This is a genomic window from Nonomuraea sp. NPDC003727, from assembly GCF_053586935.1.
Map to the genome: position 1 here is coordinate 1 of NZ_JBSFNE010000031.1, position 57,671 is coordinate 57,671.

A 57,671-nucleotide genomic window follows, 5' to 3' on the forward strand; every position below is an offset into this window, starting at 1 on the left:
GCCCGAGCCCGAGCAGCATGGTGATCCACGAGTACAGCTCGAAGCCGTGGTAGTACGGGTAGACGGCGCTCTCGTCCGGCAGCCGGCCGGCAGCCAGCTCCAGCAGGTCCGACAGGCTCTCGGGGATCTTGCGGCGCTTGGTCTCCTGCCAGTACGGCGTGTCGGCGCGGGCGCCGGCCCGGTAGTGCAGGATCAGGAACTCCTTGACCCCGTCGATCACCCGGGCCACCTTGTCGTTGTAGCCCTTGCTCAGCAGCGGGTCCCAGCGCTCGTCGGGGAAGTGCTTGACCAGCTGCTCGATGCCGTGCTGGATGAAGAAGATCCCGGTGGACTCCAGGGGCTCGACGAAGCCGCTGGACAGGCCGATGGCCACGCAGTTGGCCACCCAGGAGCGGTGGTTGCGGCCGATCCGCATGCGGATGTGGTTGGCCTCCAGGTCGTCGCGGCCGGGCGCGGCGAAGGCGCGCAGCGTGCGCTCGGCCTCCTCGGGGGTGCAGAACTCCTCGGAGTAGACGTAGCCGGTGCCGTTGCGGCCGTAGAGCGGGATGGTCCAGATCCAGCCGGCGTCCATCGCGGTCGCCGTGGTGTAGGGGTTGATCAGCTCCTGCTCCTCGCGAGGCACCCTCAGGGCGACCGCGCGGTTGTTCGGCAGCACGTCCAGGAAGGGGCGGAACGGCTCGCCCAGCGTCTCGTTGATGAGCAGGCCGCGGAAGCCGGTGCAGTCGATGTAGAGGTCCCCGGTCAGCCGGCCGTGCTGCCTGGTGGCGACGTGGCTGATCCAGCCCCGCTCGTCCTGCCCGACACCGGTGACGTCGTCGAGCACGTGGCGGACGCCCTGCCGTACTCCCAGGCCGGTCAGGAACCCGGCCAGCTGGGCGGCGTCGAAGTGGTAGGCGTAGGGGAACTGCGCGCGCTGCTCGTCGAGGGTGGAGCGGCCGAGCGTGCCGTCCAGCCCGGAGGCGAACAGGCTGCCGTCGCGCATGCGGGGCGAGCGCCTGGCCTCGCAGAGCCACGGGGTGATGTAGCAGTGCCGGTCGAACGGCTCGGCGCCGTTGAGCCGCAGGTGCCAGTCGGCCAGGGTGAACCCGTCGCTCACGCGCAGCCGCTCGAACGGGTGGTAGAAGTGGGTGCCGTCACCGCGCCAGTTCTGGAACCTGATGGCCAGCTTGTAGGAGGCGGCGCACTGCGGCATCCAGTCCCGCTCGTCCAGCCCGAGGTAGTCGAAGAAGTGCCGGACGGTGCTGAAGGTGGCCTCGCCCACGCCGATCGTCGGGGTCCGCGGCGACTCGACCAGGGTGACCGAGACCCGGTCCCCGAAGGCGGCCTTGAGGTAGGTGGCGGTCATCCATCCGGCCGTGCCGCCGCCCACGATCACCACGCTGTTGATCATCGCTACTGTCCTCTCAGGCTGAGCGGCCGCATGTCGGTCCAGATAGTGGCGACGTGGGCGAGGCACTGCTCCCGATCGCCCGCGAAACCCTCGTCCGTCCAGCCGGCGGGGTTGTCCCGGCCGGCGGGCCAGATCGAGTACTGCTCCTCGTGGTTGACGACGACTTTGAACATGGGCTCATGCCTCCCTGCAGTGTGCGGCGACGATCGGTCCGATATGGGCCATGGCGTCGGCCCTGGTCATCGCCTCGTGGTCGCAGTCGATCTCGTGGACGTCCAGGCGGCCGGCCACGTGCGGCCGCCAGATCCCGGCGGCGGACACCCCCGGAGCCCAGCTCCGCGTGGCGACGAACAGCATCGCGTCGCCGCCGACGCGTCCGGGGCGGTGCGCGTCCAGCAGCCTGGAGTTGTGCAGGACGGTCTCGGTCATCGTGGCCACGAGTTCCTCGTCCAACTCGGCCGCGTAGCCGACGGAGTCCATCAGCAGCTCGTGGGCCTCGGCCGGGTCCTCGATGCCCGGCCGTTCCGCGCCGGAGAAGGCCGGGTAGCTGTCGAGCAGCGCGAGCAGGGCCACCTGACCCTCCCGCTCGCTCTCCAGCCGCTCGGCCATGGCGTGGGCCACCAGGCCGCCGAAGGACCACCCGAGCAGGTGGTAGGGGCCCTCCGGCTGCACCTTGCGGACCAGCTCCAGGTACTGCTCGGCCATCTCGGCCACCGATCCGGCCCGGCCCGGCCCGGTGGACTGCAGCCCGTAGACCGGCCGGTCGGGCTCCAGGTGCGGCAGCAGGCTGCTGTAGCACCAGCTCACCCCGCCGACCGGGTGGACGCAGAACAGCGGCGGCAGGTCGCCGGCGGGCCGCAGCGGCAGCAGCATGTCGAAGGCGTCCGCGCCGCCGCTGCCGTCGAGCCGCTCGATGAGCTCGGCGACCGTGGGCGCGGCGAACAGGTCGCGGATGGTCAGCCTGACCCCGAGCGTGCCGCGGATGCGGCTGATCAGCCGGGTGGCCAGGATGGAGTGGCCGCCGTTGGCGAAGAAGTTGTCGTCGATGCCGAGCCCTGGGGCCTCGAGCACGTCGGAGAAGAGCTCCAGCAGCGTGTTCTCCCTCGGCGTGCGCGGCGAGCGGTGCCGCGCGCGAGGAGGTTCCGGCAGCGCCCGGCGGTCCAGCTTGCCGTTGGGGTTCAGCGGCAGCGCGCGCAGCGGCAGGTAGGCCGCGGGAAGCATGTGCGTCGGCAGGTGGGCCAGGGCGTGCTGGTGGACGGCCGCCGGGTCGGCGCTCTCCGGCGTGAGATAGGCGACGAGCTGGTCGTCGCGGACGATGACCGCGGCCTGCGCGATCCCCGGGGCGCCGCCCAGGACGGTCTCGATCTCGGCGAGCTCGATGCGGTGGCCGCGGAGTTTGATCTGGTTGTCGGCGCGGCCGAGGAATTCGAGGGTGCCGTCGGGGTGGCGGCGGGCCAGGTCGCCGGTGCGGTAGAGGCGGCGGCCGCCGGTCCAGGCGATGAAGCGCTGGGCGGTGAGTGCGGGGCGGTCGAGGTAGCCGCGGCCGACGCCGGGTCCGCCGATGTACAGTTCGCCGCGCACGCCCGGTGGTACCGGCCGCAGGTTGCCGTCCAGCAGGTGGACCTCGGTGTTGACCAGCGGGCGGCCGATCAGCGGCACCTCGCCGTCACGCACCCGGTAGCCGGTGCTGTCGTTGGTGCACTCGGTCTGGCCGTAGTAGTTGTAGCTGTCGGTGTCGGTCGCCTGCCGCATCGCCCGCCACAACCCGGCCGAGACCGCCTCCCCGCCCACCATCAGCGCCTTCGGATGGTGCCGCCCCGGCGCGAACAGCCCGGCGGCGACCAGCTGCTCCATGAAGACCGGGGTGAGGTCCACGAAGCCGATCCGGTGCCGGTCGATGTAGTCGACCAGGTCCTCGGGCGTGCGCCGCGTCACGTCGTCGATGACGTGCAGCTCGTGCCCGTCGACCAGCCACAGGATCGAGTCCCACGAGGTGTCGAAGGTCAGCGGCACCACGAAGGCGATGCGCAGCCGCTCGCCCTTCGCCGCGGTGAACAGCCCGTGCCGGTGCGCGTGGAACAGGTGGGCCAGACCGCCGTGTTCGAGCACCACGCCCTTGGGCCGGCCGGTGGAGCCGGAGGTGTAGATGACGTAGGCGGCGTGCCGGGGCAGCGGCGGGGTGCCGGGGTCGTGGTCGGGCCCGTCCGGCACGTCCTCCATCGCCAGGGTCCGCTCGTACGGCAGCGCCGTGCCGCGGGTGGTGAGCAGGAGGAGCGGCCGGGCGTCCTGGAGGGTGTAGGCGAGCCGCTCCTCGGGGTGTTCCAGGTCGAGCGGCAGGTAGGCGGCGCCCGCCTTGTGCACGCCCAGGATGGCCGTGATCATGTGGACGGAGCGGGGGAGGGCCAGCGCGATGAGCGTCTCCGGTCCGGCTCCTTGTGCCCTGAGGTGGTGGGCCAGCCGGTTGGCCGCGCGGTTCACCTCGTCGAAGGTCCAGCTGCGCCCCTCGGCCACCACGGCCACGGCGTCCGGGGTGCGGGCGGCCTGCTGTTCGAAGAAGGTCGGCAGGGTCTGCGGTGGCGCTTCGACGCGGGGGCCGTGGGAGTGGGCCACCGCCTGGCGGGCCTCCTCGGCGCTGAGCACGGGCAGCTCGCCGATCGGGGCGTCCGGGTCGGCCACGGCGGCCTCCAGCAGCCGCAGCAGCCGCTCGGCCAGCGCCTCGGCAGTGGCCCGGTCGAACAGGTCCACCGCGTACTCGAGGTAGGCGGCCATGCCCTCCGGCTGTCCGCAGGGGCCGTAGTTCTCGATCACGTCGAGGGTCAGGTCGTAGTCCGCGGTGCCGTGCCGTACCGGCTCGTGGGCGATGTCCAGGCCGGCGAAGGCGAGCTCGGCCGGGGCGTTGTTCTGGAAGACCAGGAGCACCTGGAAGAGCGGGAAGCGGGCCAGCGACCGGGTGGGGTTGACCGCCTCCACGACCCGCTCGAAGGGCACGTCCTGGTGCTCGTAGGCGGCCAGGTTGCCCTCCCTGACGCGCTCGAGCAGCTCGTGGAAGCTCGGGTCGCCCGAGGTGTCGGTCCGCAGCACGAGGGTGTTGATGAAGCAGCCGACCAGGTCGTCCAGCGCCTCGTCGCCCCGGCCGGCCACCGCGGTGCCGATCGGGACGTCCTCGCCCGCGCCCAGCCGGGTCAGCAGGGCGGCCAGGGCCGCCTGCACCACCATGAACAGGCTGAGGTTGCCCGACTGGGCCACCTCCAGCATGCGCTCGTGCAGCTCGGGCGGGATCGTGAAGGGCACCGTGTCGCCGCGGTAGCTGGCGATCGCCGGGCGCGGCCGGTCGGTGGGCAGGTCGAGCTGGTCGGGCAGGCCGGCCAGGCCGGCGCGCCAGAACTCCAGCTGCTCGTCGCCCGGCTCCTGCCACAGGGCGTAGTCGGCGTACTGGACGGGCAGCGGGCTCCACCCGGGCGACCCGCCGTCGAGCCGGGCGCGGTAGGCCTCGGCAAGGTCGCGCGAGAGCGGCGCCATGGACCAGCCGTCGCAGGCGATGTGGTGGACCACCAGCAGCAGGACGTGCTCGCGGGCGCCGAGCCTGAACAGCCGCATCCGCACCGGCGCCTCCCGCGTCAGGTCGAAGCCTTGCGCGGTGGTCGCGGTGAGCAGCTCCGGCAGCTCCCGCTCGGTGGTGTCCACCGGCGTCAGGCGCACCGGAGCGGGCGGCAGCACGTGCTGGTAGGGGCCAGCCTCGTCCTCGGGGAAGACCGTGCGCAGCGGCTCGTGCCTGGCCACCACGTCGGACAGGGCGGCGGCCAGCGCGGGCACCGCCAGCGGGCCGCGCAGCCTGAGGCAGACCAGCGTGTTCTGGGCGTGGTCGCCGGCGTCCTCCAGCCGGTTGAGGAACCACAGGCGGCGCTGGGTGAACGACAGCGGCAGCCGTTCCGGCCTGGGCATCGGCCGCAGCGCCGGCCGGGCGTCGCCGCGCAGGACCTCCGCCAGGCCCGCCACGGTCGGGTGGTCGAACAGGTCGCGGATGGTGAGGGTGGCGTCCAGGGCGGTGCGGATGCGGCTGATCAGCCGGGTGGCCAGGATGGAGTGGCCGCCGTTGGCGAAGAAGTTGTCGTCGATGCCCAGGTGGGTGGCGTTGAGCGTGTCGTTGAACAGCCGCAGCAGCGTCTGCTCGCGCGGGGTGCGGGGCGGCCGGTGCCGGGTGGCCGGGGGCTCGGGCAGCGCGCGGCGGTCCAGCTTGCCGTTCGGGGTCAGCGGCAGCGCGGGCAGCGGCAGGTAGGCGGCCGGCAGCATGTGGGTGGGCAGGTGGGTGCGGGCGTGGCGCTGCACGGCCGCGGGGCTGGCGCCGGCCGGGGTGAAGTAGGCGATGAGCTGCTCGTCGCGCAGGATCACCGCCACCTGGCCGACGCCCGGCGCCTGGCTCAGCGTGTGCTCGATCTCGGCCGGCTCGATGCGGTGGCCGCGGAGTTTGATCTGGTTGTCGGCGCGGCCGAGGAATTCGAGGGTGCCGTCGGGGTGGCGGCGGGCCAGGTCGCCGGTGCGGTAGAGGCGGCGGCCGCCGGTCCAGGCGATGAAGCGCTGGGCGGTGAGTGCGGGGCGGTCGAGGTAGCCGCGGCCGACGCCGGGTCCGCCGATGTACAGCTCGCCGCGCACGCCCGGCGGTACCGGCCGCAGGTCGCCGTCCAGCAGGTGGACCTGGATGTCCGGCAAGGGCCTGCCGATCATGACCGGTCCCGGCTCGTGGGTCCACGCCGTCGCGTCCACCGTCACCTCGGACGGACCGTAGGCGTTGATCATCGTGCGCCCGGCCGCCCACCACGCCATGAGCTCGGGCGGGCAGCCCTCCCCGCCGACCACGAGCACCCGCAGGTCGGGCAGCGGCTGGCGGGGCACGGTGGCCAGCAGCGCGGGGGGCACGTGCGCCAGGCTCACCCGCTGCTCGCGCAGGAAGTCCCCCAGCGCCTCCCCGGTGAGCGTGGCCGGTGCGATCACCAGGCAGCCGCCACGGGCGAACGCCGTGGCGACCTCCGACACCATGACGTCGAAACCGGGCGAGACCAGCTGGAGCACCCGGTGCGCGGGCCCGCCCGCCCCGTCCAGCCGCTCACCCAGATTGGCCGTCAGGTTGGCCAGCCCCCGGTGCTCCAGGACGACACCCTTGGGCGTGCCGGTGGAACCGGAGGTGTAGATGACGTAGGCCGCCCGGTCCGGCGCGAGCGGCAGGCCCGGGTCGTGCTCGGGCCCGGCGGGCACCTCCTCCATCATCACCGCCGTCTCGTACGGCAGCGCCGCCTCGCGCGTGGTGAGGAGCAGCACCGGCCGGGCGTCACGGAGCGTGGCGGCGAGCCTCTCGGCCGGATGCTCCAGGTCGAGCGGCAGGTAGGCGGCGCCCGCCTTGAGCACGCCCAGGATGCCGGTGATCAGGTCGGCCGAGCGGGGCAGGGCCAGCGCGACGAGGGTCTCCGGTCCGGCGCCGCGCTCCAGCAGGTGGTGGGCCAGCCGGTTGGCCATGCGGTTGACCTGGTCATAGCTCCAGGTACGGCCGTCGGCGACCACCGCGGGAGCGTCCGGGGTCCGGGCGGCGTACGACTCGAAGACCCGGGGCAGCGGCTCCGGCCGCTCCTCGCGGCGCGGCCCCTCGGCCTGCCCCTCCTCCTCGGCGCTGAGCACCGGCAGGCGGCCGATCCGGATGGCCGGGTCGGCCACGGCCGCCTCGACCAGCCTGGCCAGCCGCGCGGCCATCGACTCGGCGGTCGAGCGGTCGAACAGGTCAGCCGCGTAGTGCAGCGCGCCGCTCAGCCCCTCCTCCGACTCGTGCACGGCGAAGGTCAGATCGAACTGGGCGGCGGGAACGTCCGCGTCCTGCCGGGTGACCTCCAGCCCGCCGAGGCTCCACGCGTCGCGCGGCTCCTCCTTCGAGTACGTCACCAGCACGTCGAACAGGGGGTTGTGGCCGGGGCTGCGCACCGGGTTGAGCCGCTCGACGACGCGCTCGAAGGGGGTGTCCTGGTGGGCGAAGGCCTCCAGGACGGCGGCGCGGGTGCGCCGCAGCAGTTCGGCGAAGGCGGGGTCGCCGCCGGTGTCGGCGCGCAGCACGAGGGTGTTGGCGAAGAAACCGATCAGGGGCGCGGTGTCCGGGTGGTCGCGGCCGGTCGTGGGGGTGCCGACGGCGATGTCGTGCCGGCCGGTCAGGCGGGCGAGCAGGGTCTGGACGGCGGTCAGCAGCACCATGTAGACGGTCGCGCCGTGCTCGCGGGCCAGCCGCCGGACGCCGTCGGCCGGCAGGCGCAGCGGCACGTGGTCGCCCCGCAGGGTGGGCGAGTGGGGCCGGGGCCGGTCGGTGGGCAGCTCGAGCGTCTCCAGGCCGGCCAGCCGGTCGGTCCAGTAGGCCAGGCCGTCCGCGGAGTCGTGGCGGCGCTGGTGGAAGGCGTGGTCGGCGTACTGGATCTCCAGGGCGGGAAGCGTCCGGCCCTGGTAGAGGGCGGCCAGCTCCGACCACAGGACGGGCAGGGACCAGCCGTCGCAGGCGATGTGGTGGAAGACCAGGAGCAGGACGTGGTCGTCGGCGGCCACGCGGTGCAGCCGCGCCCGCAGGACCGGCCCGCTCTCCAGGTCGAAGGGCTCCTCCCAGGCGCCCTCCAGCCCCTCCCCGAGCTCCACCGGGGCGGGCGGATCGACCACCTGCGCGGGGACGCCGTCGACCTCCACGTAACGGGTGCGCAGCACCTCGTGCCGGGCCACCACCCCGCTGAGCGCCCCGGCCAGCGCCTCGACGTCGAGCGGGCCGCGCAGCCGTACGGACACCGGCATGTTGTACGCGGGGCTGGCGGGAGCCAGCTTCCACAGGAACCACAGCCGCTCCTGGGCGAAGGACAGGGGCAGGGTCCCCTCTCGCGGCGCGCGCAGGACCGGCGGCGCGGCGGGCCGGGCGGTCTCGACGCGGGCGGCCAGCGCCGCCACGGTCGGCGCCTCGAAGATCGCGGTGACCGGCAGGTCGACGCCGAGCTCCTCCTTGAGCGCGAAGAGCAGGCGGGTGGCCAGCATCGAGTGCCCGCCGAGGTCGAAGAAGTCGTCGTGCGCGCCCACCTCGTCCGGCACCTGGAGCACCCGCCGCCAGACGGCGGCGACCGTGCGCTCCAGCTCGGTGCGCGGCGGCTCGTGGCGGGCACGGGAGACGGCGGGACCGGGCTGCGGCAGCCGGGCCCGGTCGACCTTCCCGCTCAGGGTGCGGGGCAGCGCGTCCACCTCGACGATCCCCGACAGCCACATCGCGCGGGGCAGGCGCTGGTTGCAGAACTCCCGCAGCTCGCCGTGGCCGGTCTCCCCCGTCAGCACCACGTAGCCGACCAGCCGGTGGTTGCCAGGCCCGTCGGGCCAGGCCAGCACGTGGCAGTCGGCGACCGCCGGATGCTCGCGCAGGACGGCCTGCACCTCGCCCGGCTCGACGCGGTGGCCGCGGATCTTCACCTGGTCGTCGTCGCGGCCGAGGAACTCGATGGTGCCGTCGGGCAACCAGCGGCCCAGGTCGCCGGTGCGGTAGAGGCGGGCGCCCGGCGCGGTGGCGAACGGGTCGGGCACGAAGCGGGCCGCGGTCTGCGCGGGCCGGCCGATGTAGCCGCGGGCCAGGCCCTCGCCACCGACGTGGAGCTCGCCCACGACGCCGATCGGCACCTGCCGGCCCTGCTCGTCCAGGACGTGGATACCGGTGTTGGCGGCCGGGGCGCCGACGGGCGTGATGCCGGAGACCGTCCGCGCGCCCCTGCGCACCTCGTGGATGGTGCTGTCGATGGTCGTCTCGGTGGCGCCCCAGGCGTTGAGCACGCGCACCTCGGAGCCGAGGGCCGCCATGATCGCCTCGCAGTCGGCCACGGACAGGGCGTCGCCGCCCGAGACGAGCAGGCGCAGGTCAGGCAGCCGCCGTCCGCTGCCGGCCACGTGCTGGGCCAGCGCGTGCAGCACGGCCGGGATGCTGTCGAAGGCGTCGATCCGCTCGGCCACGAGCGCGTCGGCCAGCTCGCCGGGAGCCAGAGCCAGGGTGCGCGGCGCGATCACCAGGCTCCCGCCGAACGTCAGGCTGCGCACCACGTCGCCGAGGAAGACGTCGAAGGAGGGGCTGGCCACGGTCAGCCACCTGCGGGCGCGGTACCTGCGCGCGGCCCAGTCGGCGCGCAGGTTGGCCAGGCCGCCCCTGGTGACCATGACGCCCTTGGGCGTGCCGGTGGAGCCGGAGGTGTGGATGACGTAGGCCAGAGCGGAGCCTGGCACGTCGCGTGCGGGCCGGTGGTCGGGCAGCGCGCCGAGGTCGCCGCCGATGTCGGCCACCCGCCAGGGGCCGTCGGGGATCTGCCCGGCGAAGCCTGAGTCCGCCAGCACGACCGCCGGTGCCGTACCGGCCAGCATCGCGGCCAGCCGCGCCGGCGGCTGGTCGGCGTCGACGGGGAAGAACGCCGCCCCCGCCTTCAGGGCGGCCAGCGGGGCGATCACCGAGTCCGGGCCGCGCCCCACGCAGATCGCCACCACGTCCTCGGTTCCCGCGCCGAGCTCGCGGATCAGGTGGGCCAGCCGGTTGGCCCGCCGCTCCACCTGGCCGTAGGTGAGCCGCTCGGCCCCGCACACCAGCGCCAGGTCGCCGGGGGCCGTGTCGGCGCAGGCCTCGAACTGCTCCTCGACGCTGGACCTGGCGTTGCGGGCGAGCCGGGTCGCGTTCCAGCGCGCCAGCTGCCGCCGCTCGGCGTCGGTGACCAGGTCGTAGTCGGCGATCGGCCGGTCCGGGTCGGCCGCCGCCTGGCGCAGCAGCACGTTCAGCTGGTCGGCCATGCGCTCGACGGTGCCCAGGTCGAACAGCTCGGCGTCGTACTCCAGGGCGCCGGCGAAGCCGTCGTGCAGGCTGAAGGTCAGGTCGAACAGCGCCCCGCCGGCGTCGCAGGGGTACGGCTGCGCGGCCAGCCCGCCCAGCTCCAGCCTCGAGGTGGCCGCGTCGCTGTCGCCGGTGAACATGACGTTGAACAACGGGTTCCTGCCGGGACCGCGCACCGGGTTGAGCCGCTCGACGACGCGCTCGAAGGGGGTGTGCTGGTGGGCGAAGGCGTCCAGCACGGTGGTCCGGTTCCGGCGCAGCAGGTCGCGGAAGGTGGGGTTGTCGCCGGTGCCCGCGCGTAGCACGAGGGTGTTGACGAAGAAGCCGATGAGCGGGGCGGTGTCGGGGCGGTCGCGGCCGGCCGTGGGGGTGCCGACGGCGATGTCGTGCTGGCCGGTCAGGCGGGACAGCAGCGCCTGGACGGCGGTCAGCAGCACCATGAAGACCGTCGCGCCGCTGTCGCGGGCCAGCGCGCGCAGCGTGCGCGCCGTCTCCTCCGGCACGCGCAGCGGCACGTGGTGGCCCTGGTGCCCGGGCTCCTGCGGCCGGGGCCGGTCGGCGGGCAGTTCGAGCGTCTCCAGGCCGGCCAGCTGGGCGGTCCAGTAGCCCAGTCCGTCGTCAGTGTCACGGTCAGGGCCGGTGCCGGTGTCAGTGCCGCCGTCATCCTGGGCGGTGCCTGCATGGGCGGTGTCTGCGTGGGCGGCGGCGTGCCGCTGGCGGTGGGCGTGGTCGGCGTACTGGATCTCCAGGTCGGGAAGGGACTCGCCCTGGTAGAGGGCGGCCAGCTCCCGCCACAGGATGGGCAGGGACCAGCCGTCGCAGGCGATGTGATGGATGACCAGCAGCAGGACATGGTCGTCGGCGGCTAGGCGGAACAGCCGGGCGCGCAGGACCGGCCCGCCCTCCAGGTCGAAGGGCAGCGCGCACTCACGGTCGACCAGTCCGCGCAGCTCGCCCTCCGCGGCGTGGATCACCGGCAGCTCGACGGGCGCGGGCGGGTCCACGACCTGGGCGGGCGCCCCGCCCTCCGCGGCGTAGCGGGTGCGCAGCACCTCGTGCCTGGCCACCACCCCGCTCAGCGCCCCGGCGAGCGCATCCACCTCCAGCGGGCCGCGGAGCCGTACCGCCGCCGGGGCGTTGTAGGCGGGACTGTCCGGGGCCATCCGCCACAGGAACCACAGCCGCTCCTGGGCGAACGACAGCGGCAGCGGCGTGCCGTCACGCGGCGCGCGCAGCGGCTCGGACCCGCGCGCCAGCCGTTCGAGGAGGAGCCTGCGGCGCTCGGGGGACAGCTGCGCGATCCGCGTGGCGAAGGTCTCGGACATGCGTGCGGGTCCTCTCATGACTCGGACGGCAGCAGCCGCTCGAGCTCGTCGTCGGTGAGCGCCTCGACCATCCGCTCCAGCTCCTCGGCGACCCGCTTGGCCAGGGCGGAGATGCGGGGCTCCGCGAGGATCTGCTTGATGCCCAGGTCGACGCCGAAGGCGGTGCGGATGCGGAAGGCGATCTGCACGGCGTGCAGGGAGTGCCCGCCCAGGGCGAAGAAGTCGTCCTCGGCCCCGGCCCGTTCGACCTCCAGCACCTCGCGCCAGATCGCGGAGAGCGCCTCCTCCACCGGGTCGCGGGGCGCGACGTACTCCGCCTCGGGGACGGCCTGGCCGGAGCCGGGCAGGGGGAGCGCGGCCCGGTCGATCTTGCCGTTGGGGTTGAGCGGCAGCTCATCCATGATCATCAAGCTGGCCGGCACCATGTGCTCGGGCAGCTGCCCCGCCAGGTGCTCCAGCAGCTCGCCGGCGCTGACCGCGGCGGCGGGCTGCACGTAGGCGGCCAGCCTGCCGCCGGGCGCGGTCACCACGCAGGCGGCCACCGACGGGTGCCCGGCCAGCGTCTCCTCGATCTCGCCCAGCTCCACCCGGAAGCCCCGGATCTTGACCTGGTGATCGCGGCGGCCGAGGAAGTCCAGGGTGCCGTCGGGCCGCCAGCAGGCCAGGTCGCCGGTGCGGTACAGGCGCGAGCCCGGCACCCCGGAGAAGGGATCGGCGACGAAGCGGTCGGCGGTCAGTCCGGGCCGCCGCCAGTAGCCGACGGCCACGCCGGGGCCGCCCAGCCACAGCTCGCCGGGAACCCCGACCGGAGCGGGACGCAGTGCCTGGTCCACGACCCAGGCCCGCGTGTTGGCGATGGGCGGCCCGATCTGCCCGTTGGTGAGCGGCAGCTCCGCCAGCGGTCTGCAGGTGGAGATGCTGGTCACCTCGGTCGGGCCGTAGATGTTGTGCAGGCCGGAGTGGCGGGCCTCGCGGACGCTGCTCAGGTTGATGCGCTCGCCGCCGATGTAGACCTGGTCCACGGTGGCGAAGGCGTCGGGCACCTCGCCGACCGTCGAGTTGAACAGGGCGGTCACCAGGGCGAGCGTGGTCACGCCCTCGGCCCGCAGCAGCGCCGTCAGCCTGGCGGGTGACAGCACCGTCTCGTTGTCGGCGATCACCAGTCGCCCGCCGTTCAGCAGCGCGCCCCAGACCTCGAAGATGAGCGGGTCGAAGGAGGAGTTCGACAGCTGGGCCACCACGCTGTCGGGGCCGAGCCGGACGTAGTCGGTGCCGCGCACCAGGCGCACGACGCCGCGGTGCGGCACCGCCACCCCCTTGGGCCGCCCGGTGGAGCCGGAGGTGTAGACGACGGTCGCGACACGGTCCCCGCCGCCGTGGTCGCCGTCGCGGAAGTCGCGGGTGCCGAGATCCTCCACGGCCATCGCCTGGCCTTCGGCGAGCGGCAACCCGGCCAGCAGGTGGCGGTGCCCGAGCACGATGCCGGCGCCGGTGTCCTCCAGCATGAACGCCAGCCGCTCGGCCGGATACCCGGGATCGAGCGGCACGTAGGCCGCCCCCGCCCGCAGGATGCCGACGATCGCGCAGACCAGGTCGGCCGAGCGGGCGCAGCACAGTCCGACCAGGTCGCCCGCGCGCACGCCCGCCTCCCGCAGGGCCGCGGCGACCGAACCGGCCCGCCGCCACAGCTCGGCGTAGCTGAGTCGCACGTCGCCGTCGACCACGGCCACGCGCTCGGGCCGCAGCAGGACGTGCTCGGCCACCAGCGACTCCATCGAGCCGGCCAGCGGCGCCGGCCGGTCGGTCCGGTTCCACCGGCCGACGAGCGCGCGCTCGGCCGGCGAGGACAGCGGCGCGGCGGCCACGGGCGCGTCCGGATCGGCGGCCACCTGGTGCAGCGCGGTCAGGTACTGGTCGCGGACGCGCCGGACCTGCTCGGGCGAGAACTCGCCCCGGTGGAAGTCCAGCCCCATGAGCAGCCCGTTGCCGGAGCGCGGGTTGCGCAGGAAGCCGCAGACGAACGGGTAGTTGGTCGGCTCGACCCGCACCGTGGTGAAGGCGTCCAGCTTGGGGTCGACGAAGGCGACCTCGCCCGCGTCGAGCACGTCCTTCAGCACGTGGAAGTGGTTGTAGACGAAGTGCGTCTCGTACAGCGGGCCGCCGCCGGCCATGCGCTGGATCTCCGACATGGGGAAGCGGCGGTGCGGCAGCAGGCCGTTCTCCTCCTCGAAGACGCGCCGGATCAGCTCCGCCCACGTCCCGCCGACCCGCGCCCTGATCGGCAGCGAGTTGAGGAACAGGCCGCGGGACTCGGTGCCGTCGGCCTCCTCCAGCCTGCCGTTGAAGGCCATCCCGGTGACCACCTCGTCGGTCCCGGCCAGATAGGCCAGCACCCGCACGTGTACGGCCAGCAGCACGCTCTTCAACGGCACGCCCAGCCGTTCGGCCACCTTCTCCAGGCCCCTGCAGAGGTCGCCGGGGATCTTGGTCTCCCGCCAGCCGTAGAAGTCGCTGCTCTCCTGGGGCAGGGTCCAGTCCTGGACGTCGTAGGCGGGGCCCGCGTCGTCGACCGCGCAGTCGCGCGGCCAGCGGGGCAGCACCAGCCGGTCGAGGCCGGCCAGCCGCTCGCTCCACCAGGCGCGCTCGTCGGCCGACCGCAGGGCCTGGCGCTCGGCCTCGATGAAGTCGCGGTAGGTGGAGGCCGGTCGCGCCGCGGCCGCGGCGGCCGGGTCCTGGAGCAGGGCCACGTAGCGTTCCAGGATCTCGGCGATCGTGGAGTGCAGGCTCCAGCCGTCGAGGATCGCGTGGTGCTCCACCAGCGTCCACTGGAAGGTCTCGTCGGTGCGCCGGTGGACGAAGAAGCGCCACAGCGGCGGCCTCGACAGGTCGAAGGGCCGCTCGCGCTCGCGGTCGACCAGCTCGCCGATGACGCGCGCCTGCTCCTCGGCCGGCAGCTCGCGCAGGTCGGCGACGACGATCGGCAGCTCGGCCTCACGGTGGACGAGCTGCAGCATCTCGCTGTACTCGCTCAGGTGGAAGGAGGTGCGCAGGATGTCGTGGCGCCGCACCACCTGGGCGGTCGCGGCGCGGAACAGCTCCTCGTCCCACGGCGCCCGCAGGTGGAAGCTGTCGACGTTCTGGTAGAGCATGCGCTCGTCGGACTCCATGTGGAAGACCATGCCGACCTGGAGCGCGGCCATCGGGTAGGCGTCGACCACGTCCTCGGGCAGCCGGGCCCGGTCGGCGGCGGAGACCAGCTCGTACGGCTCCCGCTCCCGCTCCACCGGCGCCGCCGGCACGATGTCGGCGGCCAGCTGGGCCACCGTCGGCAGCTGGAAGAGCCGCTGCAGCTCGAAGTCGAGCCCGCGCTCGCGGGCCAGCGCCAGCACCTGCACGCTGCGGATGGAGTCCCCGCCCAGGTGGAAGAAGTTGTCGGTGACGCCGACCCGCTCCAGCTCCAGCACCTCGGCCCAGACGGCCGCCAGCTCCCGTTCCGTCTCGGTCCTGGGGGCGACGTAGTCCCGGCCCAGCGCCGGCCGGTCCTCGCCGGGCGGCGGCAGCGCGGCCCGGTCGACCTTGCCGTTGCCGCTGAGCGGCAGCTCGTCCAGGATGATCACCACGGAGGGGATCAGGTGCGCGGGCAGCCGCGGCTCCAGGAACTCGTGGACCGCCTCGACGGTCAGCTCGCCCCTGGGCACGACGTAGGCGACCAGCCGCCGCTCCGGCGCGCCGTGCGCGACGATGACGCACTTGGCCACGTGGGGATGCTCGACGACGGCCGCCTCGACCTCGCCCGGCTCGATGCGGAAGCCGCGGATCTTCAGCTGGTGGTCGATACGGCCGTGGAACTCCAGCGTGCCGTCGGGCTTCCAGCTGGCCAGGTCGCCGCTGCGGTAGAGCCGGGCGCCCGGCCGTCCCGAGAAGGGGTCGGGCACGAAACGCTGGGCGGTCAGGTCCGGCCGGTTCCAGTAGCCGCGGGTCACGCCGTCGCCGCTGACGTACAGCTCGCCGATCACGCCGGCCGCCACCGGCTGCCCGTCCGGGTCCAGGATGTGGATGCCGAGGTCGGGCAGCGGGACGCCGATCGGGCTCGGCCGCTCGGCCAGCAGCTCGCGGGTCAGCGGGGCGTAGGTGCTGTGCACGGTGGTCTCGGTGATCCCGTACATGTTGACCAGCTGCGGAGAGTCCTCGCCGTGCCGCTCCCACCAGCGCAGCACCGAGTCGCGGTCGAGCGCGTCCCCGGCGAAGATCACCAGGCGCAGGGCCAGGTCGGCGCCCCGCCGCTCGTCCACGGCGACGAACTGGCGGAAGACGGCCGGGGTGGCGTTCAGCACGGTCACCCGCTCGCGGGCGACCAGGTCGTAGTAGGCCTCCGGCTCGCGGCTCTCCCAGTGGCTGACCACGACCAGGCGGCCGCCGGTGGTCAGGGCGTTCCAGACCTCCCAGACGGAGACGTCGAAGGAGCTGGAGTGCAGCAGAGTCCACACGTCGTCGGGGCGGAAGCCGTACCAGCGCCGGGTGCCCGACAGCAGCCGGATCACGTTGTGGTGGGTGGCCATCACGGCCTTGGGCGTGCCGGTGGAACCCGAGGTGTAGATCAGGTAGGCGAGGTCGTCCGGGCCGGTCTCAGCGTCGGTGAAGGGTCCAGCGGCAGGCAGGGTGGTGGGGGAGTCCACCAGGACCTTCCGGTAGCCGCCTGACGGCAGCTCCACCCCGCGCTGGGTGACGACCACCCGCAGCCCGGCGTCCTCCAGCATGAAGGCCAGGCGGGAGGCGGGATAGGCCGGGTCGAGCGGCACGTAGGCGGCCCCGGTGCGGAGGATGGCGAGCATGCCGACGACCAGGTCGGCGCTGCGGCGGCAGGCCAGCCCGACCAGGTCGCCCGGCCCGGCGCCGAGGCGGCCGGCCAGCGCGCCGGAGCGCTCCCACAGCTCGGCGTAGGTGAGGCTGGTGGCGCCGTCGGTGAGGGCGACGGCGTCCGGACGGGCGCGCACCTGCTCGGCCACCAGGCGGGGCAACGAAGTGGTGGGGGCGATGCGCTCGCCCGGCCCCGACCAGCTCGCCAGCAGCCGCCGCTCGTGCTCGGGGAGCGAGCCGACCTGGGAGACGGGCCGGTCGGGCGCGGCCAGCAGGCCGTCCAGCAGGGTCTGCCACTGCTCGGCCAGCCGGTCGGCGGTGGCGGCGTCGAACAGGCTGGTGGCGTACTCCAGTTCCACGCGCAGCTCGCCCTCGCAGTCCACCACGGTGACGGTGAGGTCGAACTTGGCCGTCCCGGTGTCGGCGGGCAGCAGCTCCGCCTCCGCCTCGCCCAGCCGCCAGCGCCGCCGCTCCTGCCGGTGGAGGCCGAACAGCACCTGCACCAGCGGCGGGTGCGACAGGTCACGCTCGGGCTGGAGCGCGTCGACCAGCGCGGCGAACGGGGTCTCCTGGTGTGACTGGGCCGGCGCCGACGACTCCCGCACCCGGGCCAGCAGCTCGGTGAAGGTCGGGTCTCCCGCCAGGTCGGCCCGGACGATGAGGGTGTTGGCGAAGAAGCCGACGAGCTCCTCCAGCTCCGGCGCCGGGCGACCGGCCACGGGCGTGCCGAGCACCAGGTCCGTACGGCCGCTCCACCGGCCCAGGAGCAGGGCGAAGGCGGCGAAGAGCACCTCGAAGACGGTGGCGCCCCTGGCGTGGGCCAGCTCGCGCACCTGCTCGGCCATCGGCAGGGTGAAGTACTTGGTGGCGCCGTCGAACTCCTGGACGGCCGGCCGCCGCCGGTCGACGGGCAGCTCGAGCAGCGGCGGCAGGTCCGCGAGGTACTCGCGCCACCAGGCCAGCCCCTCGTCCAGGGGCAGGCCGCGCTGCCAGGCCGCGTAGTCGGCGTAGTCGATGACCGGCGGCGCGGGCTCGTTGCCTGCCAGCTCCTCCAGCAGCAGCCCGAGCGACCAGCCGTCCACGGCGATGTGGTGGAAGGAGATCCACAGCAGGTGGTGCTCGGCGGTGTGGGTGATCAGCCCGGCGCGCACGAGGGGAGCGGCCGACAGGTCGAAGGGCTCCCTGAGCCGGCGGTCGGCCAGCCGCCGCGCCTCCTCCCAGGCGGCGGCGCGCTCCTGGCTCCAGGGCACGGCGGCCTCGCGCAGGTGGGTGCGCGGCCTGCCGTCGGTGGCGGTGAAGGCGGTGCGCAGGGCCGGGTGCCGGTCGGCCAGGCCCTGTACGGCCCGCCGCAGCCCGGCGGCGTCGGCCGGACCGGTGAGTTCCAGCAGCACGGGGACGTTGTAGAGCGGGATGCCCGGCCGCCACTGGTCCAGGAACCACAGCCGCTCCTGGCCGTGCGACAGCGGGTCGGATCCGGGCTCGCGGCGCGGGATCGCGACCGGCCTGGGCAGGTCGTCGAGGCCCGCCTCGGCCAGCAGCCTGCTGATGAGCAGCTCTTCGGCGCGGTCAATGTGCATCTGCGTTCTCTTTCTCCGCAACCACGCGGGCTTGCCGGACCTGGAGGACGATGGCCGCCACGCGGTCCAGCCGGTCGCCGTCCGCGCTGCGCAGCGCGGCGGCCAGGCGCCGGACCGTCTTGTGCCGGAACAGGTCGCGGACCGAGAGCGTCGTGCGCAGGGCGCGCTCGATCCGTGTGGTGACCTTGACGGCGTGCAGGGAGTGGCCGCCCAGATCGAAGAAGTCGTCGGTGGCGCCGAGCCGTTCCACGCCGAGCACCTCGGCCCAGATCTCGGCCAGCAGCTCCTCCACCGGCCCGTCCGGTGCCACCGCGGCCGCCTCGGCCCGCTGCCGCTCGGGCGCGGGCAGGGCGGACAGGTCGACCTTCCCGTTGGGGGTGAGGGGCAGCCGGTCCACGAGGATCAGGTGGGCGGGGATCAGGTGCTCGGGCAGCTCCCGTGCCAGTCCCTCGCGCAGCCCGGCCAGGGTGACCCCAGGCCCGGGCTGGACGTAGCCGGCCAGCTCCACCGGCCCGGACTCCGGCTCCAGCGCGACGACGGCGCAGCCGCGCACGCCGGGCAGCGCCGACATGGCCAGCTCGACCTCGCCGGGCTCTACCCGGAAACCGCGGATCTTCAGCTGCCGGTCGACGCGGCCGAGGAACTCCAGGGTGCCGTCCCCGTTCCAGCGGGCCAGGTCCCCGGTGCGGTAGAGGCGCGCGCCCGCCGTACCGGAGAAGGGGTCGGCCACGAACGAGGACGCGGTCCGCTCTGGCCGGTCCCAGTAGCCCCAGGCCACGCCGGGGCCGCCGAGCCACAGCTCGCCCGGCACGCCGGCGGCGGCCAGGTCGCCCGTGTCGAGGTCGACGACCCAGGCGGTGGTGTTGGCGATGGGCCTGCCGATGGGCCCGCGGACGGCGGGCGGCTCGGTGAGCCGCCGGCAGGTGGAGAAGGTGGTCACCTCGGTCGGCCCGTAGGCGTTGTGCAGGCTCTTCGGCCCGAGCCCGCCGCGCAGCACCTCCCCGATCCTGGCCACGTCCAGCGCCTCGCCGCCGACGTAGAGCTGCTCGACCGTGGCGAAGGCGTCGGGGACCTCGCTGGTGGTGGCGTTGAACAGGGACGTGGTGAGGAAGGCGGTGGTGACCCGCTCGGCGCGCAGCAGCGCGGCGAGCGCGACCGGGGACAGCACGGTCTCCGGTGGCGTCACCGCCACGCGGCCGCCGTTGGTCAGCGCGCCCCAGACCTCGAAGGTGATGGCGTCGAAGGAGGCGTTGGAGACCTGGGCGATGACCGTCGTGCCGTCGAGGGCGACGTAGTCGGTCTCCCGGACCAGGCGGATGACGCCCCGGTGCGGGATCACCACGCCCTTCGGCCGTCCGGTCGAGCCCGAGGTGTAGATCACGTAGGCGGCGTCCTCGGGGCCGACCTCCACCTGAGGAGCGGCCCCGATCTCGGCGCCCGGCCCGTCCACGGCCAGGCCGGCGCGTCCGGCCAGCGGCAGCCCGGCGAGCAGGTCGCGATGCCCCACCACCAGTCGCGCGCCGCTGTCCTCCAGCATGAACGACAGCCGGGCGGCCGGGTAGGCGGGGTCGAGCGGCACGTAGGCGGCCCCGGCCCGCAGGATGGCCAGCATGGCGACGACCAGGTCGGCGCCGCGACGGCAGGCCAGCCCCACCGGCTCGCCCCTGCGCGGCCCGAGCCGCGCGGCCAGCGCGCCCGACCGCGCCCACAGCTCGGCGTAGGTGAGCCGGACGGCCCCGTCGCTCACCGCGACCGCGTCCGGGCGGCCGGCCACCTGCCGGGCGACCAGCTCAGGGACGGACACCGGCTCCGGGCCGGCCACGGAGCCGGACCCGCCGGACCCGGCTGACCAGCCGGCCAGCCGCCTCCGCTGGCGCTCGGGCAGCGCGCTGACGCGGGACACCGGCCGTCCCGGCGCCGCCAGCAGGCGCCGCAGCAGGGTCTGCCACTGCTCGGCCAGCCGGTCGGCGGTGTCCGCCTCGAACAGGTCGGTCGCGTACTCCACCTCCACGGCCATCTCGCCCGGCGCGTCGTGCACGGTGAAGGTGAGGTCGAACTTGGCGGTCCCGGTGTCCGCCAGCCGCATCGTGGCCGTCAGCCCGTCGGTCAGGGCCCAGGAGTGGCGCGAGGGCCGGTAGTGCGCGAAGGCGACCTGCACCAGCGGCGCGTGGGTGAGCGCCCGCTCCGGCTGGAGCGCCTCCACCAGCAGCGCGAAGGGCACGTCCTGGTGGCTGAGCGCGCCCGCGACGCCGCGCCGTACCCGGTCGACCAGCTCGCCGAAGCCCGGCTCGCCGGACACGTCGGCCCGCACCACCAGGGTGTTGACGAAGAAGCCGACGAGCGGTTCCAGCTCGGGCAGCGGCCGGGCGGCCACCGGTGTGGCGATCGGCAGGTCGCTCCGGCCGGTCCAGCGGCGCAGGACCAACGCGAAGACCGTCAGCGCCACGTCGAAGACGGTGGCCGAGCGCGCCCGGGCGAAATCGGTCAGGGCGCGGGCCAGCTCCGGCGGCACGACGTGGCGCCGGGTACCGCCGCCGAAGCTCTGCACGGCCGGACGGCGGTGGTCCGAGGGGAGCTCCAGCAGTGGCGGCAGGCCGTCCAGGTGCTCACGCCACCAGGCCAGCCCCTCGTCCACGGGCCTGCTGCGCTGCCAGGCGGCGTAGTCGGCGTAGCCGAGCTCGTCGGGCGGCGGCAGGGCGCGGCCACGGCAGGCGGTGGTGAGGTCGTCGAGCAGGTGGTCCAGCGACCAGCCGTCGACGGCCAGGTGGTGCACGCAGATCCACAGCAGGTGCCGGTCGTGGGCATGGCTCACCAGCCCGGCCCGGACCAGGGGCGGCACGCCCAGGTCGAAGGGCTCCCTGAGGTGGCCGCGGACGGCCTCCCACGCCGCCGCCCCGTTCGCGGCACGCTCGTGCCGCCAGGGGACGGCCGCCGCCCGGGTCACCGGCCGCGGCTGGCCGTCGACGGTGACGAAGGCGGTGCGCAGGGCCGGATGGCGGTCGACGACCCGCTGGAGCGCCTGCCGCAGCTCACCGGCGTCGGCCGGGCCGGTCAGCTCCAGCACCAGCGGCACGTTGTGGAGCGCCGTGCCCGGCCGCCACTGCTCCAGGAACCACAGCCGCTCCTGCTCCAGCGAGACCACGGCGTGCCCGTCGGGCGCCTTGACCAGCGGGCGCACCGGGCCGCGCACCGGGCCGCGCGCGGCGGCCGCGTCGACCACCTCGGCGCACCTGGCCAGGGTCGGGGCCGCGAACAGCTCGTCGAAGTGCACCTCGACGTCGAAGGCGGCGCGGATCCTGGTCAGCGCCCGGGCGGCGAGGATGGAGTGGCCGCCCATCGCGAAGAAGTCGTCCTCCGCGCCGACCCTGGGCACCTCCAGGACCTCGGCCCAGATGGCGGCCAGCGCCTCCTCGGTGGGGGTACGCGGGGCGACGTAGGCGTCCTCGTGCCAGTCGGCCGCGATCGGCAGGGCGTCCGGGGCGATCATTACCTCGGCAAGCGGGGTGCCGGGATCGTCGTCCAGCGACTCCAGGATCGACTCCAGCCGGTCCAGGTGCCAGACCATGGTGGCCGCGGTGTACCGGTCGGCGTCGTAGTCGCACTCCAGCCGCCGGTCGCCGGCATCGCCGGCCAGCAGGAAGAGGCAGTCGCAGTCGCGCAGGGCCAGCGCCAGCCGGTCCACCTCGGCCCGGTCGGCGTCGGCCGCCACCAGCACCCGGGCCTGCGGGTCGGCCGGGTCCCGCTCGGGCGCCAGCAGCTCGGCCAGCGTGGTGCGCTCCCCGACGGCCGCGCGCAGCGTCACCAGCCCGCTCCCGTCCACCGCCGCCACCGTCACCTGCTCGGTACCGGCCTCGGCGATCAACGCCAGGACGGCCGCGGCCAGCACGGCGCCGCCGTACGGACGGGTGAGCGGGCGGGTCAGCGACCCGCGCGCGTAGGTGGGCCGGACGGTCGCCGCCAGGTCGGCGGGCAGCGTGGTCGAGGGACTCACGACGCGCCTCCCGGCAGCACCACGTGGTCGCCGATGACCAGGCGGTCCAGGCCGCCGCGCAGGAAGGTGTCGACCGCCTCGCGCGGGGTGCGGACGATCGGCTGGCCGCGCAGGTTGAAGGAGGTGTTGAGCAGCACCGGCAGGCCGGTGCGCGCGGCGAAGACGTTCAGCAGCGACCACAGGCGCGGGTTGCCGTCCCTGCTGACCGCCTGGACCCGGGCGGTGCCGTCGATGTGCGTGACCGCGCCCAGGCGCTCGCGGTGCTCGGGGCGGGTGCGGGTGGTGAACAGCATGTGCGCGTACTGGCGCTCGCGGCCCCGCCTGATCTCGAACAGGTCGGCCGCCGCCTCCTCGGCGACGACGGGGGCGAAGGGCCGGAAGTCCTCACGCTTCTTGATCAGGTTGTTGATGTGGTCGCGCATCCGGGCTTCGCGAGGGTCGGCCAGGATGCTGCGGCAGCCCAGGGCGCGGGGGCCGAACTCCATGCCGTCCTGGAACCAGGCGATCACCTCGCCCCGGTCCAGCGCGGCGGCGGTCTCGGCGAGCAGCTCCTCCTCGTCGGTGACGCGGCGGTGGCGGCAGTCGGTCCTGGTGGCCAGGTGCTCGGCGATCCGGTCGGCGTCGAAGGAGCTGCCCCAGTACGGCATGAGCAGCGGCGTGATCGGGGTCTCCGGCTTGCGGTCGGCGTGCAGGTGGAGCGCGGCGCCCACGGCGGTGCCGTCGTCGCCGGCGCCGGGCGGCACGAAGACCCTGTCGAACAGCCGGCTGCGCAGGATGAGGCCGTTGGCGGTGCAGTTGAGCGCGACCCCGCCCGCGTAGCACAGGTCGCGCAGTCCCGTCTGGTGACGGTAGTGCCGCAACACGTGCAGCAGGCACCGCTCCAGCGCCGCCTGGACGGCCGCGGCGATGTCCATGTGCCGCTGCTCGATCGGGCCGCCCGGCTGCCGCGCCGGTCCGAAGATCTCCTCCAGCACGGCCAGGACGCCCCGGTGCGTCTCCCGCTGGAGCAGGTCGCCGTCGCGGGCCAGCAGCGGGACGCTGAACTCCGGCGCGGGCCGCAGGTGCACCAGCTGCCGCAGCTCGCGCTCGTAGCGGGTGCGGTCGCCGTAGGAGGCCAGGCCCATCATCTTGTACTCGTCCAGGGCCATCTCGAAGCCCAGGTAGAGGGTGAAGACCCCGTAGAGCGTGCCGAGGGAGTGCATCGCGGGCACGGAGTGCAGCACGTCGAGCTTGCCGCCGGTGCCGGCGAGCACGGTCAGGCTCTCGGTCTCGCCCCGGCCGTCGGCCACCAGCACCAGGCAGTCGTCGAAGCCGCTGGCGTAGTAGGCGCTGGCCGCGTGCGCCAGATGGTGCGGAACGGGGACGAAGCGCGAGCGGACCTCCTGGCCGGGGAAGTGCTCGGCGAACCAGTCCAGCTGCCGCTCGGGGTCGTAGACCTCCCGATAGCGCCGGGCCAGGTAGTCCTCCCCGGCCTCCAGTTCGGAGGGCTCGTGGGCGAAGCCGTGGCCGATCAGGTCGAGGTCGGCCAGGCCGAGCCCGGCCCGGTCCAGGCAGTCGCGGATGGCGTTGGCGGGGAAGCGGCCGGTGCCCTTCTCGCCGGTGAAACGCTCCTCGGCCGAGGCCGCCACGACCCGGCCGTCCACCACCAGGGCGGCGGCCGAGTCGCGGCCCTGGCTGATCCGGTACTCGCGTTCGGACAGGCCGGGAAGCTCGCGCCGCTTGAATTCCTCGGAATGGTGCAGGCCGCTGATACCCAGGACTTTCATCACGTCTCCACGAGGGTCTCGGCGTGCGACTGGAGCGCATGCCTGTCGATCTTCTGGCTGCCGGTCAGGGGAAGGCTGGGCACGATCGCGATGCGCTGCGGCATGAGCGCCCGTGGCAGCCACTGCGCCAGGTGGTCGCGCAGCTCGGCCGTCCCCAGCCGCGCCGCCTGCGCGTACAGGGTCAGGCGCTGGTCGTTGGCGCCGTGGTCGACCACCAGCGCGGCGGCCCTGGCCACCCGCGGATGGCGCTCGGCGACCGCCTCGATCTCCTCCAGCTCGATCCGCTGTCCGCGCAGCTTCACCTGGTGGTCGATGCGGCCGTGATAGGCCAGGGTCCCGTCGGGACGCCAGGCGCACAGATCGCCGGTCCGGTAGATCCGGCCCAGCTCCGGGTGCTCCTGGAAGACGGCCGCCGTGCGCTCCGGGTCGCCGACGTAGCCGAGCGCCAGCTGCGGGCCGCTCAGCACGAGCTCCCCGATCAGGCCGACGGGCGCCGTCCGGTCCCACTGGTCGAGCACCGCGGCCCGGGTGCCCGGCAGGGGGCGGCCGATCGGCACGGGGTCGTGCGGCGGATCAGGCACCAGGTGCGTGACGGTGTAGATGGTGGTCTCGGTCGGGCCGTAGCCGTTCCACACCCGCGCGCCCGTCGTCCGCAGACCGGCCACGAGATCGGCGCTGAGCGCCTCCCCGCCGCAGATCACGTCGACGCCGTCCAGGCTGCCGGCGGTCAGGTGCGGCACGGTCATCCGCCAGGTCGTCGGGGTGGCCTGGACCAGGTCGAGCCGCCGGCCGTGCAGCCAGGCGGCCAGCCGTTCCGGATCCCGCTGCAGGTCCTCGTGGACCAGCAGCAGCCGCCCGCCGGTGGCCAGCGGCAGGAAGATCTCCATCGTGGACATGTCGAAGGTCAGCGTGGCCATGCAGGTGACGTGCGGGCGTTCGGCTCCGATCATGGCGGCGATGGCGCCGACGCTGTGCCGCAGGGCCGCATGGGGGATGGCGACCGCCTTGGGCGTGCCCGTCGAGCCGGAGGTGGACAGGGCGTAGGCCACCCCGTCGAGGGCGACGGGGAAGTCGGGGACGGCGCCCGCGGCCGGCTCGGCCGTCGCGCGCAGGGCGGTGCAGCCGGGCAGCTCCACCCCCTCGGGGAGCACCGCGTGCCCCGCCCCGGCGGCGGCCAGCTGCTGGCTCAGCCGGAGCGGCGGGTGCTTGAGGTCGAGCGGCAGGAAGCCGGCGCCCAGCGACCAGGTGGCCAGCAGGGCGGCGACGGTCTCGATCCGCCGGGGCAGGCCGATGCCGACCAGATCGCCCGGTCCCACGCCGGCCTGCCCGAAGCGGGTGGCGAGCGCGGCGGTCAGCTCGCCGAGCCGCCGGTAGGTGACGGCCGTGGCGCCGTCGTCGACGGCCACGGCGTCGGGGTCGCCGACCATGTGGTCCCTGATCATCGACGCCACGGTCCGTACGGTGTCCCAGTCGCGCTCGGCGTGCGCGCCCGCGACGATCCGGGCGTCCTCATCGCTCCAGAGCCAGGCCCGGCCGGCGGGCCGGTCCGGATCGGCGGCCAGCGCCGCCGCCAGCCGGGCGCGCAGCAGCGGCTCGGCGACGACCTCCCGGTCGCCGAGGTCGAACACGATGCTCCGGCCGCCCACGGCGACGCTGGTGGCCTCGGGCAGGGCGGCGACCGCCGCGACGATCTCGCTCAGCCTCGCCCTCCAGGGCAGCCGCACCTCGTGCCCGCATACCTCACCGTGCACCTGCTCCGCGCCCGCGTGCGCGGCCAGCACCACCAGCGCGCCCGCCGCGAGCACCGCGCCGGGCGGCATACCGAATTTACCCGCGAGTCGCTCGGCGGCCTCGAATATCGGATTATCCATGTGGATCCCGTCAATTAAGAGAAGGGCTTTTCCACGAAACTCCGCGTGCTGATCCGGAAGTTAGCCCGGCGCCGCCGCGGCAGAGGGAAACGGGCGGCAAGGTGGCAAGTTCGCGCCACGTTCGGCGGCGTCCGGCGGGGGCGGTGCTAGCTTGACCCCGTATCCGCCGTCGCGCAGGAAGTGAGCTGGAAATGGCGCAACTGCTCCGGATTCCCCAGATGCGCTTCTACATTCTCGGAGACGTGCTCTCGAATTTCGGCGACTTCGCGCTGTTCCTCGCGATGGCCATCTGGGTGAAAACGCTCACCGGCAGCACCGCCGCCGCCGGACTGGTGATGTTCTCCTTCGCCGGCGGCAGCCTGGTGCTACCCCTGTCCGGCTTGCTCGTCGACCGCTTCCGTCGCCGGCCCCTGCTGGCCGCCTCCTACCTGTCCTCGGCGGCCGTCGTGCTCCTGCTGCTGCTGGTACGCGACAGCGGCGACGTCTGGCTGGTCTACGTGATCATGTTCCTCTACGGCGCGCTCGGCAGCGTCACCGGCCCGGCCCAGAACGCCTTCCTGCCCTCAGTCGTCCCGCAGGAGCAGCTGGGCGACGCCAACGGCGTGGTCCAGGCGATGCGCGGACTGCTCAGAATCTTCGCCCCGATCATCGGCGCCGGCCTGTTCGCCTGGCACGGCGCCTCCGTCGTCGTGGTGATCGACGCCGCCGTCTTCACCCTGGCCGCGCTGGCCGTCCTGCTCATCCGGGTCGCCGAGCCCGCGCCCGTCCGCTCCGGGGAGCGCTGGCTCGCCGAGACCGGCGCCGGCCTGGGCTTCCTGCGCGACAACGCAGGGTTGCGCCGCCTCATCGTGGCCTGCGCGCTCACCATGCTCGTCATCGGGTTCTTCGAGTCCATCGGCTTCGCCGTCGTCACCGAGGGACTGTCCCATGAGCCCACCTTCCTGGCCGTCCTGGGCGCCGTGCAGGCGGTGGGCACCATCGTCGGCGGCTCGCTGGCCGGCGAGGTGATCAGGCGCACCAGCGAGCGGGCCCTCGTGATCATCGCGCTGGTCATGGTGGGCGCGAGCAGCCTCATGATGACCGCGCCGCTCGACGCCGTGGTCCTGGCCGGCATGCTGGTGCTCGGCGTCGCCGCGCCCTGGATCGTCATCGGCGCGACCACCTCGCTGCAGCGCCGCACCCCCGAGGACCTGCGCGGCCGGGTCTTCGCCGCCTTCGAGTTCGGGGTCACTGTGCCCCAGGTCGCCTCCATCGCCGTCGGCGCCGGACTGATCGCGGCCGTCGACTACCGGGTGCTCCTGCTCGTGGTCTGCCTCGTGGTCCTCGCCTCCGCCGCCCTCCTCGGCCTGGGCCGTACGGCCGGCGAGATCCCCGAACCCAGCCAGGCGCCCTCGGTCGAGGAGGAGGCCGGGCAGCCGGGTCGGTGAGCGCGGCCCCGGGGCGGGTGGCGGCCCGGCCCTCGGCGTCACACGGGAGCAGCGCCGGCCGCCGTGGTGACACGCTGCTGGGCGTCGACGCCGTCCTCGGTGAGTGGTTCGTGACGGTCGCTCGTCAGCCCGCGACCAGGTCCATCCGGAGGAACTCGGTGATGCGGAGCAGCCTGGGCGGGCGTGCCACCTCATCGGGGAGGGCCTGGAACGCCTCGTCTTCCCCGACCAGGCGGGGGGCGATGAGTTCCACCTCCCTCCCGTCGACCCGGAGCCGCGCGCCGTCGGCTGCCAGGACGTTCCGCACCCAGTCCGAACGCGATCCGTACACCAGGACGAACAGGTAGCCGCCGTCGACGGGGTGCGCATCGAGCGGCGTGCGGTACGTCGCGCCGGAAACGCGACCGACGTGAACCAGCACCGGCCACCTCCCGCCCGCGATCGCGCGAGGATTGAACACCCTCTTGTTGACGTGCCCCCACCACTGCGGCATCGGCATCGGGACCTCCTTCTCTCGCCCGGCCGGGCGCGTCTGCCGCGTCCCCGGCTGATGCGGCCCGCGTGGACATACATCCGTAAGGTGACTTACGCATGTAAGGTTGGCTTACGCTCGTAAGGCTGTCAATCGCCCACACTCCGGAGCCGTCGTGCCACCGCCACAACCGCTCAGCAGAGCCCTCGTGCTGGAAGCCGCGATCAGGGTCGCGGACCGCGGCGGCGCGGAGGCGATCACGATGCGACGGGTGGCGCAGGAACTCGGCGTGGAGGCGATGTCGCTCTACCACCACGTACCGAACAAGGACGCGATCCTCGACGGCGTGGTCGACATGGTGTTCGCGGCGATCGAGCTACCCGGCGTCGAGTGTGACGACTGGCGCGACGCGATCCGTGCGCGCGCTTCCTCCGCACGTGCGGTCCTGTCGCAGCACAGCTGGGCTCTCGGCCTCATGGACTCCCGTCGCCACCCGGGGCCGGCGACGCTACGCCACCTCGACGCGGTCCTCGGTGTCCTGCGGGAGGCGGGGTTCACGCTGCCGATGGCCGCGCACGCCGTCTCGCTCATCGACAGCTACGTCGGGGGGTTCGTCCTCCAGGAGGCGAACCTGCCGGTGACGACGCCGAACGATGTCGAGGACGTGGCGGGCGGCATCCTCGAGCAGCTGCCGGCGGGCACGTTGCCGTACCTCACAGAGATGATCGTCGAGCACGCCCTGCGGCCGGGCTACGACCACACGAGCGAGTTCGGCTACGGCCTGGACCTGATCCTGGACGCGCTCGAGGCTCGCCGGAGATAGCGCCCCCGGCACCGCCACATGACGCACCCTGTCCGGGAAGCGCCCGCACCGGGACCGGCGGCGACGTGTCTGCGCTGTTCACAGCTAATGCGTTACCGGCGGCGGCATGCGGCCCGATACGACAAGGGGGCCGTTCGATTCGATCGGCACTCGCTCGGGGCGTACGTCTCGGGCGAGACTGTGAGCGGTGGGCGGGGCCTGTCCAGGCGGACAGGGCCCGCCCACCGAACATCAGCCCTTCGCCGGCGCCTCGACGCTCCACAGGCGCCCGTCGGGGTCGCGCAGCGTCAGCCGCCTGGTCCCGTAGTGGGTCTCCTCGAACGGTGTGACCACGTCGAGGGACGGGTCGGCCGGGAACGCCTCGGCGTCCGTGACCCGCAGCACGACCTGGGTGTCGGGCCGCTTGTCCTCGGGGACTTCGGCGAGGAGGAGATAGGGACCGTCGCCGCGCCGGAACATGCCCGAACCGTGGTCGGTCGCGAACTCCACGTCGAAGCCCAGCGCCTGCAGGAACTTGGCGGCCTTCCCCCAGTTGTGGGTCTCCAGGTACACGCCTTCGATGCCTTCGGTGGCCATGTCATGTCTCCTTTCCTGAGGGCGGCCCGTCCTCGTGGGCCGCCAAATAGGTGCGCAACGCCTCGGCTACGAGGGCCGAGAGCGACATCTCGGCTTCGATGGCGTGGTGCTTCACCTGTCTGATGAGAGTCAGCGGCAGATAGACGTTGAACTGCTTTACCTCCTCGGTGGCCATGGCAAGGATGCTAGCATCCTAGAGTCCTAGGATCTGTTCCCTTCGTTCCCAGCGCGATGAGCCGCGCAGCAAGGAGGATCTGGACCATGGCCCGCAAGTGGTTCACGCTGGTAGTGGCGTGCGCTGCGACGTTCATGCTGTTGCTCGACATCACGATCGTCACGGTCGCGCTTCCGGACATCCAGCACGCGTTAGGCGCCAGCTTCGGCGACCTGCAGTGGGTGACCGACGCATACGCGCTGACCCTCGCGGCGCTCCTGCTCACCTCGGGATCCCTCGCCGACCGGTTCGGCAGGCGGCGGCTGTTCCTCATCGGCCTGGGGATCTTCACGGCCGGCTCACTGCTGTGCGGCGTCGCGCAGGACCCGCTGATGCTGATCGCCTCCCGGGCGGTTCAGGGGACCGGTGGCGCCGTCATGTTCGCGACGTCGCTGGCGCTGATCGCCGCCACGTTCCAGGGCCGCGAACGCGGCATCGCCTTCGGCGTGTGGGGCGCCGTCGCCGGTGTGGCCACCGCCCTCGGCCCGATCCTCGGGGGCGCGATCACCACCGGGATCAGCTGGCGCGGCATCTTCCTGGTCAACCTGCCGATAGGCGTCGCCGCGATCGCCGTCGCCGCACGCCGGGTGGACGAGTCGCGCTCGCCGCATGCCTCCCGGGTCGACTGGCCGGGAGCCGGCACGCTGACGGCCGGGCTCTTCAGCCTCGTGTACGCGCTGATCAGGGCGAGCGACACGGCGTGGAGCGACCGCGGGGTCGTGATCTGCTTCGTCCTGGCGGCGGTGTTCCTGGCCGCGTTCCTCGTGGTCGAGGCGAAGGCGTCCGAGCCGATGTTCGACCTGTCGCTGCTGCGGACCCCGACGTTCCTGGGCGGCTCGATCGCCGCGTTCGCCATGAACGCCTCGCTCTTCGCGATGTTCCTGTACCTCGTGCTCTACCTTCAGAACCAGCTCGGCTACAGCGCCCTGGGCGCCGGCGCCCGGCTGCTCGTCGTCTCGGCCTGCTCGACCGTCGCCGCGACGGTGGCGGGCCGGCTGTCGAGCCAGGTCCCGGTCAGGTGGCTCATCGGTCCGGGCCTCGTCCTGGTCGGTGCCGGCCTGCTGCTGATGATGGGACTGGACGCCGGATCGGACTGGACACACCTCGTCCCAGGATTCGTCGTCGCGGGCATCGGCAGCGGCATGGTCAACCCGCCGCTGGCTTCCACCGCGGTGGGCGTCGTGCCGGTCCACCGTTCCGGCATGGCCTCCGGCGTGAACCAGACCTTCCGGCAGGTCGGCATCGCCGTCGGCATCGCCCTGTACGGCTCGATGTTCTCGTCGTCGCTGCACTCCGGCCTGAAGGACCGGCTCGGCTCCGCCCCTGACCTGCGCGGCTACACCGACCCACTCGCGGACGCCCTGCACCGCGGCGATCCCGGCCAGGTGATCGGCTCCGCTGCACCGCAAGTCCGCGGCCGGCTCTGGGACGCGGTGGGGGCAGGCTTCGCGTCGTCACTCAACGGCCTGCTGCTCGTCAGCGGCATGGTGGCCGTCATCGGCGGCATCCTGGCCTTCGCGCTCATCCGCACCAAGGACTTCGTGCCGCTCCCCGGCCCCGGAGGCCCGCCGCCCGGCCCCGGAGGCCCGCCGCCCGGCCCCGGAGGTCAACTCCCCGGCCCCGGAGGGCCGTCCGGAGGCGGCCAGAGGCAACCGCAGGACGCCAACACCCCATCGGCGTCCCCCTCCTGACCTGCCTGCACGATGTGTGACACGGTGAGCACCGTGGTGAGCTGCCCCGCGTGCCCTACAGCTCGATCGCCGTCAGGGAGCCGTTGCACAGGCCGCCGATGCCGTACTCCGGGTCGAAGCAGTTCGCACCGAGCGTGGTCAGGCTGGCGGCGATCTTCTGCGCGGCCGTTTCCGGGGAGCGGACGTCGAAGCGTTGCGTGCGGTCCGATCTCGGGCGGAAAGGCGTCTTCGGCCGGTACGGCGAAGCCTCACGTCCGGCTGACGCGGCGGATGGCCTCCGGAATTCGGGGCAGAACTGCTCCGGGCCTCCTCGTGGCGGCGATGTGCCGGGGGAGCGGACGCTGAGGGCGGCTGGTGCCTGTGCGGGGAGATGGCTGTACGGCGGTACTGTCGCAGCCACCGGAGCAGCCCGACGGGGTGGAGCCGCAGCGCGGTCAGGAGCCCCGGCCGAGAGTGCGAGAACGTTCTTTACGCGCTGTGGACACGGTCGATGCGTTGGCTTGAGCAGATGCGGGTAGAGCGAACTCCACCCCAAAGTCTCATCAACACTCAACACGTCTAATGATGTCCTGCGGTTTGCGGATTAATGTCTGTTTTGGCCGCATGTAGGCGCTCCCGCTATGGGAGCTGCTCATGAGGGGGAATCATGGTACGTGTCGGCTTCCATGCCCGGAATGGCTGGAACAACTGGGGCGGCTGGGGCTGGGGCCGCAGACGCTGGTGGGGCCGACGTCGCTGGTGGGGCGGCGGCTGCGGTGGCGGCTGCGGCGGTGGCTGCGGCGGCGGGTGGTGGTGGTAATCACCCCGAGGGGAGTCGACGGCCAGTCCGTCGGCTCTCCTTCTCTGTCGGAGCCGGATGAACATCTGTGCCGTCGGGTAGCCCCCGATACGCGAATGTGAAGCGCTCCAGCTTCGCTGGAGGCTCGTCCCCTTGAGAGGATCGAGTCATGGCAGGCAAGTTCCCCCTACTCGGCCGAGCTGCGTAAGCGCGCGGTGCGGATGGTCGCTGAGGTCCGCCCGGACTACCCGATGGGACCGGTGGAAGGCCGGCGAGCGGCGTAGCTGCTCAGGCAGCGTCCCACCAGCAACACCTCCAGCAACGAGGTGTTGCAACGGCCACTTGAATCCGCCCAATACACCTGTTTCCGCCTCACCATCTGATGACCGCCGGCATCGACGCCTCCATCGGCACGGTCGGGGACGCGCTGATGGAATCGCAGATCGGCCTGTTCAAGACCGAGCTGATCAAACTCCGCGGGCCCTGGCGCAGCCTGGCCGAAGTGGAACTGGCCACCGCCGAATGGATTGAATGGTTCAACACGATCCGCCTGCACTCCTCGATCGGCAACCTTCCGCCGGCGGAGTACGAAGCCCTCTACTACGCTCAACACCAGCCCAACGAGACCGTCGGAATCAACCCCTGAGCTCTCCGTCAAAGCCGGGCGGTTCATTACGGCGAGTGATCTTCGAAGTCGGGAAGGTGGAGGGTGCAGGCGCAATCGAGCGCTTCGATGGGAGTGCCGGTCATGGAGCCACTGGGCAGAACGGCGTCGCGGTAGTCCTCGGTGCCGGCCTGGTAGATCGCGAATCCCCACTCGTCGGTGAAGCCGAGATATTCGATCCGGGCCAGTGGGATCTCCTCGTCGTCATCGGGATCGTCGTTGGGGTGGCCGATCAGGTAGCCGTAGGGGCCGTGCCAGCGGATGGTGACCTCGGCGAGCCGGGGCCAGCGCTGGGAGGCGTGGTGGTCCACGGTTCCTTCGATGAGGTCTTTGAGCTTTGCTGACGGCACCGGCCTAGCGCTCATTGTGGCCGGAATCGGCGCGTCGTCACACGACCGGAACCCATGTGCCCTCACGATCGGGCGATCATCTGTTCCTGATTCACGGTCCGACAGAAACTGTCGGGACTTGCCATACCTGTTCTGGCACGTGGGCGGGAGCAGGGGTTGGTAGCCTCTGCCGGATGATCGCTGACGTCGTTGTCTGGAACCGGCTTGCCGCCTTGCTGCCTGAGGCCGAGGCCCAGGAATTCAGGGACTGCTGGGACATCGGTGAGCAAGAGGCGGGACTTGGCCTGCTCGTCTCCGGCATCTTCACCCACCAGACGGTGATCAGCGAGACGGTCAGGGCTCAGATCTCCGTGCTCGCGGAGGTCTGGGGCGAGAGGGAGGCGCTCGCACCCCGGATCCTTCAATGCCGTGGTGATGACAGGCCGACCCGCCTGAAGGTGATCGAGCACGACGGCGGCACCGTCAGCGGGGCGACAGCCGGGACCGAACAGGACCTGGCAGGTCTCATCCTCGTGCCGTGGATCGCCTGCACGAGATGCGGCCAGGTCCTGATGCGCGCCCATGCCCGAGAAGCCTGGGGCGATCTCTCCTACCTCGCCCAGCACTACGTGATCACGTCGCCGGACAGAGCCACCGTCCTGCGGCTGTTTCCTGCCGACTCTGCCGACAAGGCCTTTGCCGCCCTCCTGCACGAGTGCTCACAGCCGTGGACTGCTGCCGACTCAGCGGACATCGCACCATAGGAAGCGTCGTCCTATCCAGGCCGGCCCTGAGAGCTTCTGCCTGAGAGCCGCATGCTCGACAGCTGTCGCTTGGGCGAGAGAACGATCACCCGATCTGGGAGGGCTTATGGCTCGGCCGGTCAGCCCCGACGTCGTCATCTTGGGCAGCCGCCGCCGGGGCAGGTTGGAGGCGATCGTGGCGCGGGCGAGCTCGCCGCAGCATCTGGTGCTGCGGGCGCGGATCGTGCTGCTGGCGTGGCGCGGCTGGACCAACACCGCGATCGCGGCCGAGTTGAAGGCCAGCGTGACCACGGTGCGCACCTGGCGGCGCCGCTTCGTGGTCGGCGGCCTGCCGGCGCTGGCCGATCGGCCGCGCAGCGGACGCCCCGAGGTATGCGGGCCGGACATGCGACTGCGGGAGATCGCCCTGGCGACCGGTGTCCCACCCGAGGGCACCTCGGCCTGGACACACGTATTGATCGCCGAGCAGCTGGCCCCGACCGGGATCTCGGCCTCGCAGGTCGGCCGGATCCTGGCCGAGGCCGATCTCAAGCCGCATCGGGTCCGCGGCTGGCTCAATCGCCTCGACGATGAACAGTTCTGGACGCAGGCCGCCGCCGTCTGCGATCTGTATCTGCGCCCACCCAGCGATGCGGTGCTGCTCAGCATCGATGAGAAGACCGGCATCCAGGCCAAATCCCGCCGTTACCGCGACCGGCCGATGGGTGCTGGACGCCCGGCCCGGCGCGAGTTCGAATACCGCCGCCAGGGCACTGTGTCGATCATCGCGGCGATGAACGTGACTAATGGCGAGGTCCTCACCGAGTGGATCACCCGCAACAACTCCGAGACCTTCTGCGGCTTCCTGACGATGCTGGACCAGGTCATCGATCCGGACATCGACATTCACCTGATCATGGACAACGGATCCAGCCACACCTCCCGCGCCACCCGGGCCTGGCTGGCGGCGCACCCCCGATTCAAGGTCACCTACACGCCCAAGCACGCCAGATGGCTGAACATGGTGGAGCTGTTCTTCTCGACGCTGACTCGGGGTCTACTACGACGCGGGGACTTCGCCTCCCGCGAAGACCTCGACGGTAAGATCACCGACTTCGTGATCCGGCACAACCGCAACGCTCGTCCCTACCGGTGGACCTATGACGCCCAGGTCGAGCACACCCGCTATCAAGCCCGGCACGCGGGGGAAGCCGGTCAGGCGACCCTCGCGCTGACCGCCTGACCCCTCACCGACCGTGACCGAGCGAAGCCCTCAAGGATCTTTGCGGCTCTGCACTAGCGCCTCAAGATCGCGAAGTGTCACTGGAGTACTGGTAAGGGCGCCTATGGAGTGGAGACGATCGCAGGATCGCCTCCACCCCGGCTTTGCGCAACGTCGAAGGAGTGAGCTGGTGGACATGTCACGGGCTGTGCCAATGGAAAGTCAGTGGGATCTCCTGGGGGAGCACAACTTGAACGGCCGGTTCGATGCGGCCTGGATCGACACGGAGGACATGGACGAGATCGCGCAGCGTTTCCGGGCGGATCGGGATTCGGGGATCCTTTGCGATCTCGATACGGCGTTCAACGAGGCCGATAGTGACGCGCAGGACACTCTGGTATGGATCGGGACGCATTCTCCTGGCTGGTCCGTCGCGGTTGCCATAAGCGGGAGACTTTCGATTGGGGAGGAAGCGAGCGCGGGAAGAAGGCGTGTCTTCACCCATATGCATATGGATCACATATACAAGCTTCCCGACGAGGGCATGCTCTATTACTACGATGGAGAGTTCATAGGCACGTTGGGGGTGATCGAAGAGTTCCGCGATTACACGCGTGATCTGGAGGTGGGCTGGGACGTCGGGTTTCAGGTGACGGTGGAGAGCTTCCTCACCCTGGCGGGGCGGATCACGGGCCGGTTCCTTGACCGGGACTGGTTCGCGGCGCCGCGCGTCCTCTACCGCATTCCCGACGGTGCCTGGCCTCGCTGAAATGAGCCTTCTCCATCCTGATCACGCTGGTCGGTAGCCGTACGTGCTGAGCACGTCGGCTGAGGAGGACCCCCCGGTAAGACGGTCATCAGCGATCGGCACGTGGCCGCACATGGGTAGGTGCCGGGTGCGGGCCGAACGCCCGGCGTCGGGCGAACACGGCGCCGACGACGCCCTGGCGTTCCGTCGCGAGGACGGGCGCCCGATGGATCGTTGGCACGTCCGTCGCGCGTTCCAGAAGATCACGGATGCGGCGGGCGTGGGCGCGGACTGGTGCTCGCCCTGACCAAGGGCGCTGAAGCCATGGACAAGATCTTCAAGGCCAGGACGGCATGACCGAATGGCTTCCCAAGAATGAAAAAGGGCGCCTTCCTTTCGGAAGACACCCTTATCGACCAGCGAATATCTGGTCGGGACGACAGGATTTGAACCTGCGACCCCTTGACCCCCAGTCAAGTGCGCTACCAAGCTGCGCTACGTCCCGCCAAGCCCCTCGGACTCTTCGTTTCGGAGGTGTCCGCGGCGGCCTTGCGTGGAAAACACTATCACGGTCCACACCGAGCTCGGGCCGGAGCGGCGGGTGGTCCCGCGCCGCTCCGGCCGTCCCTCGCCGGTCCCCGTCGTCGTGTGGGGCGGGAAACGAGCCGCGCCTCCCCCAGGCGCCCTGTGACCTTCGCCGGCCCGTGCTCCCGCCCGGTCTTCATGATTCCCGCACCCGGTTGTGAGGACCTTGTCGCCGTTCGCAAGCGGTGTGAAAGCAGGTTGGCATGGGATCCTTCCGAGGCGAGGCGAGGCGAGGCGAGGCGAGGCGAGGCGAGGCGAGGAGGTAGTGAGGTGGGGACTCTCACGATCGTGCTGCGTGGCGGCGCTGTCAGGCCCGACGCCCGGCTGGCTGTCCGAAGCGCGCTGGACGGCTGGCGGGCGGACGTACCGTGCCGGTATGTCCACGGCGCCGACGAGTGGCGGGTGGAGCTGGCGGGCGACGGCCCGGTGGAGTTCAAGTTCCGCTGTGACGGCGGCTGGGAGCGGGGCCCGAACAGGGTGGTGAACGGCGAGCACGTGGCGACGATGACCGGCCGCGTCGCCGACCTGTTCGAGCCGCCTGACGACATCCCGATCGCGGACTCGCTGGCGGCGCGGGTGCATTTCCCGGCGGCGCCGGCCGACGGGGTCTTCGACTTCATCGTGGTGGGCAGCGGCACCGGCGGCGGCACGCTGGCGCACCGGCTGATGGCCGACAGCGGGGGCGAGGCGCGGGTGCTGGTCCTGGAGGCGGGCGGCTACCTGTTCCCGACGCATGTCGGCAACCTGCCGAGGCGGCACGGCCCCTTCGTCAACCGCAGCGTGTGGGAGCTGTGGAACCAGTTCAAGGTCCGGCGCTACGACACCGACCAGCCGATGGAGCTGGCGCAGGCGTTCTGCCTGGGTGGCCGGTCGCTGTTCTGGGGTGCGCTGGTGCCGAGGATGACGCCGGCGGAGTTCGCCGGCTGGCCCGAGCCGATCAGGCGGGAGCTGGAGAGCGTCTGGTACGCCAGGGCGGAGGATCTGCTGAACGGCTCGGCCATGCCGCGCGACACGCTGTGCGGGACCGTGCAGTCGCTGCTGCGGGGCAGCATGCCCGGGCTGGCCGACGACGACGCGATGCTGGCGGCCGAGCACGCCTCGGTGAACGGCCTCGGCATCCCGTCCGGCATCTTCTCCACGGCGGCGCTGCTGATGGAGGACATGCTGCGGGCCTCGTGGGCGGACCGGCTGCACGTCAACCTGCACCATCAGGTGTGCGGGTTCGTGTCCGACGGCGACGCGGTAACGGCGGTCGAGGCGTTCGACCTGCCGGCGGGGGTGCTGCGGACGTTCCGGCTCGCCGAGGGCGGCAGCGTCATCCTGGCGGGCGGCACGGTCGGCACGCCGGTCCTGGCGCACCACGCGGGTCTCGACCATCCGCTGGTCGGGCGGGGCATCACCGACCATCCGACCTACTACTGGAAGTTCACCGTGAAGGACGGCGCGCCCGGCTACAGCCCGGGTGACGCCGCCAAGGTACTGCTCAGGGGTATGGCGGGCGCGACGCCGTACAACGCGGTGGTCGAGATGGGGGTGAACCTGAACCAGTACCACGTCGACGAGGACCTCGACCTGGACGAGGCCGACATGCCGTGCGAGGTGGTGTTCTTCACCGCGGTCCCGCTGGAGGAGCGCAACGGCGTCGAGGTGCGCGGGCAGGGCAGGGACGCCCGCCCGCGGGTGGTCATGCACCACGTGGAGGTGCCGGGTCTGGAGGAGGTCATGACGGAGGTGGGCACGGCCGTGATGGCGGCGGTGGGTGGCACGCCGCTGCAACCGCGTCCGACGCGTTCGGCGCTGGGCGCGGTGGGACACGAGGTGGGCACGATGCGCATGGGCGCCTCCGCCGACACCGGGGTGGTCGATCCCGATCTGCGGGTGTACGGCAGGCGCAACCTCTACGTGTGCGACCTGTCGGTGTTCCCGACCTCGCCGGCCGCCAACCCGTCGCTGACGCTGGCCGCGCTGGCGATGCGCCTGGCGGACCACCTCGTCACCGCCCGAGGCTAGACCGACTCGGCCGGACCAGGCGGCCGCCGGCCGGTGAGCGGAACCGGCGGCGCTGACCGGCGGCGGGGCCGTCCGGACCTGGTGTCATCCGGCGGGCCAGCCGGGACCTGGCGTCATCGGGCGAGCGCGCTGCCCTTCTTCCATTCGGTCCAGTTGAGCTGCCAGTAGCTCCAGCCGTTGGTCCAGTCGAGCTTCCGCTTGGTGCCGGTGATCTTGACGACGTCACCGCGCTGGGTGATGCCGAAGAACCACTTGGCCCCGTCGGGGGTGGCGCGGACGCAGCCGTGGCTCTGGTTGCTGCGGCCGAGGAAGTGGTAGAAGCCGGCGCTCTGGTGGACGTACTCGCCGGAGTCGGAGATGCGGACGGCCCACGGGATCTGCTCGTTGTAGTAACGCGGGTCCTTGGGGTCGGTGACACCGAGCCAGGACGAGGTCATGGTCTCGACGGGCTTCTTCGACATGGTCAGGTGGGTGCCGCTGGTGGTGAGGTAGACGTCGACGCCGTTCTTGACCAGTCCGCCGCGGCCCGCGCTGATCGGGATCTTCTTGGCGAGTTTCCCGTCACGGGTGACCTTCATGACGTGCTTGCGCGTGTCGACGACCGAGATGTTGGCCGTGCCGACCTGGAACCGGCGGGTGACGTCCTTGGCCCTGTTGCCCGGCAGCGCGCTGAGGCGGGCGGTGAAGGTGACCTTCTGGTGGGCCTTCCAGTAGAACTTGGTCCGGTAGACCACCTTGCGCGGCGACACCCAGCGCCACGCGCCGTCCACCGGACGTTCGGCCTGGACCTGCAGCAACGCTTCCACGGCCGCCTTGTCGGTGACGTCGCGGTCGAAGGTCACGATGATCGGGAAGCCGACCCCTACCTTCTCCTTGTCGTCTCCCATCGGGGTGATGTCCGCGATGGCCAGGGGCATCGAGCCGGGGGCCGACGGCGCGGGGGTGGGGGTCGGCGGCACCGCGCCGAGCATGCTCGCCACCAGCGCGGTCAGCGCTATCAGTTTCACGGGGGCACTCCGTCACATAAGGGGTGAATCACATTCCATATGTGAGAGACCGGAAGGCGGCTTCTGGTTGACCCGCTTTGATAACGATCACGACGACCGCTCGGGAGGCGCTCCTGCCGGGGGTGGCGCGGCGCCGGGGTCGTGGGATGGCCGCCGCCGCGGACGCCGGGGGATGGCGGCTCCACCATCGTGTGCGCGGGCTGGCTCGTCTTCAGGACGCTCGCCGTCGAGGGAGGGATCGGCTCGGCGCGGCCAGGGAGCGGCGCTGCCCATGTTCTGCGAGCGGCCGGAGGAGGCGCCGCTCGGCGCGGTCGTCGGGGTGCGCGACGCCGCCGGAGCACGCTTCGAGCACGCGCTGAACGAGCTGGTCGCGCGCCTGCAGCAGGCCGGGCGCGAGTGAGGGTGTACTGATGGTGTGTACTGCTAGTACACTTCGGGCATGCGAGTCGTCGTCAAAATCACCGGCACCGTCCTGGTCACGATCCTGCTGACCTATCCGCTGTGGGCGCCGCACTGGGGAAGCGGCATCCTCGGCGAGGTCGCCGCGCAGGGCATGCCCGGCGGGCTGATCGCCGTCGCCGTCTTCTTCGGCATCGTCGCGCTGTACTGCCGCGCGCTCCATCGCACCTTGGCCGCCATCCAGCCGGAGGCCAGGGCCGCCGCCCCCGCCTCGGTCTGGTGGATGTTCGCCATCCCCTACAACTTCGTCGAGGACTTCTTCATCGTGCGGGCCGTCGCCACCTCGCTCGCCGCCGACGCGCGCCCGACGAGCCGCTTCGTCCGCTGGTGGGCCCGGCTCGGCTACGGTTGGTGCGCGTTCCAGATCCTGTCGCTCTTCCCCGGCGCCGCCGGGTACGCCGGTGGGGCGGTCGCCATCCTCCTGTGGGCGGCACACTGGATCATGACGGCCCGGATCCTGCGTACGCTGTCCGCCCGGCAGCCGGCCGTCCGGCCCGTACCCGGCCATCGTTAGGAGACCGGCCATCCCGCCGGCACACGAGCACGAGGAAACCAATGCCACTTCCCCGCTTCGACCGGCTGCCCGCCGACACGCGAGCCGCCATCCTCGCCGTCGCCCGCGCGCACTTCGCCCGCGACGGCAAGGACGCCGCGTCGTTCAACCAGATCATCGCCGAAGCGGGCATCTCCAAGACCTCCGCCTACCACTACTTCGACGGCAAGGACGACCTGTTCGGCGCCGTGCTCGCCGACGCGGCCGTCCGCACGCTGACCGCGCTCGGCCCGTGGACCGAGGTGGCGACGGCCGACGAGCTGTGGGAGCAGCTGGTGGCCGGCACGACCCGGATGGCCGCGCACCTGCGCGAGCATCCGGACGACCGGGCGGTCCTGGCCGGGCAGCCGCTGTCCGACGACGGTTCGTGGGTGCGTGACCTGGTCGCCAACGGGCTGGCGATCGGCCTGATCGCCCCGGCACCCGGCGCCGAGCTGGTCACGGTCGCCACCATGGGGGTCATCGGCGCGCTCGACTCCTGGGCGCTCGACCATCCGCACGCCTCCGACCACGCCCTCGCCGACACGCTCGTGCTGTTCCTGGCCCGGCTCTGGGCCGCCCCCGCCCCACCCACGAACCTCGCCGCAACCGCGAACCTCGCCCCAACCGGGAAGCCTGGCGCCGGTGCGAAGCCCGGCCCTGCCATCAACCCTGGCCCTGCCGCGAACCCCGGCTCCTGACCGGAAGCCACCCGCCACGGCTCGGCGACCGGCTCGGAAGGAAGGCGCACATGGAGATCATCAACACCCCGCCACCGCCGTCAGGGCTGCGCAGGCTGCTGTTCCGGCTGCCCGTCCAGCTGTACCGGATGCGCCTGGGATGGCTGCTGGGCGGGCGGTTCATGCTCGTCGTCCACACCGGCCGCGTCTCCGGCAAGCCCCGGCGGGCCGTCATCGAGGTGGTCGCGCACGACCGCGTCGGCGGCGGCTACGTCGGCCCCTCCGGGTACGGCAGGCGCTCCGACTGGTTCCGCAACATCCTGGCCACGCCCGAGGTGACCGTCCAGGTGGGCAACCGCGTCATGGCGATGACGGCGCGGCCCCTCACCCCGGAGGAGGGCGCCGAACTGATGGCCGCCTACGCCCGGCGCGCCCCCCGGACGGCGCGGCGGCTGGCCCGGTTCCTGGGGTTCCTGGTCGACGGGTCGGCGGCCGACTTCAGGGAGGTCGGCCGCCACATCGCCTTCGTCCGCTTCATCCCCCGCTGACAGCCGCCGCCCCGAGCAGCCGGTGCCGCCGCCCCCCGTTCCGCCAAGGGCTTCGGGCCGGGTGGTCAGCGGTTGACCGCCACCAGCACCGACAGCGGCGGCAGGTCGTGGATCTCCACGTAGCGGGCCCCGTCGGGCGAGGTCAGCACCGGCACCGTCGACCCGACCGGATGCTTGGTGCCACCCACCACCTCCGCCGTGTTCGCCACGACGGTGAACGCCGCGACCCCCGCGTTGATGCTCGCGTCCACGTGCAGCCGCGCCGTACGGGCGGAGGGCCCGGGGTTGACCACGCACAGCGCCTCGTCGTCGGCGAGGATCCGCGACCAGCCGACCACCTCGCCCGGCTCGGGCGGGGTGAAGGACCCGTCGGCCCTGCCGAGCCTGCGCAGGTACTGCCGTCCGGCCGACAGCGCGGGGTGCGCCTTGCGGGCCCGCAGCAGCATCCTGATCCGCTGGTAGACGTCGTTGTCCTGGTCGAAGACGTGGTGCCCGGAGGTGCCGAAGGGGCCGAATCCGGGGGTGTCGGGGTCGGGTTCGTGGCCGCCGGGCACGCGCGGGTGCGCGGGCCCGAACATGGCCTCGCGCAGGTAGATGTCGCCGGCCAGGTCCCTGACCCCCCAGCCGGGCAGCCACTTGCGCTCTTCGGGCTCGGGTCCGGTCAGCCCCTGCTCGATGCCGTAGTACAGGCAGGGGATGCCGAGCAGGAACAGCAGCAGGCCGGCGCCCACGACGACCCGTGACGGCGAGGACTCGAGGGAGCCGAACCGCAGCTGCGGGAAGATCGCCAGGTCGTCGTGGTCGTCGAGCATGGAGACGTACCTGCCGCCGAGCGCCCTGTGCGTGATGTCGAGCGGCAGCGTGAAGCGGCCGAACAGGTCCTCGGCCCTGGCGGTGCCCTCGGCCACCGCGCGCAGCGTCGCCCGCGTCTCGCCCGTCTCCAGGACCGCCGTCAGGTTCTGCCCGACCAGCCGCAGGTACTTCTCCTGGATGGAGTCGCCGCCGCCGACCTCGCCGACGATGAGGAAGTTCGACTTGCCGAGCTGCTCGGCGTACTCCCTGATCGCGCCGCAGAAGGCGCGGGCGTGCTCGAGCGGCACGTGCTTGAGGGTGTCGATCCGCAACCCGTCCAGGTCGGCGAGCGCGATCCAGTACTTGTAGATCTGGATCATCGTCTGCAGGGCGCGCGGCATGTCGATGTCGCGGCTGAACCAGTCGGCCCTGCGGTAGGGGGCGTTCGGGTCCTCGTCACCGCCGGGGCCGAAACTGCCGCCGTCGCCGCCGGCGCGGGTGTAGGCGTCGGGGTGCTGCAGTTCCTCGGGCCAGACCCCGTGATCGGGCAGCGTGGGCGCCGCCCCGTGCGGCAGCCTGCCGCCCTTCCCGTCGCGCCAGGTCCCGAAGGCGTAGGGCGGGCCCTCCCGGTACGGCGGGCGCGGCACGTAGCGCGGCGACCCCTCCTCGCCGAGGTCGTAGTCCCAGGTCTCGCCGGAGTGGTTGAGCAGCACGTCGAGGATGATCCGGATGCCGCGCTCGTGCGCCTGCCGTACCAGGTCGACCAGGTCGGCGCGGGTGCCGAGGCGCGGGTCGACCTCGAGGAAGTCCTGTACCGCGTAGCCGTGGTAGTCGTCGGGCTCGACGGGACCGCCCTCGACGCCGGCGACCGGGCGCTGCTTCCACACCGGCCCGATCCACAGCGCCGTCACGCCCAGTTCGTCCAGATAGTCAAGCCGGGAAGCGACCCCCGCCAGCGTGCCGCCCTGGTAGCGTTCCCGTCCTGATCTGGCCCACCGGTCCCAGCGCCACCCCTGCGGCCTGGCGGCCCACAGGTCGGTCCTGTCCAGGAGGGGGCGTCCGGCTTCCCCGCCGTCGCTGAACCTGTCGGGGAGCAGGAAGTAGATGACCTCGCCGCGCCAGTCGACGGGCGACGGGTGGTAACCCTGCCGCTCAGGCCACGGGGCCTCGCCGATCCTGCGTGGCGCGGGTCGGCTGACGATCTCCTCGACGGTCGCCATCGGTGGCGCACCTCCAGATTCGTTTGGTTTCAGCCCGAATGAGTGACGCGTTACAGTCGCTTGCAAGCATGTACTTGCAAGCATTCAGAAGGGAAGCGCAGCATGGAAGCCCGCGTGGAGATCGGGATTCTCGGCACGCTCGAGGTCCTGGTCGACGGCGTCCCTGCTGCCCTCGGCGGCCACCAGCGCGCGGCCATCCTCGCGGTGCTGCTGCTGCACCGCGGTGACGTGCTCAGCGCCGACCAGCTCATCGACCAGGTGTGGGCCGGCCGCCCGCCGCGCAGCGCCACCAACACCCTGCACGCCCACGTCTCCAGGCTGCGCAGGACGCTGGGCGGCACCGCGCTGCTGCAGTCGCACGGGCCCGGCTACCGGCTGGTCATCGACCAGGAGCGGGTCGACGCCCACCGCTTCGAGCACCTGGTCACGCGCGGCCGGGACGAGCTGGCCAAACAGGACTGGAGCGAGGCCGTCACCGTGCTCGACAGCGCGCTGGCCTTATGGCGCGGCCCCGCGCTGGCCGACTTCGCCGCCGACCCGTGGGCGCAGTTCGACGCGATCAGGCTGGAGGAGCTGCGCTACGCGGCCGAGGAGGGCCGCACCGACGCCGAGCTCGCACTCGGCCGCCACGCCGAGGTGCTGCCGCGCCTGGAGCAGCGCGTGGCCCGCCACCCGTTACGGGAGCGCTCCGCCGCCCAGCTGATGACCGCGCTCTACCGGTGCGGCCGGCAGGGCGACGCCCTGAACGTTTACGAGCGCGTGCGCAGGGTCCTGGCCGAGGAGCTCGGCGTCGACCCCGCCCCCACGCTGCAGGCCCTGCACCAGGCCGTGCTCACCCACGACTCGTCGCTGACGGCGCCCGCCCTCGCCCAGGGGGCCGCCACCGCGCCGCCCGCCAGGCCGGCCACCCCGCGCCGCGTCTCCAACCTGCCCTCCCGCAACCGCGTCTTCTCCGGCCGCGAGGACCTGCTGTCCGAGCTGGGCCGCGGGCTCACCGCCAGCGGCGCCGTCGCCCTGTACGGCCTGGCGGGCGTCGGCAAGACCCAGGCGGCCCTGGAGTACGCCCACCGGCACGCCGCCGACTACGACGTCATGTGGTACGCCTCGGCCGCCGAGCCGCTCGCGCTGGCCGGCGCCATGGAGGACCTCGGCCTGCGCCTGGGCGTCAGGGAGCGGGCCGACAGGGGCGAGCTGGTCACCGCGCTGCGCGACCGGCTGGCCGGCATGGGCAGGTGGCTGCTGGTGCTCGACGACGTCGAGGACGCCGCGCTGCTCGAACGGCTGCTGCCGGACGGCGGCGACGGCCATGTGGTCATCACCTCGCGCAATCCCGCGTGGGGGCTGCATGCCGTACCGCTGCGGATCGACCCGTTCTCGCGCGAGGAGTCCGTCGCCTTCCTCGAGCGGCGCCTCGGCCTGCCCGGGCGCTCGGCGGGCGCCGCCGAGCTGGCCGACCAGCTCGGCGACCTGCCGTTCGCGCTGGAGCAGGCCGCCGCCTACAGCGAGCAGACCGGCATGACCTTCGAGGAGTACGCCGACCTGTTCCGGCGCAGGGCCGACAAGCTGCTGACCAGGGCGGGGGAGCGCGACCAGACCTTCGCCACGGCGTGGCAGCTGGCCTTCGAGCGCGTGCGGGCCGCCTCCGCCTCGGCCGCCGAGCTGCTGCACCTGTGCGCCTGCCTGGGCGGCGACGGGCTGTCGCTGCGCCTGCTGCGCGGCCTCGGCGGGGTGCTGCCGCCCGCGCTGGAGGCGGCCGTCGCCGACGAGGTCGGCCTGCAGGACGCCATCGCCCACCTGATGCGCCACTCCCTCGTCGACCGTGACAGGGGACGGCTGCGCATGCACAAGATGGTCGGCGCCGCGGCCATGGCCACGCTGTCGAGGGCCGAGCGGCAGGAGTGGCTGCTGCGCGGCATTCGCCTGGTCGAGGCGACCGCGCCCGCCGACCCGGACAACCCGACCAACTGGCCGCACTGGGACGGTGTGCTGCCGGGCCTGATCCACCTGGCGGGGCAGGCGGGCAACCTCGACACCGTGCCGCTGGCGCTGCCGCAGCTGCTGTGCGGGGCGGGCCGCTACCTGACCACCCGGGCGGCCTTCGACCGGGCCGCCTGGCTGTTCGAGACGTCGCTGGAACTGCTGCGCCGCGCGGGCGGCAGCGACGCCGACCTGGCGGCGGTGCTGACCGAGCAGGGCAAGCTGCTGGAGGTGGTGGGCGACCTGGAGGGCGCGAGGGCGGCGCAGGAGCAGGCGCTCGCCCTGGCCGAGGACGCTTTCGGGCCCGAGCATCCCGGCGTCGCCTATGTGCTGAAGCGTCTCGGCGACGTGCTGGTCTGCCAGCGGCGGCTGCCCGAGGCCAGGCAGGTGCTGGAGCGCGGCCACGGCATCCTGGCCGCCCGCGACGACGCCGACGGCAGGGAGCTGGCCAGGATCGGGCGCGACCTGGGCTTCGCCGCCTGGCTGGCCGGCGACCTGGCCGCCGCCCAGCAGTGGCTGACCAGGTCGCTGACCGCCTCGCGCAGCCTGCTGGACCCCGGCCACCCCGACGTCGCCCACTCGCTGTCGGGCCTCGGCCTGGTGCTGCAGGACGCCGGCCGCGCCGAGGAGGCCATCAAGCTGCAGGAGCAGGCGCTGTCGCTGCTGGCCGGTGTCTACGGCGACGAGCATCCCGAGGTCGCCCACACCCTCGACAAGCTCGGCTACGCGCTGCGCCTGGTGGGTCGCTACGACGAGGCGAGGATGAGCCACGAGCGCGCCCTGGCCATCCTCGAGGCCTGCTACGGCCCCGGACACGGCGAGGTCGGCATGCCGCTGACCAACCTGGGCCTGGTCTACCAGGACATCGGCGAGCACGAGCTGGCCCAGGCCCACCAGGAGCGGGCCATGGGCGTCTTCTCGGCCGTCTTCGGCCCCGACCACCCGCACGCCCAGCTGGGCGCGCGCAGGCTCGGCGTGGCCAAGCTGCTCGGCGGCCGCGTGACCGAGGCCAGGGAGCTGCTGGAGCGGGCCGTCGCCGGCACCGAGCGGGCGCTCGGCCCCGGCCATCCCGACGTGGGGCGCGCCCTGCTCGACCTGGCCGCCGTCCACGAGCGCCTCGACGACCTGGTCGCGGCCACGGAGTGCCGGACGCGTGCCGAGCGGATCCTGGCCGCCGCCTACGGCCCCGACGCCCTGCACGGCGGCGGCACGTCACCGTCGCTGCCCGCCGGATCGTCCTGACCCGAGCGGGCGGCGTGCCCCGCGGGAGCCGGGGTAGGGGCCCGGCATGGAGACGCTCGTGGGAACCTCCGGCTGGCAGTACAAGGACTGGCGGGGCGTGCTGTATCCGGACAAGGCGCCGCAGCGGCTGTGGCTGGAGATCTACACCGAGCACTTCCGCACGGTCGAGAGCAACAACGCCTTCTACCGCCTGCCGTCCACGGAGACGTTCGCCGGATGGGCCGAGCGCACCCCCGACGACTTCGTGATGGCGGTCAAGGCCAGCAGGTACCTCACCCACATCAAGCGGCTGGCCGACCCCGAGGAGCCGGTCGAGCGGCTGATGGCCGCCGTGGCCGGGCTGAAGGGCAAGCTCGGCCCGATCCTGCTGCAGTTGCCGCCGACGCTGAAGGCGGATCCCGGCAAGCTCGACCGCTGCCTGGCCTGCTTCCCGCGCGCGACCAGGGTGGCGGTGGAGTTCCGGCACCCGTCGTGGTGGACCGACGAGGTCAGGGGCGTGCTGGAGGCCAGGGAGGCGGCGCTGTGCTGGGCCGACAGGGAGAGCAGGGTCCTGAACCCGCTGTGGCGCACCGCGTCGTGGGGCTACGTCAGGCTGCACGAGGGCAGGGCCACCCCCCGGCCCTCGTACGGCGAGGCCGCGCTGAGATCGTGGGCGCGCCGCGTCCACGACGCGGGATGGCGGCAGGCCGTGGTCTACTTCAACAACGATCCGGGAGGGGCGGCGGCACGCAACGCCGCACGGTTCGCCGAGCTCGTCTAGGGTTGTCGGTCATGGTACGAACCCGCTTGTACCGCGAGGGGGTCCTCGTGGCCGAGGGCTTCCCCATCGCCGAGGTCTCCGACCACGTCGCCGACCCGGGCAACGTGGTCTGGTTCGACCTGTGCGCCCCCACCGCCGACGACCTGGGATGCATCGCCGAGGAGCTGGGCCTGCACACCCTCGCGGTGGAGGACGTCTTCCACGAGCGCCAGCGGCCCAAGGTCGACGTCTACGACGGCCATCTGTTCGTCGCCGCCTACTGGCTGTACCAGGAGGGGCACCGGCTCCACACCGTCGAGATCGACATGTTCCTCACGGCCAACGCCCTGGTGACCGTGCGCGAGAACGAGCACTTCGACATCGACCAGGTGACCGCCCGCTGGGACGCGTCGGGCGGCCTGGCCAAGAACGGGGTCGCCTTCCTGCTGTACGGCCTGCTCGACTACGTGGTCGACGGCCACTACGAGCTGGTCGAGAGTCTCGACGAGGAGGTCGAGGCGCTGGAGGAGCAGCTGTTCGAGGAACGGCCGATGAGCCGGCTGGACGCCAGGAAGATGTTCACCCTGCGCAAGAACATGGTCGGCCTGCGCAAGGTCGCCGGGCCGATGCGCGAGGTGGTCAACACGCTGTTCCGGCGTGACCTGCACGTGGTCACGCCGGAGATGACGCCGTACTACCAGGACCTCTACGACCACGTCCTGCGCGTGGCGGAGTGGATCGACAACCTGCGCGACCTCGTGGCCAACCTGCGCGAGGCCCAGCTGTCACAGCAGGGCTTCCGGCTGAACGAGATCATGAAGAAGCTCACCGGCTGGGCCGCGGTCATCGCGGTGCCCACCATGATCACCGGCTTCTACGGCCAGAACGTGCCCTATCCGGGCTTCGGCACCAGCGCCGGCTTCTGGTGGTCGTCGATCATCATCGTGGCCGCCTCGGGGCTGCTGTACCTGGCGTTCAAAAAGCGGGATTGGCTCTAGCGGCCATCCACGCCAGCACCTGCGCGATCGGCCTGGCCTCCTGCCGGGTGCCGTCACGCAGCCGCAGCGCGGCCTCGCCGAGACGCGCCTCGGCCGGACCGACCACGAGCTGGAAGGGCACCAGCCGGTGCGACCTGACCCGCGCCCCGAGGGAGCCGTCGCCGGGCTCGGCCATCGACGCGCGCAGTCCCGCTGCGACGCACCGCCGTACCAGCTCCCGGGCGGCGGGGACCTCGGCGTCGGTGACGGGCAGCACCACCGCCTGCACGGGGGCGAACCAGGCGGGGAAGGCGCCGCCGTGGACCTCGATCAGGTGCCCCATCAGGCGTTCGAGGCTGCCGACCAGACTTCTGTGCACCATCACCGGCCGGTGGAGCGCCTGGTCGGGGCCGACGTAGGACAGGTCGAAGCGGCCCGGCTGGAACAGGTCGACCTGGACGGTCGAGATGGAGTTCTCCCGTCCCTGGGGGTCGACGATCTGGATGTCGATCTTCGGGCCGTAGAAGGAGCCCTCGCCGCGCTCCTCCTCGAAGTCGCGGCCCCTGGCCCGCAGCGCCTCCCGCAGGACGGCCTCGGCGCGGTCCCACATGTCCGGGTCGTCGACGTACTTGGCGCCGTCGCCCCTGAGCGAGAGCCGGTAGCGGACCGGCACGATGCCGAGCTGCCCGTGGGCGGCCTCGATCAGGTCGAGCGCGGCCGACACCTCGGCGGCGGCCGCGCCGGCCGGGCAGAAGACGTGCCCGTCGTTGAGCTGGATGGCCCGCACCCTGCTCAGGCCGCCCACAACGCCCGACAGCTCACCCCGGTACATGCCGCCGAGCTCGGCCAGCCGCAGCGGCAGGTCGCGGTGGCTGCGCGGCCTGCTGCCGAACATCAGCGCGTGGTGCGGGCACAGGCTGGGCCGCAGCACGAACTGCTCCCCTCCGAGCTCCATCGGAGGGAACATGTCGTCGCTGTAGTGCGCCCAGTGCCCCGATCTCTCGTACATCGCCCGCTTGCCGAGCACGGGCGAGTTGACGTGCAGATAACCGTTGCGGCGTTCGAGCTCGTGGACGAAGTCCTCGACGGCCTTGCGCACGGCCGCGCCCGCGGGCAGCAGGAACGGCAGCCCCGAGCCGATCATCGGGTGGGTGTCGAACAGGTCGAGCTCGCGGCCGAGCCTGCGGTGGTCGTTCAGGTGGTCGTTCATCGGAAACCCTCCGAAAGACGAGGGCGAACGACCAGCGATCCCCGGGCGTTCGCCCGGGGAGCATGAGTTCAGCGCGCCGGGTACGGGTCCGGCGTCGTCGTGACGAAGACGTGAGCGCGCTGCATGGAGCTCATCCTAGCCCGGCGTTGACGATCCTGGTCGTCGAACGCCCCGGAATCATCTCCAGCTCCCAGCACTGGGCGCCGAGCAGCGCCGCCGCCGCGCACCTGCCGCCCGCGTGCGGGTCGCCCGCCGTGTGCGCGAGCGCGCCTGGCCGCATCGGGGCGAGCAGGTCGATGTAGTCCTCGGGGCCGTGCGCCTCGGGCGGGCCGCTCACGATGAACACCCCCGACACCGCGCGCAGCGCCCCCAGCACCTCGGCCCGCTCGGCGGCCGGGTTCAGCGGCCTGCTCGGACCCTTCCACGCGCGCACGCGCGGATCGTCCTCGACGCCGACGACCAGCGGCAGGCCACGCTCGGCCACCGACCGCAGGTAGCGCACGTGCCCCACGTGCAGGATGTCGAAGACGCCCGTCACGACCGCCGCGCCGGGCTGTTCGTACGGCTGCACCCAGACGGCCTCCAGGCTGCTCACGCGCAGGTTCCCCTTCCAGTCGCCTCATCCGATCGCAGCGTACTCGGTCGCCGCCCCGGGTTTACGACCCGCCTGCCGGTGCAGGGGAGGCGTCATGATTCTCACCAAGCTGGGCTATGCCGCCAGGGGCGTGCTGTACGCCCTGATCGGCCTGGTGGCGTTACAGATCGCCTTCGGCGGGGACGGCGAGGCCGACAAGAGCGGCGCGATCGGCATCGTGGCCGCACAGCCCTTCGGCACCGTGGTGCTGTGGCTCATGACGGTGGGTCTGGCCGCGCTGGCCGTGTGGCAGGCGCGGGAAGCGCTGTCCCGTCGCGGCAGGGCGCGCGACAGGGTGGAGTCGGCCGTCCGGGCGGTCTTCTACGTGCTGCTCGTCGTCTCGCTGCTGGGCCTGCTGCTGCGCGGCAAGCAGGCGGCCTCCACCGACTCGCAGTCCCGGGACGTCACCAGGACGCTGCTCGACCTGCCCGCGGGACAGCTGCTCGTCGGCGTCGCCGCACTGGGCGTGATCGCGCTCGGCCTCCACTGGATCCACGAGGGCTGGACCGAGAAGTTCATGAAGGACATGACCGGCGGCGGGCAGGCGGTCCGTCGGCTCGGCCAGGCGGGCTACATCGCACGGGGCGTCGTCGCCGTCGCCGCGGGCGTTCTCATCGGCCGGGCCGCGATCGCCTACGACCCCGGCAGGGCGGTCGGCATCGACGGCGCGCTCAAGGCGCTCGCCGACGCCCCCGCCGGCCCGTGGCTGCTGGCCGCGGTGGCCGTGGGACTGGTGTTGTTCGGGGTGTACTGCCTGGCAGAGGCGCGATGGCACCGGACCTGACCCGGTTCCACCGGCAAGAGCATTCCTACCTTTTCGTGACCCCTCCGCCCCGCCGGGCGCCGCGTCCTTAAGAGGTCGCCGAAGTCGGGGAGGTCGCCGTGGAACCGCCGGAGTACGACAGTTGGACCCTGCCAGGAGTTCCCGACCAGGTCGCCGCGGCACGCCGCCTGGTGACCGCCGCGCTCGGCGCCGGACATCCGCTGCACGACGACAGCGTGCTGCTGACCAGCGAGCTGGTCACCAACGCGGTCGTGCACTCCGCCTCACGTGACGGCGGCACCTTCACGCTGACCGTGCTGTCCACCGGCTCCAGGGTGCGCGTCTGCGTCAAGGACGGCGGCTCGGACGGCCCGCCGTGCGCCTGCCGCGCCTCCCTGACCGCGCAGAACGGGCGCGGCCTGCCCCTGCTGGACGCGCTCAGCCACCGCTGGGGCTACGCCAGGCAGAACGGTGTGAACACCGTCTGGTTCGAGCTGGTGCTCGTCACGATCCCCACGGAGTGGGCGGCCGCGGGTGTCTAGAGGTCGATCACGCACAGCCCCTCGGCCAGGGCCTTGGTGGTGACCCTCGTACGGCTGTCGCAGCCCAGCTTGGCGAAGATGTGCTCCAGGTGGGTGGTGACCGTGCGGACGCTCAGCACGAGCGCGGCGGCGATCTGCGGATTGGAGTCGCCCGCCGCCACCCTGGTCAGCACCTGCGCCTCCCGCGCGGTCAGTTCGTACGGCAGGCAGCAGGGCCGCTCGGCCACCACCGCCCCCTGCAGCGCGCCGTGCGAGCCGACGCCCGCGCGCAGCACCCGCACCTCCCGCCACCGACCGCCCCGGTCCTGCCAGAGGCCCCGCCTGCTCAGCTCCCGCGAGTCGAGGAAGGCCCTGGCGTAGCCGGCCATGGCGGGATCGGCGGCCACCACCTCCGACCTGGGCACGCCCGCCACGTCGCGTACCACGCCGCCGCGGTCGAAGGCGACCGCCGAGAACCCGCTGGGCAGCCCGACGGGGTCGATGACGCACCTGGTCAGGTCGGTGACGTGGGCCAGCGTGGGGGACAGCGCCGCCATGACGGTGAGCGCGTGCGCGGGGAAGCGGGGCGCCGACAGGTTCAGCAGCCCGGTGTAGCGGCCGTCGGCCAGCAGCAGCGGCGTGGTCAGCCCCTGCCGCCAGCCGTAGGCGGCCAGCCGCGCGCCGTCCATCGGGTACGGCCCGCCGCCCCCGGCGGCGGGTGTCCCGGCAGAGGGCAGCGGGCCGGGGGGACGGCGCAGGCCGTCGGAGACCAGGCTGCGGTGGCGCCCGGTGGCCGGGTCGAAGGCGACGAACTCGTAGGCGTCCAGCGGGATCACGCGGCGTAAGGCCCGCATCGCGCCGTGCGCCCCCGTGCTTCCCGCCACCTGGAAGCCCACCTCGGCGCAGGCGCTCAGCGTGATGTGGTCCATCGCGCCATCATGGCGCATCGTCGCGTCACGCGCTCGGGTGCGCGGCTGCCCTGATTGCCTCCGCCGTTCGCTCGTGGCAGGTTTGATGACCATGATCCGAGACGGGAGGACACGCTGGTGATGACCAGGATGGCCGGCTGGGTGACCGAGGTGTTCGCCCCCCAGGTGCTGGTGATCGCCATGCCGCCCGTCGTCGGCCTGCTCGCCCAGGGCTGGACCGGTGCCGTCTGGGGCCTGCTCGCCTCGGCCCTGTGCGGCGGCGTGCCCGCCACCGTCATCGCCGTCGGCGTCCGCAGGGGCCGCCTCGACTCCCGCCACCTGGTCGACCGGGCGCGCCGGACGGGGCCGCTGCTCACCGCGGTGGGCGCCGTGCTGGTGGCGCTGGTGCTGCTGGTCCTGCTGGGCGCCCCCACCCTGCTGGTGGCCACGGTGACCGCGATGCTGGCCGCCCTGGTGGTGACCGTGCCCGTGACGCTGCGCTGGAAGATCTCCTTCCACGCGGCGGTGTCGGCGGGAACCGTGGTCGTCCTGGCGCACGTGCTGCCGCCGATGCCGACCGCGCTGGTGGGCGGGGCGCTGGTCGGGCTGGTGTGCTGGGCCAGGGTCCGGCTCGCCCACCACACGCCCGCCCAGGTGGTCGTGGGCGCGCTGGTGGGTGTCGCGACGACCTGGGGCACCCTGGCCGCCTTCGGCGTCTGACCCCGTGGAGCCCGCCGCCGCGATGACGGCGGCCGTCGGCCGCCGGGCGGCGCCTGGAGGCCCGGCGGGCGGTCCCGGTCACGCGGGTGCCGTCCGGCCGCGCGGGGCGTCCAGGTCGTCCAGGTCGCCTGCCTCCCCGGCGCGCCTGAGCCCTGTGCCGGTCTCCCCGGTGCCGGTCGCCCCCGTGCCGGTCGCCCCCGTGCCGCTCATCCCTGCGCCGGTCACACCCGTGCCGGCCACACCCGTGCCGGTCACGCCCGTGCCGGCCAGCACCTCGCCGTCGTCGACCGGCAGCCCGAAGACCGTCGCGTCCGCCACGGCCCGACGGCCGGGCAGGACGTGCTGGACCGGGCGGGCCTGGACGCCGTCGGGCAGCCGGCTCCTGGCGCGGTCGACCAGGAACAGGTAGCCGTCGGCGTTCAGGTGGCCGAGGTCGCCGGTGCGCAGCCAGCCGTCCCGCAGGGCCGCGGCGGTGCGGACGGGATCGTCCAGGTACCCGCTCATGACCTGGGCGGAGCGCACCCACACCTCGCCGGTCGCGCCGACCGGCAGCGCACGGCCCTCCGGGTCGCGCACGCGCAGCTCCACGCCCTCGACCGGCCGCCCCACCGAGGCCAGCCGGTCGGGGCGCAGGTGGTCGAGCGGCGACAGGGCGGTGACGAAGCCACCCTCGGTGAGCCCGTACCACTGCAGGGCCACGGGGCCGAGCCCCATGACCACGTCCCTGCTGCGGTTCGGCACGGCCGCCGCGCCGCCGTACGTCACCAGCCGCACGCTGCCGGGATCGGCGCCGAGAGCCACCGGGCCCAGCCGGCCGGCCAGGCCGTACAGCTCGCCCGGCCAGCCAGCCGCGACCTGCGTGACGCGTTCCCTGGCGATGACCTCCGGCTCCCGACCCCGCTCGGCGTCGGCCAGCAGGATCGCCGTGCCGCCCGTCGCCAGCGTCCACAGCGCGATCTGGTCGGCCACGTGGTGTCCCGGCGGCAGCAGGAAGCGCCAGGGCTCGGGCGCGAACATCGCGCGCGCCGCCGCCAGCTGCGCGGCCTCGGCCCGCCGGCTGTGGGCGACCGGCTTGCGCTCGCCCGTCGTGCCGTTGGTGAACGTCACCGCCGACAGCGCGCCGGGCGGCGTCTCCGGCGGGTCGGGCGGCGCCCCGTGCGGGGTGGAGAACAGGTCCGCGTCGAGCCGGTAGCAGATCGGCACCGGCCGCGCGTCGAGCAGCAGCTCGGCGTCGTCCTGCCGGCACGGCTCGTGGAGCAGCACCGAGGTGCCGAGCGCGCGCATCGTGCCGGCCGTGATCCGCGCCGGCAGGCCCGGCGGCAGGTGGATCACGGGGCAGCCGAGCGCGAGCGCCACGAGCCTGGCCACCGTGGACTCCGGCTGGCGGCCGGACATGCAGGCGATCGTGTCGCCCGCGCGCACCCCGCGGGCGCGCAGTACGGCCGCCGCGCCCGCCACCATCGCCAGCACGTCGTCCCCGGTCAGGCGGCGCCGCCCGCACACCAGCACGTCACGCGGGCCCGCCGCGCGCACGCCGGCGAAGACGCTCCGGCCCAGGCTCATCGCACCCTCCTTCCCAGGTGCACGGGCAGGTACCTGGTGCTGTTGCCGAGCACCGTGCCGAGCGGCCGCCACCCGCTGTCCTGGTCGGCCAGCCTCATGTCGGGAAACGCCTCGAACAGCGCGGCGAGCGCGACCTCGCCCTCCAGCCGGGCCAGCGGCGCACCCAGGCAGTAGTGCGTGCCGTGCCCGAACGACAGGTGGGCGGGCGAGGCCGCGCGCAGGTCGAAGCACGCCGCCCCCGCGCCGTACTGGTCGGGGTCGCGGCCGGCGGCGGCGAAGCAGCCGATGACCGCCTCGCCCTTGCGCACCGGCACCCCGTCGATCTCGACGTCCCGTACGGCGTAGCGCATCGGGAAGTGCGCGATCGGCGAATCCCACCGCATGGTCTCCTCGACCACCTCGCTCCACGACCGCTGCCCGGAGCGGACCATGGCCAGCTGGTCGGGACACGTCAGCATGACGCGCACGGCGTTGGTGATGAGGTTGACCGTCGTCACGTGACCCGCGATGAACAGCAACTCCACCGTGTCGCCCACCTCCGCGCGCGTGAGCCGGTCGGGCCCGTCGTGTTCGGAGGCGGCGATCAGGTCCGTGATCAGGTCCTCGCCCGGGGTGTCGCGCCGCAGCTCGATGATCTCGTCGAGCAGCTTGTACAGCTTCTTGCGGGCATCGGTGACGTCGTCGGGAGTGTCGCCGACCCTGGCCGCCACGTCGGTGAGCTCGTGCAGCTCGTCCCGAAGCGCGTCCGGGACCCCCATCAGCTCGGAGATGACATCCCGCGGGATCGGATAGGCGTACTCCAGGCGCAGGTCCACCGGCCCCGGCGGCATGGCCGCCAGGCGGTCGAGGTGCGCGGCGGCGAACTCGGCGACCCTCGGACGCAGCCGCTGGACCCTGCGCGCCGTGAACGACTTGGACACCGGCGACCGCAGGCGGTGGTGGGCCCCGCCCTCCGCGTTCAGCATGGAGGTGTCGGCGGCGAGCCTGGTGACCGCGGTGTTGGGCGGGGCGGCGGCCTTGGCCGCCGGATCCCAGTACTTCACCTCCCTGGACAGGTCGGGATGGGTCAGCACGGCCACCAGCGTGGAGTAGCGGGTGGCCGCCCACGCGCGCACCCCCTCGACCTCGACGGGGACCAACGGGCCCAGCTCCCGCAGCTGCGCGCAGTCGGCGTGCACGTCGTGGCTGGCGGGGTCGAGGACGAACTCGGCCGGTCGGACGTCCATGCCGCTCACCCCACCCGCTCCGGCCGTGCGGACAGCGTGGTCGTGTCGAGCCCGGGGTCGCGTCCGAGGTAGAGGTCGCGGACCAGTTCCCCGGCCGCGGGCGCGTTGCACAGCCCGTGGCCGGAGAAGCCCGTCGCGTACAGGAAGGCGGGAGGGCCGGGCAGGTGGCCGATGAAGGCGGTGCGGTCCGGGCTGGCGTCACGGACGCCGGTGACCGCGGTGTGCAGGCCCGCCCCCGCCAGGCACGGGTAGACGGTGGCGAGCTGGGCGGCCACGCGCCGCCGCCAGGCGTCCCTGTCGGGCCCCGGGTAGCCCATGCCGATCAGCAGCCGGTCGCCGCGCAGCCGTACCAGCAGGCCGCTGGAGGCGTGCAGGGTGACCGGGATGTCGGGCATGGCGGGCAACGGGTCGGTGGTGAGCAGTTCCTGGATGATCGGTTCGGTGAGCGGCAGGTCCACGCCCGCCGTGCGGGCCAGGGCGGCCGACCACGCGCCCGCGGCGCACACGACCGCGTCGGCCGTGATCGCGCCGTCGGCGGTCTCCACGCGGCCCTTGACCGCGTCGATCGCCGTGACGGGGCAGTCGGTGCGCAGCTGCGCGCCCGCCCGCCTGGCCGCCTCCGCGTAGCCGCCGACGATCGCGGCGGTGTCGGAGACGTACGCCTCGGCCGACCAGGCGGCCGCCGTCAGCGGCAGCTCGCCGCTGATGAGCGGGTTGCGCCGCCTGGCCTCGTCCGCGCCGATCAGCTCGACGTCCACCCCGGCCGCCCGCTGGGCGGGCAGGTCGGCCTCGAAGGCCGCCACCTGCTCGTCGCCGGTGAACAGCACCAGGTAGCCGACCCGGCGCAGCGGCAGGCCGATGCCCGGCCGCAGCGGGAAGTCGTGGTAGGCCGCCAGGCTCCGTACGGCCAGCGCCGAGCTCACCGGGTTGCCGGCGAAGTAGGCGCGGACCACGTCCGCGGTGGCCCGCGACGCGCCCGATCCGAGCGCGTCGCGTTCCAGCAGGACGGTGCCGACCCCGGCCTCGGCCAGGTGGAAGGCGATCGACAGGCCGATCACCCCGCCGCCGACGACCACGACCTGCGTGTCGGCGCTCATGTGAACGCGCCCTCCCGCCGCAGATGGTCGCCGAGCTGCCACGGGAACAGGTGCAGGTTCCAGCCGCCGAGGCAGTTGACGTAGAGCGTCATCTGCGCCACGAGAGCGGCGAAGTCGTCGCGGTCGTCGAGCTCGTCGATCCGCTCGAGGGCGCGCTTGGTGAAGTCCCAGACCTTGTCCAGGCCGCAGTATCCGAGGAACTCCGCGGGCGTCGGGATCAGCAGGTGCGCCATGTGGCGCAGCGAATCCAGCGGCATTCCCTCGGAGACGGCCCGCACCAGGCCGCCGTAGCTGGCGTAGCCCAGCGGGCGGGTCTCGCCGTTGACGAACAGCAGCGTCGTCAGGACCGTGTCGAAGCTGCCCGCCTTGGAGGCGATGCGGCCCTCGTGCAGGTCGACGAGTTCCTGCGGCGGCTCCAGCCAGATCCGCTCGGTCTCGGCGTGCAGGTCGCCGATGAGTGTGTCGGTCTCGGGGTCGCTCGCCGTGAGGCGGGGCAGGCTGTGGCCGCTGGGCTCGCCGGCGCGGCGTACCTCGGCGATGACCGGCTTCTTGGTCGTGTACACCGCCTCCCAGACCGCGTGGCCCGCCTCGACCAGCGAGTCGAGGTCCTCGTCGAGGATCCTGCCGATCGGGGTGGCGGGCATGGGTTCGGTCAGCTCGCCGTACTTGATGCCGAGGTGCTGAAGTCGTGAGGCGAAGATTGTGCCGTCCGGTTCGGTGCGCCGGTCCTCGACCTTGTAGGCGGCGGCCTGGTGCAGCAGGTCGTGGACCGGGGCGACGTGGTAGAGGTGCTGGCCGGCCACCAGGGCGTGGCCCTGCAGGCTGCGGTACGGCAGTGCGTCCCACAGGCTCTGTGCCAGGGCGGCGTTGCGCTCGTCCAGTTCGGCGGTCACCGTGATGCCTAGTCCGGGCCAGCCGATTTCTACGCGTTTCGGATTAGTCA

38 protein-coding genes and 1 tRNA gene are annotated in these 57,671 nt (G+C 72.7%); 18 read left to right on the plus strand and 21 right to left on the minus strand.

The features are described from left to right. The 7 genes from ACWDLG_RS41845 to ACWDLG_RS41875 form a co-directional block, all read right to left on the minus strand. A partial coding sequence (locus ACWDLG_RS41845) for a tryptophan halogenase family protein (RefSeq protein ID WP_449930727.1) occupies positions 1-1,390 on the minus strand: 1,390 nt, incomplete at its 3' end. Between the two features lie 2 nt (positions 1,391-1,392). After that, positions 1,393-1,563 carry an MbtH family protein gene (locus tag ACWDLG_RS41850; RefSeq protein ID WP_354910868.1) on the minus strand — a complete coding sequence of 57 codons (171 nt, stop codon included), beginning with the start codon at positions 1,561-1,563 and terminating at the stop codon, positions 1,393-1,395. 4 nt (positions 1,564-1,567) lie between these two features. Further along, positions 1,568-11,569, minus strand: coding sequence for an amino acid adenylation domain-containing protein (locus ACWDLG_RS41855; RefSeq protein ID WP_449930729.1), 10,002 nt, complete (start codon positions 11,567-11,569; stop codon positions 1,568-1,570). 14 nt (positions 11,570-11,583) lie between these two features. After that, positions 11,584-18,003 carry an amino acid adenylation domain-containing protein gene (locus ACWDLG_RS41860; RefSeq protein WP_449930731.1) on the minus strand — a complete coding sequence of 2,140 codons (6,420 nt, stop codon included), beginning with the start codon at positions 18,001-18,003 and terminating at the stop codon, positions 11,584-11,586. Next, positions 17,993-21,994, minus strand: a complete 4,002-nt coding sequence (locus tag ACWDLG_RS41865; protein WP_449930733.1) for an amino acid adenylation domain-containing protein — start codon at positions 21,992-21,994, stop codon at positions 17,993-17,995. Before ACWDLG_RS41865 ends, ACWDLG_RS41860 begins: the two co-directional genes overlap by 11 nt. Further along, positions 21,991-23,760 carry a carbamoyltransferase family protein gene (locus ACWDLG_RS41870; protein WP_449930735.1) on the minus strand — a complete coding sequence of 590 codons (1,770 nt, stop codon included), beginning with the start codon at positions 23,758-23,760 and terminating at the stop codon, positions 21,991-21,993. Before ACWDLG_RS41870 ends, ACWDLG_RS41865 begins: the two co-directional genes overlap by 4 nt. Further along, entirely contained in the window at positions 23,760-25,631 is a 1,872-nt protein-coding gene (locus ACWDLG_RS41875; RefSeq protein ID WP_449930737.1) for an amino acid adenylation domain-containing protein, read from the minus strand. Before ACWDLG_RS41875 ends, ACWDLG_RS41870 begins: the two co-directional genes overlap by 1 nt. A gap of 191 nt (positions 25,632-25,822) precedes the next feature. On the opposite strand from ACWDLG_RS41875, the gene ACWDLG_RS41880 reads away from it, so the two are divergent. Then, complete coding sequence (locus ACWDLG_RS41880) at positions 25,823-27,058, plus strand: MFS transporter (protein WP_449930739.1); 1,236 nt, start codon at positions 25,823-25,825, stop codon at positions 27,056-27,058. Positions 27,059-27,182: 124 nt separating this feature from the next. Here ACWDLG_RS41880 and ACWDLG_RS41885 read toward each other — a convergent pair whose 3' ends face one another. Beyond that, positions 27,183-27,557, minus strand: a complete 375-nt coding sequence (locus ACWDLG_RS41885; protein ID WP_449930741.1) for a nitroreductase family deazaflavin-dependent oxidoreductase — start codon at positions 27,555-27,557, stop codon at positions 27,183-27,185. Positions 27,558-27,705: 148 nt separating this feature from the next. Between ACWDLG_RS41885 and ACWDLG_RS41890 the strand changes: the two genes are divergently transcribed. Beyond that, on the plus strand, positions 27,706-28,353 hold the full coding sequence (locus ACWDLG_RS41890) for a TetR/AcrR family transcriptional regulator (protein WP_449930743.1): 648 nt from the start codon (positions 27,706-27,708) through the stop codon (positions 28,351-28,353). Between the two features lie 231 nt (positions 28,354-28,584). On the opposite strand, the gene ACWDLG_RS41895 is transcribed toward ACWDLG_RS41890, so the two are convergent. Together ACWDLG_RS41895 and ACWDLG_RS41900 are read right to left on the minus strand one after the other, a co-directional pair. After that, complete coding sequence (locus ACWDLG_RS41895; protein ID WP_449930745.1) at positions 28,585-28,929, minus strand: VOC family protein; 345 nt, start codon at positions 28,927-28,929, stop codon at positions 28,585-28,587. Position 28,930: 1 nt separating this feature from the next. Then, positions 28,931-29,104 carry a ribbon-helix-helix protein, CopG family gene (locus tag ACWDLG_RS41900; protein ID WP_354910892.1) on the minus strand — a complete coding sequence of 58 codons (174 nt, stop codon included), beginning with the start codon at positions 29,102-29,104 and terminating at the stop codon, positions 28,931-28,933. Positions 29,105-29,190: 86 nt separating this feature from the next. Here ACWDLG_RS41900 and ACWDLG_RS41905 point away from each other — a divergent pair, with 86 nt between their 5' ends. Together ACWDLG_RS41905 and ACWDLG_RS41910 are read left to right on the plus strand one after the other, a co-directional pair. Continuing rightward, positions 29,191-30,834: an MFS transporter gene (locus ACWDLG_RS41905; RefSeq protein WP_449930748.1), complete on the plus strand. Its 1,644-nt coding sequence runs from the start codon at positions 29,191-29,193 to the stop codon at positions 30,832-30,834. 1,160 nt (positions 30,835-31,994) lie between these two features. Next, positions 31,995-32,258: an integrase core domain-containing protein gene (locus ACWDLG_RS41910; protein WP_449930750.1), complete on the plus strand. Its 264-nt coding sequence runs from the start codon at positions 31,995-31,997 to the stop codon at positions 32,256-32,258. A 26-nt stretch (positions 32,259-32,284) separates the two neighbouring features. On the opposite strand, the gene ACWDLG_RS41915 is transcribed toward ACWDLG_RS41910, so the two are convergent. After that, positions 32,285-32,587, minus strand: a complete 303-nt coding sequence (locus tag ACWDLG_RS41915) for a hypothetical protein (protein ID WP_449930752.1) — start codon at positions 32,585-32,587, stop codon at positions 32,285-32,287. A gap of 212 nt (positions 32,588-32,799) precedes the next feature. On the opposite strand from ACWDLG_RS41915, the gene ACWDLG_RS41920 reads away from it, so the two are divergent. The 3 genes from ACWDLG_RS41920 to ACWDLG_RS41930 all read left to right on the plus strand — a co-directional run bounded on the left by ACWDLG_RS41920 (position 32,800) and on the right by ACWDLG_RS41930 (position 35,339). After that, positions 32,800-33,369 carry a hypothetical protein gene (locus ACWDLG_RS41920; protein WP_449930754.1) on the plus strand — a complete coding sequence of 190 codons (570 nt, stop codon included), beginning with the start codon at positions 32,800-32,802 and terminating at the stop codon, positions 33,367-33,369. A gap of 106 nt (positions 33,370-33,475) precedes the next feature. Then, positions 33,476-34,591, plus strand: coding sequence for an IS630 family transposase (locus ACWDLG_RS41925; protein WP_449930756.1), 1,116 nt, complete (start codon positions 33,476-33,478; stop codon positions 34,589-34,591). A 169-nt stretch (positions 34,592-34,760) separates the two neighbouring features. Continuing rightward, entirely contained in the window at positions 34,761-35,339 is a 579-nt protein-coding gene (locus ACWDLG_RS41930; RefSeq protein ID WP_449930758.1) for a hypothetical protein, read from the plus strand. Between the two features lie 407 nt (positions 35,340-35,746). Here ACWDLG_RS41930 and ACWDLG_RS41935 read toward each other — a convergent pair. Further along, positions 35,747-35,823, minus strand: a tRNA-Pro gene (locus ACWDLG_RS41935). A 350-nt stretch (positions 35,824-36,173) separates the two neighbouring features. Between ACWDLG_RS41935 and ACWDLG_RS41940 the strand changes: the two genes are divergently transcribed. Next, complete coding sequence (locus ACWDLG_RS41940; RefSeq protein WP_449930760.1) at positions 36,174-37,913, plus strand: GMC oxidoreductase; 1,740 nt, start codon at positions 36,174-36,176, stop codon at positions 37,911-37,913. Between the two features lie 113 nt (positions 37,914-38,026). On the opposite strand, the gene ACWDLG_RS41945 is transcribed toward ACWDLG_RS41940, so the two are convergent. Further along, complete coding sequence (locus ACWDLG_RS41945; RefSeq protein ID WP_354910905.1) at positions 38,027-38,920, minus strand: L,D-transpeptidase; 894 nt, start codon at positions 38,918-38,920, stop codon at positions 38,027-38,029. 271 nt (positions 38,921-39,191) lie between these two features. Here ACWDLG_RS41945 and ACWDLG_RS41950 point away from each other — a divergent pair, with 271 nt between their 5' ends. From ACWDLG_RS41950 to ACWDLG_RS41965, 4 genes are read left to right on the plus strand one after another with little or no spacing between them, the layout of a single operon-like run. Continuing rightward, complete coding sequence (locus tag ACWDLG_RS41950) at positions 39,192-39,320, plus strand: hypothetical protein (RefSeq protein WP_449930762.1); 129 nt, start codon at positions 39,192-39,194, stop codon at positions 39,318-39,320. Between the two features lie 39 nt (positions 39,321-39,359). Next, positions 39,360-39,893 carry a hypothetical protein gene (locus ACWDLG_RS41955; protein ID WP_449930764.1) on the plus strand — a complete coding sequence of 178 codons (534 nt, stop codon included), beginning with the start codon at positions 39,360-39,362 and terminating at the stop codon, positions 39,891-39,893. Between the two features lie 41 nt (positions 39,894-39,934). Continuing rightward, complete coding sequence (locus ACWDLG_RS41960) at positions 39,935-40,612, plus strand: TetR/AcrR family transcriptional regulator (protein WP_449930766.1); 678 nt, start codon at positions 39,935-39,937, stop codon at positions 40,610-40,612. Between the two features lie 50 nt (positions 40,613-40,662). Continuing rightward, a complete protein-coding gene (locus ACWDLG_RS41965; protein ID WP_449930768.1) occupies positions 40,663-41,139 on the plus strand; it encodes a nitroreductase family deazaflavin-dependent oxidoreductase in 477 nt (158 codons plus the stop codon). Positions 41,140-41,204: 65 nt separating this feature from the next. Here ACWDLG_RS41965 and ACWDLG_RS41970 read toward each other — a convergent pair whose 3' ends face one another. Then, positions 41,205-43,151: an alpha-amylase family glycosyl hydrolase gene (locus ACWDLG_RS41970; RefSeq protein WP_449930770.1), complete on the minus strand. Its 1,947-nt coding sequence runs from the start codon at positions 43,149-43,151 to the stop codon at positions 41,205-41,207. 102 nt (positions 43,152-43,253) lie between these two features. Between ACWDLG_RS41970 and fxsT the strand changes: the two genes are divergently transcribed. From fxsT to ACWDLG_RS41985, 3 genes are read left to right on the plus strand one after another with little or no spacing between them, the layout of a single operon-like run. Beyond that, on the plus strand, positions 43,254-46,370 hold the full coding sequence (fxsT, locus tag ACWDLG_RS41975; protein ID WP_449930772.1) for an FxSxx-COOH system tetratricopeptide repeat protein: 3,117 nt from the start codon (positions 43,254-43,256) through the stop codon (positions 46,368-46,370). 46 nt (positions 46,371-46,416) lie between these two features. Beyond that, positions 46,417-47,130: a DUF72 domain-containing protein gene (locus ACWDLG_RS41980; protein WP_449930774.1), complete on the plus strand. Its 714-nt coding sequence runs from the start codon at positions 46,417-46,419 to the stop codon at positions 47,128-47,130. 11 nt (positions 47,131-47,141) lie between these two features. Beyond that, positions 47,142-48,107, plus strand: coding sequence for a magnesium transporter CorA family protein (locus ACWDLG_RS41985; protein ID WP_449930776.1), 966 nt, complete (start codon positions 47,142-47,144; stop codon positions 48,105-48,107). Here ACWDLG_RS41985 and thrS read toward each other — a convergent pair. Together thrS and ACWDLG_RS41995 are read right to left on the minus strand one after the other, a co-directional pair. Next, a complete protein-coding gene (thrS, locus tag ACWDLG_RS41990) occupies positions 48,085-49,296 on the minus strand; it encodes a threonine--tRNA ligase (protein ID WP_449930778.1) in 1,212 nt (403 codons plus the stop codon). The two genes, ACWDLG_RS41985 and thrS, sit on opposite strands and share 23 nt — an antisense overlap. Positions 49,297-49,426: 130 nt before the next feature. Continuing rightward, on the minus strand, positions 49,427-49,891 hold the full coding sequence (locus ACWDLG_RS41995; protein WP_354910928.1) for an adenylyltransferase/cytidyltransferase family protein: 465 nt from the start codon (positions 49,889-49,891) through the stop codon (positions 49,427-49,429). Positions 49,892-49,985: 94 nt separating this feature from the next. Between ACWDLG_RS41995 and ACWDLG_RS42000 the strand changes: the two genes are divergently transcribed. Together ACWDLG_RS42000 and ACWDLG_RS42005 are read left to right on the plus strand one after the other, a co-directional pair. After that, on the plus strand, positions 49,986-50,714 hold the full coding sequence (locus tag ACWDLG_RS42000) for a DUF1206 domain-containing protein (RefSeq protein ID WP_449930781.1): 729 nt from the start codon (positions 49,986-49,988) through the stop codon (positions 50,712-50,714). A 98-nt stretch (positions 50,715-50,812) separates the two neighbouring features. Further along, on the plus strand, positions 50,813-51,235 hold the full coding sequence (locus ACWDLG_RS42005) for an ATP-binding protein (protein WP_449930783.1): 423 nt from the start codon (positions 50,813-50,815) through the stop codon (positions 51,233-51,235). Here ACWDLG_RS42005 and ACWDLG_RS42010 read toward each other — a convergent pair. Next, complete coding sequence (locus ACWDLG_RS42010) at positions 51,232-52,143, minus strand: response regulator transcription factor (protein ID WP_449930785.1); 912 nt, start codon at positions 52,141-52,143, stop codon at positions 51,232-51,234. The two genes, ACWDLG_RS42005 and ACWDLG_RS42010, sit on opposite strands and share 4 nt — an antisense overlap. Before the next feature lie 120 nt (positions 52,144-52,263). Here ACWDLG_RS42010 and ACWDLG_RS42015 point away from each other — a divergent pair, with 120 nt between their 5' ends. Next, positions 52,264-52,842, plus strand: coding sequence for a phosphatase PAP2 family protein (locus ACWDLG_RS42015; RefSeq protein WP_354911011.1), 579 nt, complete (start codon positions 52,264-52,266; stop codon positions 52,840-52,842). Between the two features lie 78 nt (positions 52,843-52,920). On the opposite strand, the gene ACWDLG_RS42020 is transcribed toward ACWDLG_RS42015, so the two are convergent. The 4 genes from ACWDLG_RS42020 to ACWDLG_RS42035 are packed head-to-tail and all read right to left on the minus strand — an operon-like array spanning position 52,921 to position 57,621. Then, on the minus strand, positions 52,921-54,405 hold the full coding sequence (locus ACWDLG_RS42020) for a class I adenylate-forming enzyme family protein (RefSeq protein WP_449930787.1): 1,485 nt from the start codon (positions 54,403-54,405) through the stop codon (positions 52,921-52,923). Continuing rightward, positions 54,402-55,631 carry a cytochrome P450 family protein gene (locus tag ACWDLG_RS42025; RefSeq protein ID WP_449930789.1) on the minus strand — a complete coding sequence of 410 codons (1,230 nt, stop codon included), beginning with the start codon at positions 55,629-55,631 and terminating at the stop codon, positions 54,402-54,404. The genes ACWDLG_RS42020 and ACWDLG_RS42025 overlap by 4 nt, the downstream gene beginning before the upstream one ends. A gap of 5 nt (positions 55,632-55,636) precedes the next feature. After that, positions 55,637-56,728 carry an NAD(P)/FAD-dependent oxidoreductase gene (locus ACWDLG_RS42030; RefSeq protein WP_449930791.1) on the minus strand — a complete coding sequence of 364 codons (1,092 nt, stop codon included), beginning with the start codon at positions 56,726-56,728 and terminating at the stop codon, positions 55,637-55,639. Continuing rightward, positions 56,725-57,621: a cucumopine synthase-related protein gene (locus ACWDLG_RS42035; RefSeq protein ID WP_354910943.1), complete on the minus strand. Its 897-nt coding sequence runs from the start codon at positions 57,619-57,621 to the stop codon at positions 56,725-56,727. The genes ACWDLG_RS42030 and ACWDLG_RS42035 overlap by 4 nt, the downstream gene beginning before the upstream one ends. Between the last annotated feature and the right edge of the window lie 50 nt (positions 57,622-57,671).

What these genes read in the sequence shown, in the direction of transcription:
- ACWDLG_RS41950 (WP_449930762.1), top strand. Translation starts at nt 39,192, where the DNA reads ATGTTCTGCGAGCGGCCGGAGGAGGCGCCGCTCGGCGCGGTCGTCGGG.
- ACWDLG_RS41925 (WP_449930756.1), top strand. Translation starts at nt 33,476, where the DNA reads ATGGCTCGGCCGGTCAGCCCCGACGTCGTCATCTTGGGCAGCCGCCGC.
- ACWDLG_RS41910 (WP_449930750.1), top strand. Translation starts at nt 31,995, where the DNA reads ATGACCGCCGGCATCGACGCCTCCATCGGCACGGTCGGGGACGCGCTG.
- ACWDLG_RS41885 (WP_449930741.1), bottom strand. Translation starts at nt 27,557, where the DNA reads ATGCCGATGCCGCAGTGGTGGGGGCACGTCAACAAGAGGGTGTTCAAT.
- ACWDLG_RS41860 (WP_449930731.1), bottom strand. Translation starts at nt 18,003, where the DNA reads ATGCACATTGACCGCGCCGAAGAGCTGCTCATCAGCAGGCTGCTGGCC.
- ACWDLG_RS41965 (WP_449930768.1), top strand. Translation starts at nt 40,663, where the DNA reads ATGGAGATCATCAACACCCCGCCACCGCCGTCAGGGCTGCGCAGGCTG.
- ACWDLG_RS41905 (WP_449930748.1), top strand. Translation starts at nt 29,191, where the DNA reads ATGGCCCGCAAGTGGTTCACGCTGGTAGTGGCGTGCGCTGCGACGTTC.
- ACWDLG_RS41895 (WP_449930745.1), bottom strand. Translation starts at nt 28,929, where the DNA reads ATGGCCACCGAAGGCATCGAAGGCGTGTACCTGGAGACCCACAACTGG.
- ACWDLG_RS41870 (WP_449930735.1), bottom strand. Translation starts at nt 23,760, where the DNA reads ATGAAAGTCCTGGGTATCAGCGGCCTGCACCATTCCGAGGAATTCAAG.
- ACWDLG_RS42000 (WP_449930781.1), top strand. Translation starts at nt 49,986, where the DNA reads ATGATTCTCACCAAGCTGGGCTATGCCGCCAGGGGCGTGCTGTACGCC.
- ACWDLG_RS41855 (WP_449930729.1), bottom strand. Translation starts at nt 11,569, where the DNA reads ATGTCCGAGACCTTCGCCACGCGGATCGCGCAGCTGTCCCCCGAGCGC.
- ACWDLG_RS42015 (WP_354911011.1), top strand. Translation starts at nt 52,264, where the DNA reads ATGACCAGGATGGCCGGCTGGGTGACCGAGGTGTTCGCCCCCCAGGTG.
- ACWDLG_RS41850 (WP_354910868.1), bottom strand. Translation starts at nt 1,563, where the DNA reads ATGTTCAAAGTCGTCGTCAACCACGAGGAGCAGTACTCGATCTGGCCC.
- ACWDLG_RS41985 (WP_449930776.1), top strand. Translation starts at nt 47,142, where the DNA reads ATGGTACGAACCCGCTTGTACCGCGAGGGGGTCCTCGTGGCCGAGGGC.
- ACWDLG_RS41880 (WP_449930739.1), top strand. Translation starts at nt 25,823, where the DNA reads ATGGCGCAACTGCTCCGGATTCCCCAGATGCGCTTCTACATTCTCGGA.
- ACWDLG_RS41970 (WP_449930770.1), bottom strand. Translation starts at nt 43,151, where the DNA reads ATGGCGACCGTCGAGGAGATCGTCAGCCGACCCGCGCCACGCAGGATC.
- ACWDLG_RS41900 (WP_354910892.1), bottom strand. Translation starts at nt 29,104, where the DNA reads ATGGCCACCGAGGAGGTAAAGCAGTTCAACGTCTATCTGCCGCTGACT.
- ACWDLG_RS42020 (WP_449930787.1), bottom strand. Translation starts at nt 54,405, where the DNA reads ATGAGCCTGGGCCGGAGCGTCTTCGCCGGCGTGCGCGCGGCGGGCCCG.
- ACWDLG_RS41875 (WP_449930737.1), bottom strand. Translation starts at nt 25,631, where the DNA reads ATGGATAATCCGATATTCGAGGCCGCCGAGCGACTCGCGGGTAAATTC.
- fxsT (WP_449930772.1), top strand. Translation starts at nt 43,254, where the DNA reads ATGGAAGCCCGCGTGGAGATCGGGATTCTCGGCACGCTCGAGGTCCTG.
- ACWDLG_RS41980 (WP_449930774.1), top strand. Translation starts at nt 46,417, where the DNA reads ATGGAGACGCTCGTGGGAACCTCCGGCTGGCAGTACAAGGACTGGCGG.
- ACWDLG_RS41960 (WP_449930766.1), top strand. Translation starts at nt 39,935, where the DNA reads ATGCCACTTCCCCGCTTCGACCGGCTGCCCGCCGACACGCGAGCCGCC.
- thrS (WP_449930778.1), bottom strand. Translation starts at nt 49,296, where the DNA reads ATGAACGACCACCTGAACGACCACCGCAGGCTCGGCCGCGAGCTCGAC.
- ACWDLG_RS41955 (WP_449930764.1), top strand. Translation starts at nt 39,360, where the DNA reads ATGCGAGTCGTCGTCAAAATCACCGGCACCGTCCTGGTCACGATCCTG.
- ACWDLG_RS42025 (WP_449930789.1), bottom strand. Translation starts at nt 55,631, where the DNA reads ATGGACGTCCGACCGGCCGAGTTCGTCCTCGACCCCGCCAGCCACGAC.
- ACWDLG_RS42010 (WP_449930785.1), bottom strand. Translation starts at nt 52,143, where the DNA reads ATGGACCACATCACGCTGAGCGCCTGCGCCGAGGTGGGCTTCCAGGTG.
- ACWDLG_RS41920 (WP_449930754.1), top strand. Translation starts at nt 32,800, where the DNA reads ATGATCGCTGACGTCGTTGTCTGGAACCGGCTTGCCGCCTTGCTGCCT.
- ACWDLG_RS42030 (WP_449930791.1), bottom strand. Translation starts at nt 56,728, where the DNA reads ATGAGCGCCGACACGCAGGTCGTGGTCGTCGGCGGCGGGGTGATCGGC.